The organism is Sphingomicrobium nitratireducens, assembly GCF_026157035.1.
Taxonomy (GTDB): Bacteria; Pseudomonadota; Alphaproteobacteria; order Sphingomonadales; family Sphingomonadaceae; genus Sphingomicrobium; species Sphingomicrobium nitratireducens.
Genome location: NZ_JANJZA010000002.1, coordinates 1 through 54,736, shown reverse-complemented (window position 1 = coordinate 54,736; position 54,736 = coordinate 1). Strand labels below are relative to the sequence as shown.

Below are 54,736 nucleotides of genomic sequence, written 5' to 3'. Positions count from 1 at the left end.
TCGACCGAGCCGAGCCCGCCTGCGGCGACATCGATCCCGTCGAGATCGCCGCCAAGGCCGATATGGTCGTACCCCGCGACGCGCGCGACATGATCGACATGGTCGGCGACCTTGGACAGCGGGACCGACGGGCGCGGATGGGCCTTTTCCCAGGCGGCGAGGGCAGCCTCGCGCGCCTCCGGGTCGGCCGGCATCATCCGCTCGAGCCGCGTCTCCTCACCGGCCTTGCTCGCGTACCAGTTCCACACCGAATCATCGATGAAGACGTCAAGGAAGTTGACCATAACGACCCCGCCATTGTCGGTCATGCGGGCGAGGACCGCATCGGGGACGTTGCGCGGGTGATGGCCGATGGCGCGTGCGCTGCTGTGGGAGAAGATGACGGGTGCGCGGGTCGCGTCGAGCGCGTCCATCATCGCTTCTTCGCTGACATGGCTCAGGTCGACCAGCATGCCGATGCGGTTCATTTCCGCGACGACCTGGCGCCCATAGTCGGAGAGGCCGCCATAGACCGGCATGTCGGTGGCGCTGTCGGCCCAGTCGGTGGTCTTGGAGTGGGTCAGCGTCATGTAGCGTGCGCCGAGCCGGTAATATTGGCGCAGCGCTGCGGCCGTGCCGCCCAGCTGGTGCCCGCCCTCAACCCCGATCAGCGAGGCGACCTTGCCGTCCTTCATGGCCGTCTCGATCCCGTCGGCTGTCAGCGCCCAGGCAAGATCGTCGGGATAGGCCTCGACCATCCGGCTGACGATGTCGATCTGCTGGAGCGTGGTGTGGAGTGCGGCATCGCCGGTGATGCCCGCATCGATATACACTGACCAGAGCTGCGCGCCGACGCCGCCGGCGTGGAGCCGCGCCATGTCGGTCATCAGCGGCTCCGTACCCTTTTCGAGATTTTCGACATCGAGGCGGCCCGCTTCGCGCAGCGCGTAAGGCAGGTCGTTATGCCCGTCGATCACGGGCGCGTGTTCGAGCAGCGCGGCGATGCGCGCGTCCATCGCAGGGTCTGCAGCCCCGGCGGCGAGCAAGGCGGCGGCGAGCGTGGCAAGAAACATGTGCGATTCCCCTACTGGTCGCGGCGGAGATCAGCAGAAAGCCGCTCTTGCCGCAATGGGGGCAAGGCTCCTAGGCCATGCGGATGAAGCCGCCCTTCTGCCTGTTCGACGATGCGCGCCCCGGGGCCGGGACAAAGGCGCTGCTGTTCGAGGCGCCTCACGAGGTGGTGATCGCCGAGCGGATCGAGGAGGTATTGCCTGCGCTGGAGGCCGTGCGGGCGGGGCTGGCGGCAGGCCACCATGCGGCGGGCTATCTCGCTTACGAGGCGGGCTATGCGCTCGATCCCGCGCTGGAGGAGCATGCGCGCCTGCCCGACGGGCCGCTTGTCTGGTTCGGCCTGTTCGACGCGCCCAAACGGATCGACGTCGCCACGCTTCCGTGCGGGGAGGCGCGGGTGACCGAGCCGCGTCCTTGTATTTCTCGCGCCGACTATCTCGCCGCGGCACAAGAGGTGCGCGAGGCGCTGTTCGCGGGCGATTACTACCAGGCGAACCTGACGTTCGGATGCGACCTGATGGCAGGGGGCGACGCGCTGTCGCTTTACGCGCTGGTGCGCGAGCGGGCGGCGGCGCCGTGGGGCGGGGTGATTTCGACCGGGGAGCGCGATCTGATATCGTTTTCGCCGGAGCAATTCTTTTACCTTGAAAATAATTGTCTCGAAGCAAAACCGATGAAGGGGACGGCGCCGCGCGGGGACACGCCGGAGGTCGACAAAGCGCTGAAATCCGCGCTTTCCAGCGACGAGAAGCAGCGCGCGGAAAACCTGATGATCGTCGACCTGCTGCGTAACGACCTTGCGCGCGTCGCCGAGGCGGGAAGCGTCGAGGTGCCCGACCTGTTCGCGGTCGAAACCTACCCGACTGTCCACCAGATGGTCTCGCGGGTCGGCGCGCGCCTGGCGCCGGGGCTCGATGCGGTCGACGTGCTCAAAACCATCTTCCCGTGCGGATCGGTCACGGGCGCACCCAAGATCGCGGCAATGCAGGCACTGCGCCGCCTCGAGCCCGAAGCGCGCGGCGCCTACACCGGCTCGATGGGCTGGATCGCGCCGCCGGACGCGAATGGCAGCGCGGGCGATGCCGCCTTCAACGTGATGATCCGCACCCTCGAACGGGTGGCCGGAAAGCCACAGGCGAGGCTCGGTCTCGGATCGGGTCTTGTCGTCGACTCGATCCCACGCGATGAGTGGGCCGAGTGTCGCCTCAAAGGGGAATTCGTGGCCAAGGCTGCAGCCGACTTCGACCTGATCGAAACGATGCGTTACGACCCGACCGAAGGGATCGTCGCGCTGGAAGCGCACCTGGCGCGCATGAAGCAGGCGGCGGCCGATCTCGGCTTCGACTATGACCGCCACGACGCGCGCAACGAATTGCAGGCGGCGACTTTCGGCAAGCGCGACGTCTCGCTGGTGCGGCTGCTCCTGTCGAAGACCGGCTCGATGGCAATCGAGGTACGCCGGCTCGATGAACAGCAACTTGAGGAGCCGGTGCCCGTCAGCATCGCGCCGCTGCCGGTCGATCCGGGCGACTTCCGCCTGCGCTACAAGACCACCGATCGCGCCTTCTATGACGAAGCGCGCGAAGCCAATGGCAGCGTCGACACGATCTTCGAGCGCCCCGACGGCCTTCTCACCGAGGGCACGATCAGCAACCTGTTCGTCGAGAAGGACGGCACGCTGGTGACGCCTCGGGCCGAGAGCGGGCTGGTGCCGGGCGTCTTGCGCGCGGGGCTGCTCGCGGAAGGCAAGGCGGTCGAAGGCGACATCCGCCGCGAGGACCTCGAGGGCGGTTTCTTCATCGGCTCGTCGGTGCGCGGGCTCAGGCGCGCGCGTCTCGCCTAGGCGGCGATCGGGAAACGCAGCAGACGGTCGCTGACCGGAACCAGCGCGGCGGCGTCCGCGCCGACCTTCTTGACGATTTCGGGATGGCCCGCGTCGAGCCCGCCGGTGAAAGCGCCGTAGGCGGGCAGGATCAGCTTGGTCTCGCTGGCGACGAAGCAGCGGCGCGAGACGTGACGGCCGCGTGCCTTGAGCCGCAGCTTGGGATGGAAGTGGCCGCTCATCTCGGGGCGCGCTTCGCCCAGTTCGGCTTCGTGGCGCAGGACGATGCCGTCCTCGACCAGCTCTTCCTCGATCCGCCCGCCGCAATGGTCGATGAAGCCCGCGTCGTGATTGCCGGTGATCCACACCCAGTCGGTTGCCTCGGTCAGCGCGGTGAGGAGCGCGCGGGCCGCGGTCGGGAGCCGGTCGCAGCCGAAGCGGTCATGGAAACTGTCGCCGAGGCAAAAGACGGCGCGCGCCTGCGTCGCGTCGAGGTCCGCCGAGACCAGGCTCAGCGTCGCATGGCTATCGTGGGGCGGGAGCAATTGCCCCAGGCGCGCGAACCAGCTCGCCTTTTCGAGGTGCAGGTCGGCCACCAGCAACGCCGAACGCTCGGGCCACCACAGGGCGCCCGAGGGCAATGCGGAAAAGTTACGGCCTGCGAACGAAAGGGGAACCATTCACCTTGCTTAAGCGGCGCTTCCGATTCACTCCAAGTGATTTGTGACGTGGTCGCGCAGCGCGCGCGCATCATGGAGCGCGTTGTGCGGCACCGCGCTGTTGGCTGCGGTCGAAAAGCCCGAGAGGTTGAGCAGGCGCAGCGACAATGGCGGGACGCTGACCATCACGCCCGGGCCGGTTACCAGCAGCATCGAGAATTGCGCCAGGTCCTCGGGCCAGTCGGCGACGATCTCGGCCTCCTCGAGCGGCCCGAGGAAATGGGCGAGCGCATGGGCGACCGCGTCGCGGCTGCCCGGCTCGCAGCGCAGCGCCTCGGGGACGGTGTCGAGATAGGGGATGACGTGACGCTCGACCCAGGCTTCGATCGGGTCCTCGCAGTGGAGGCGCGCGTAGAATTCCTCGTCCGACGGGTCGTCGGGCACGAGCGCAAGGCTCAGGAGCGCGCCGCCGAAGCCGTTATATTCGGTGTCGAGAAAGTAACGCATGTTAGTCGCCTTCTGGACACAAGCGGTGCCGCAGTCCAGTGTCCGCCCGAAAGTAGGGGAATGGAGGCACCATGAAGACGTGGATATTGGCCCTTGGCGCGCTGGCGTGCGCCAGTAGCGCGCAGGCGGCAGATGCGGGCCGCGAGGCGATCGACGCGGCGATCGAGGCGGATGCCGACGCGGCGATCGAGCGGCTGCGCGACTGGATCGCGCTTCCCACTATCGCCAACATGGGGATCAACCACATGGAGGGCGCTCAATACATGGCGCAGCTCGCGCGTGACGCCGGTTTCCAAGAGGCCAGGATCGTCGAGACGGGCGGGGTTCCCGCCGTATTCGCGACCCTCGATGCGGGCGCCGAGCACACGCTCGGCATCTACTTCATGTACGACGTCAAACATTATGACGAGAGCGAGTGGATCGCCCCGCCGCTCGAAGGAAAGATCCTGCCGCGCGACGGCGAGGGGACCCAGCTGATCGGGCGCGGCGCGATCAATCAGAAGGGCCCAGAGATGGCGTTCCTGACTGCCTTGAAAGCGTTCAAGGACACCGGCACGCCGCTTCCCGTCAACCTCGTGCTGGTCGCCGAGGGCGAGGAGGAAATCGGCTCGCCCAATTTCTCCAAGGCGCTGACCTCGAGCGAGGTTCGGCAAGCGCTCGACGGAGCCATCGGAATCATGATGCCGGGCGGCGGACAGGGGCTGAAGGGCGACACGGACATTTCGCTGGGTGCCAAGGGCGTCGTCGAACTGCAGCTGATCGCCAGCCAGGAAGCGGGCGGGCGGGGTCCGTCGAAGGACATCCACTCGAGCCTCCACGCGATCGTCGACAGCCCTGCCTGGCGGCTGGTCAAGGCGCTCGACACGCTGGTCGCCGACGACGGGCACACGCCCGCGATCGACGGCTGGTTCGAGAACGTCAAACCGCTCAGCGAGCGCCAGCTCGAGATCATCGACGAGGGCATGAAGCTCTACGACGAGGATGAGACCAAGATGATGATGGCGGCCTACGGCATCGTCGCCTGGATCGACGACGAGGACCCGCGCACGCGATGGATCCGTCTGGTCGGCCAGCCGACCGTCAACATCCAGGGGCTGGTCGCGGGCTATACCGGGCCGGGCGGCAAGACCGTGCTGCCGGGCCGCGCGGAAGCCAAGATCGACCTCAGGCTGGTGCCCGACATGACCTATGACGAGGCCGTCGCGAAGCTGCGCGCGCATCTCGACAAAAGGGGTTTCACCGACATCCAGCTGGTCGCCTCGGGCGGGTACAGCCCGACCCAGACCGACGAGGACAGCGTGCTCGTGCAGGCACTCAAGAATTATTACGACGCCCACGACATCGAATACGCGCTGACCGTCCGCAATGCGGGCAGCTGGCCCGGCGTGATGTTCACCGGCGCGCCGCTCAACCTGCCGGCGGTGCATTTCGGCATGGGTCGCGGCGGCGGGGCGCACGCGCCCGACGAATGGATCCTGATCGACAGCGAGATCGAAGGGGTCGAGGGCTATGTCGGCCAGGCCAAGGCCAATGTCGACTTCCTCTACGAGGTCGCCAAGGCGGCCGACGCTGCCGACTAGCCGTCCGGGGTGAAGACGGGGCGCGGCGGGCAGGATTGTCCGCGCGCTTCCAGCTTCGCGCATTCCTCGGACCATTCGCGCATCGCCTTGGCGTGGCGCTCCTCGGCCTTGCGCAATTCCTTCCCACGCTTCTGGTCGGCTTCGGCCTGGCTGGTGGTGGCGGCATCGACCGCTTCGCCCGCGACCTTGACGGGGATAGAGGCGACGTCGACCGCGGTCTCGGCGACCTTCGCGACGATGCAGCCGGACAGGGAGAAAGCGAGCAACGGGAGGACAAGGATACGCATGACGCGGTTCCTAGCGCGGCGCGCTTGCCCTGTCCTTAATCGTTTCGCGTTCGAAGCGCTCAGTCGAGCCGCATCGCGTCCTCGACCAGCGACGCTTCGGCCTCGACCAGCAGCGCTTCGTCGGCGGTGGTGCCCGGCGCCTGCTCGCGGCCGATCACCACCATCAGCGGAATGGCGAGCGGGGTGACGCGCTCGGCCTCGACGTGGACCAGCGTGTCGGCGGCCCGCTCGACCAGGCGGGCGAGGCGGCCGAGCTCGGTCATGCGCGCCTTGGCGTCTTCCCACGCGGCGCGTAGCAGCAAGTGGTCGGGTTCGTATTTGCGCAGCACGTCGTAGATGAGGTCGGTCGAGAAGCTGACCTGCCGCCCGGTCTTGCGCTTGCCCGGATGCTGGCGCTCGACCAGCCCGCCGATCACCGCGACTTCGCGGAAGGCGCGTTTCAACAGGTGCGAATCCTCGATCCACTGGCGAAACTCGTCCTCGAGAATATCGGCGGAGAAGAGCGGGGCGGGATCTGCAACGGGCTCGAGGCTCGAGACGGCGAGCGCATAGTCGTTGGCGACCCAGGACAGCGGCTTGAGGCCCGCATTCTCCATCCGCTTGGTGACCAGCATGCCGAGCGACTGGTGCGCGTTCCAGCCCTCGAACGAATAGACGCACATGTAGTGGCGCCCGTCGCGCGGGAAGGTCTCGACGAGCAGCTGGTCTGGTTCGGGGAGGAGCGAGCGCTGCGACTGGATGTCGAGCCATTCGCGCACGTCGTCGGGAAAGCGGCGCCACTGGCTGCGGTCGGCGAGGAAGCCGCGCACGCGCTCTGCGAGATGCGTCGACATGCTCATGCGCTGGCCGCCATAAGTGACGATGCGCCCGTTCTTCGTCGACGCGCGCACGATGATGTCGCTGTCCTTGAAGCCCTCGACCTCGAGGCTGAGCCCGGAGAAGAAAAAGCAGTCGCCGGGCGCCAGCGTCGAGCCGAACCCCTCCTCGACCTTGCCGAGCCGGCGTCCATTCCTGAAGCGCAGCTCCATCATCGGATTGTCGACGATGACGCCCGCATTGAGGCGGTGCTGCTGCGCGATTTTGGGAAGCGACAGGCGCCAGCGGCCCGGGGCCTCCTCGGTCAGCCGCTTGAACTTGTCGTACGCCTTCAGCGAATAGCCGCCGGTCGAGTTGAACTCGAGCACGCGGCGGAAAGTCTCGGGCGTGAGGCCCGCATAGGGTGCGGCGGACTGGATTTCGGCCAGCAGCGCGCCCTCCTCGAACGGCCCGGCGCAAGCGATCCCCATGACATGCTGGGCGAGGACGTCGAGCGCTCCGGGGCGGAACTGCTCGGGGTCGAGCTCGCCAGCCTCGATCGCATCGAGACAGGCGCGGGCTTCCAGATACTCGAAGCGGTTGCCGGGAACGATCATGCCCTTGGAAGGCTCGTCGAGGCGGTGGTTGGCGCGTCCGATCCGCTGGAGGAAGCGCGAGCTGCCCTTGGGCGCGCCCATCTGCGCGACCATGTCGACGTCGCCCCAGTCGAGCCCCATGTCGAGCGACGCGGTGGCGACCAGCGCGCGCAGCCGTCCGTCGGCCATGGCCGCCTCGGCCTTGCGCCGCGCTTCGATGGCGAGGCTGCCGTGGTGGACCCCGATGGGCAGGTGCTCGTCATTGGCGGCCCACAAGTCCTGGAAAATGAGCTCGCACAAGGAGCGCGTATTGCAGAAGACGATGCTCGTCTTGTGCTCGGCAATGAGGTCGAGCAGCTGCGGCGCGGCATAGCGGCCCGAGTGGCCGCCCCAAGGGATGCGCTCGTCTTCGGGAAGGAAGATGGAGAGGTCGGGCTTGGCGCCGGGTTCGCCCGTGACCAGCCGCACCGCGTCGATATCGGCATCGGGAGCGAGCCAGCTGCGATAGGCGTCGGGGTCGGAAATGGTCGCGGACAGGCCGACGCGGCGCATGGCAGGCGCGAGCGTCTGGAGGCGCGCCATGGCAAGGCTGAGGAGGTCGCCCCGTTTCTCCTTGGCGAAGGCGTGGATCTCGTCGACGACGATGGTCTTCAGCCCCCCGAACATCTGCGCCGCGTCGGGGTAGGATAGGAGCAGCGAGAGGCTTTCGGGCGTCGTCAGCAGGATTTGCGGGGGCCGCGTGCGCTGGCGTGCCTTGCGGTCGGACGGCGTATCGCCCGAGCGGGTCTCGACACGGATCGCAAGGCCCATCTCCTCGATCGGGGTCAACAGGTTGCGCTGCACGTCGACCGCGAGCGCCTTCAACGGCGAGACGTAGAGCGTGTGCAAGGCGTCGGTGGGCGTCCCGATCAGGTCGACGATCGAGGGAAGGAAACCCGCCAGCGTCTTGCCCGCGCCAGTCGCGGCGACGAGAAGCGCGTGCTCGCTCGCCCTGGCCGCCTCCAGCATGGCGCGCTGATGGTCGCGCACGCGCCAGCCGCGCGCCGCGAACCAGTCTTCTACGACGGCGGGCAGACTGGCGGTCAGGCGGCGCCGTCCTTCTGGTCGGCTTCTTCGTAGAGCTCGCGGGTCGCGCGCTCGGTGCGTTCGATCGGCACGTCGCTCGCCTTGTTCTTGCGGATGACGTGGAGCATCACCAGCGCGAGAACGATCACGCCGACGACGGTCGCGAGACTCCAGAGAATATGGGACATGAAAGCGTCCTTTTCTGTTCGTGTGGGCGGAACCCGAAGGCTCCCTTGTCCACTATAATGCGGCGATGCCCCGACTGGGTTCCTGGATCGAGCCTTTTCCCGAAGGCATTTACGTGCGTCCCGCCGACGCGTGGGTCGATCCCTCGCAGCCCAAGGACAGGGCGCTGGTCACCCACGGCCATGCCGATCACGCGCGCGGCGGGCACGGCGCGGTGTGGGCGACCCCCGAGACGCTGGCGATCATGGAAGCGCGTTATGGCGAGCAGCAGCCGCGCCCAGTCCACTATGGCGAGACGCAGCGGATCGGCGAGGTCGACGTCAGCTTCGTGCCCGCGGGGCACGTACTCGGCTCGGCGCAGATCGTACTCGACTACAAGGGCGAGCGGGTGGTCGTGTCGGGCGACTACAAGCGCCGCGAGGACCCCACCTGCGAACCGTTCGTGGTGACCCCGTGCGACATCTTCATCACCGAGGCGACCTTCGGCCTGCCCGTATTCCGCCACCCGCATACCGGCGCGGAGATCGATCGGTTGCTGGGCCGGCTCCATGCCGAGAAGGGGCGCTGCGTGCTGGTCGGGGCCTACGCGCTCGGCAAGGCGCAGCGGGTGGTCAAGGAATTGCGCGAGCGCGGCCATGACGACCCGATCTACTATCACGGCGCGATGGAGCGGTTGTGCGACCTCTACCAGTCGCTCGGCGTCGACCTCGGCGAGTTGCGTCCCGCAACCGGGGCGAGCAAGGAGGAACTGAAGGACCGCATCGTCATCTGCCCGCCCGGCGCACTCAACGATCGCTGGTCGCGGCGGCTGCCCGACCCGGTCACCGCGATGGCGTCGGGCTGGATGCGCATCCGCCAGCGCGCGCGCCAACGCAATGTCGAGCTGCCGCTGATGATCTCCGACCATGCCGACTGGGACGAGCTGACGCAGACGATCCGCGAGGTCGCGCCGAAGGAAGTGTGGATCACCCACGGGCGCGAGGACGCGCTCATGCACTGGTGCATGACGAACCAGATCAAGGCCCGCGCGTTGCACCTGGTAGGACGCGAAGACGAGGACGATTGATGAGGGCGAAAATTCTGATGCTGCTGCCTCCCGCGCTGCTGCTGGCGGCGTGCGGCGGCGAAGTCGAACCGGAGACGGTCGAGACGATGAACGAGACGGCGGCCGAGGAAGGGCCGGTCGAGGTCGAGACCACGGTGGACGGTACGAGCAGCTACACGACGTTGGCCGAATGTGAGGTGTTGTCGGACGACCGCCATGAAGGCGGGACGTTGGAGAGGCAATGCGAGGGTCCCGCAGGTTACGCAATGCGCGTATTGGAGAGCGATCTCGACGTGGATGTATCGATCGTGCCGCCCGAGGGGGACCCGGTCGCGCTCGACCTGCCGACAATCAACAGCAACGGGATGAGCTTCTTGGGTGGGACGGTCGAATGGCGCGGGGTCGACGGCCAGCCGCCGCGTGCGCTGATCATGCGCCATATCGTCGAGAATGGCGCGCAGGATCCGATGGGGCCCGAAACCAGCTGGCTGATGGTGGCGGCAATCGGCGATCCGACCTGTCTCGTCGCGCGTGTGCCGCCGGGGCCGGGCCAGAATGTCGCGGCGCGGCGCTTCGCCGATCGAGACAGCTTCCCCGACTGTCTCGAACCTGTGGACGAGAAAGAAGCCGAACCCGAGGGCTAGGCGCGGCTGACGCCGAGTTTGCCCAGTTCGCTGTCGATCTGCGCGACGAGCCGGTCGAGGCCGGCTTCGTCCGACGCCTCCGCGCGCGCAGCGAGCACGTCCTGCGTGTTCGAGGCGCGCAGCAGCCACCAGCCATCTTCGGTCGACACGCGCGCGCCATCGGTCTCGTCGATGTCCGCGCCCGCCGCGCGCAAATTGGCGAGCAGGCGATCGATGACCTCGAACTTGTCCTTGTCGCCGACGGGGAACCGCATTTCGGGAGTGGTTACAGTCGGCGGCATCGCATCACGCAGTTCGGCGAGCGAGCAGCCTGTGGCCTCGATTGCCTCGATCAACCGGACGGCGGCGTAGAGCGCATCGTCGAACCCGTACCAGCGATGCGCGAAGAATATGTGCCCGCTCATCTCGCCCGCGAGCGGGGCGCCGGTTTCCTTCATCTTGGCCTTAATGAGGCTGTGGCCGGTCTTCCACATCATTGGGCAGCCGCCCAGCTCGTCGACCCGTTCGAACAGCGTGCGGCTGGCCTTGACGTCGGCGATGACGGTCGCGCCCGGATTCTCGACGAGCACGGGGGCGGCGAGCAGCATGAGGAGCTGGTCGCCCCACAAGACACGGCCCTCCCCGTCGATCGCGCCGATGCGGTCGCCGTCGCCGTCGAAGGCGATGCCGAAGTCGAGGGTCTTGGCGGCGACCAGCGCCTTCAGGTCCTCAAGGTTCGCCTCCACCGTCGGGTCCGGGTGATGGTTGGGGAAGGTCCCGTCGACCGCGGCATGGATGACGTGATGCTCGCCCGGCAGGCGGTCGACGAGCATCTCCAGAAGCGGCCCCGCCGCGCCATTGCCGGCGTCCCAGCCGATGCGGAAGGTGCCGCCGCGGAAATCCTTGACCAGCCGGTCGGCATAGGCCTTGCGGATGTCCTTGGTCCTGAGCCTGCCGCGCCCCTGCGACCAGTCGCCGCCCTCGGCGATGCGTCCCAGTTGCTGGATCGCCTCGCCGTGGACCGACCCGTCCTTCAGCAGCATCTTGAAGCCGTTATAGTCGGCGGGGTTGTGGCTGCCGGTGACCTGGATGCCCCCGTCGACCTCTTGCGTCGCGACCGCGAAATACAGCATCGGCGATGGGCCCATGCCAACCGAGAGCACGTCGATGCCGCCCTTTCGCAGCCCCGCGATCAGCGCGTCCTCGAGCGCGCGCGAATGGAGCCGTCCGTCGCGCCCGACGGCGATGCGGGTCAGGCCGCGCGCGCGGGCCATGGTAGCAAAAGCGCGGCCCAGCGCATGCGCATCGGCTTCGTGGAGCGTCTCCCCGACGATCCCGCGAATATCGTACTGACGCAGGATCGAGGGGTCGAAGCGGTGGGTCATGTGCGCCTTGTGGCCCGATCAGCCGGCTGCGGCAATCGGGCTTTCGTCGTTGGCACCGGGGCGCGGCAGGCCGAGCCCCGCGATCATCTCGCGCAGTTCCTGGCGCGCGGCGACATGGGCGAGGCCGACCTCGCCGATCGCTTCCATGTCGAGCAGCGTCAGGCCCTTGGGGAACAGCTCGCGGTAGATCACGCGCTCGCCCAGCCCCGGGATGACGCGGAAGCCGACGCGGCGCGCCAGCTCGTCGAGCGCGGCACCGACGCGGCGAAGGTTGTGGCTGTCGATATGCTGGAGGCGGTTGCGCAGCACGACCCAGTCGACGCTGCGGCCGGTCTGCTGGGCGCGGCGCTGGCGCGACTGCCAGATGAGCTCGGCGTAGAAGCTCGGGCGCGAGATCTTGTAGCTGTCGGGATCGACCTGGCCGATGAGGTCGAGATCGACGAAGCTGTCGTTCATCGGGGTGACGAGCGTGTCGGCCTTGAGGATCGCGGCGCGCGCGACCTCGTCGTCGCGGCCCGGCGTATCGATGACGATGACATCGGCATGAGGCGCCAGCTCGGCGATCGCGGCCTCGAGCGCCTCGGGGGTCTGCTCCTCGAGCACCTTATAGCGCGCCTGCGGCAACTTGGCATCGGTGCGGCCCATCGTGGCGTCGCGGTTCTCGAGATAACGGGTGAGCGTGCGCTGGCGATGATCGAGGTCGATTGCGGCGACGCGGTGACCGGTCGCGGCGAGCGCGATGGCGGTGTGGACGGCGGTCGTGGACTTGCCCGTCCCGCCTTTCTCGTTGGCGAAGATGATGAAATGCGGCTGGCCCATGGCCCTGATGCCCCCTAGTAACCCTACTCTGTCGGAATCGTATCGGAGGGCCCCGAGCGGTGCAAATCATAAATGGATTGAACGGCTTGGATGACGCCATGGCGGCGCTGCGTTCGGGCGGCGCGCGGGTGGCGATGGTGCCGACCATGGGCGCGCTCCACGACGGTCATCTCGCGCTCGTCGCGGAGGCGAAGAAGCGCGCCGACAAGGTGGTGGCCTCGATCTTCGTCAATCCGCTCCAATTCAACGACAAAGGCGATCTCGACCGTTATCCGCGCGAGGAAGGCAGCGATGCCGACAAGCTTGCCGCGGCGGGCTGCGACCTGTTGTGGATGCCGACCAGCGACGACTTCTACCCGGAAGGGTTCGCGACGACGGTCAGCGTCGCCGGCGTGTCGGAGCGATGGGAAGGCGCGCACCGTCCGGGCCATTTCGACGGGGTGGCGACGGTGGTCGCCAAGCTCTTCACCGGCATCCGGCCCAACGTCGCCATCTTCGGCGAAAAGGATTTCCAGCAGCTCGCTGTCATCCGGCGCATGAACGCCGATCTGGGGCTGGGGGTGGAGGTCGTCGGCCACCCGACCGTGCGAGCAGAAGATGGGCTGGCGCTGTCGTCGCGCAACGCCCAGCTGTCGGCCGCCGAGCGCGCTGCGGCGGTTGCTCTGCCCAATGCGCTCAAGGCAGCGGCGGCGGCCATTCGCTCGGGGAGTGCGCCCGCGGACGCGCTGGCCGGAGCAGTTTCCAGCCTTAACGAAGCGGGCTTCGGACCGATCGATTATGTCGCCTATGTCGACCCCGACAGCCTCGAGCCGCTCGAAAAGGCACAAGTGCGCGGGCGGCTGATTTCGGCGGCTTTCCTGGGAAAAGTGCGCCTCATCGACAATTTTTGTGTCGAAATGGACACAGTCTGAGCGATGGTGTCCGGCGCGTTAACCATTTCATAGGACTGCGGCGCGAAACCTGACCCCGGTTAAACGAACAGGGGTTTTGGACATGGCGATCAGTCAGAAAAGTGCCGACTTCCTTCTCCACTCGCGTCTTGCCGACGCGGAGAACGGCGACATCGATGCGCTGTTCGAACTGGGGGTCAGCTATTCGACCGGCCGCGGCGGCGTTCCCGTCGACCTCATCGAAGCGCACAAGTGGTTCAACCTGGCCGCCCTCAACGGCGACACGCGCTCGCAGCATTGCCGTGCCGAGATTTCGGTCGAGATGACCGCGCGCGAAATCGCCGAGGCCCAGCGCCAGGCGCGCAGCTGGCTCGGCAGCCACGCCTCGTCGCGCTACGCCGCCTGACGACCCTTCCGTCCGCCAGGCGGCGCGTGACGCGCGAGATGCCTAGCGGACGACGACGGTGACTGCGCGGCGGTTCTGCGCCCAGGCAGTCTCGTTCGACCCGATCGCGACGGGGCGTTCCTTGCCCCAGCTGACCGTGGTCAGCCGGCTGTCCGGCACACCCTGAGTGACGAGATAGGCGCGCGCGGCATTGGCGCGGCGCTCGCCCAGCGCGAGGTTGTATTCGCGCGTGCCGCGTTCGTCGGCATGACCTTCGATCGATGCATTGACCTGCGGGTTGGCGACCAGCCAGCGCGCCTGCGCCGCGAGCGTCGCCTTGGCCGCCGCGTCGAGCAGCGATTCGTCGGTCGCGAAGTAGATCGTGTCCGAACCGGCCGCCGCGATCAGGTCGGCCTGCGCACCCGGCAGCTCGACCAGGTCGACATCGTCGTCGGCAGCGCCGGTCGTCGAGCCGACATCGGTCACGGGCGGGGGCACGTCCTCGACGGCCTTGTCCTTGGACGAGCAGGCGCCGAGCGCAAGCGTCGTCGCGGCGAGGAGGGTGAGGGGAATGTAACGCATGGGCTTCTCCTTGGGAAAAACGGTCCGGCGTGCGGGCCGGGTCTTGGAATTTCTAATCCTGCAACGGCGACCAGCTGGGATCGGATCCACCGAGCGGGGTCGGCATGATCCGCGGCTGGCCCCCGTCGACGGGGACGGCATAGAGGGTCGCATCGCCGGAACCCTGGCGCGTGCGGTGGAACATCACGAAGCGGCCGTTGGGCGCCCAGCTGGGCCCCTCGTCCTGCCAGCTACTGGTCAGCAATTTCTCGCCGCCGCCGCTGGCATTCATGATGCCGATGCGGAACTGGCCGCCGCCGATCTTGGTGAAGGCGACGAGGTCGCCGCGCGGGCTCCATACCGGCGAGGCATATTGCCCGCCGCCGAAGCTGATGCGTCGCTGGCCCGACCCGTCGGCATTCATCACGTAGAGCTGCTGCGAGCCCGAGCGGTCGCTCTCGAAGACGATCTTGCTGCCATCGGGCGAGTAGCTGGGCGCGGTATCGATGCCCGGCATGTCTGTGAGGCGCCGCGGGGTACCGCCGCGCGCGGGCACGACGTAGATGTCGCTGTTGCCGTAGCTGCCCATCGAGAAGACGATGTTGCGCCCGTCGGGCGAATAGCGCGGCGCGAAGGTGAATGCAGTGCCGGGCACCAGCAATTCCTCGCGGCCGGTGGCGAGGTCGAGCTTGTAGACTCGCGGACGGCGGCCCTTGTAGCTCATGTAGACGAGCTGCGAGCCGTCGGGCGAGAAGCGCGGCGTGATCACCGTCTCCTTGCCCTCGGTCAGGTAGCGGTGGTTCGACCCGTCCGAATCCATGATCGCGATCCGCTTGACGCGCGCGTTCTTGGGGCCGGTCTCGGCGACGTAGACGATCCGCGTGTCGAGGAAGGCGCCCTCGCCGGTGAGGCGGGTGTAGACGACGTCGGCGCACTTGTGCGCGGCGCGGCGCCAGTCCTCCGGCTCGACCGAAAAGCCCTGGCGCGCAAGTTCGCGCTTGGTGACCGTGTCGAACACGTAGCAGGCGAGCGTCAGGCGCCCGTTGTCGGCGAGTTCGACATAGCCCGAGACGAGCGCGGAGGCGCCGGTGCGGCGCCACTCGTCGAAGGCGGGGCTGCGCACCTCGTCCATCCGAAGCGGGCGGATGCCGACCGGGCCGATCGGGGTGACGATTCCGGTGGCGCGAAGATCCGAGGCGATCAGTTCGGCGATGGTCCGCCCGAGCACATCGGTGCGGCCGATCGGTGTCATCTGCGGGACCGGCGTGGGCAGCACGGGGACGGCGACCGGGGTCGGTCCCTCGCGCCCGCCGATCACGTCGACCTCGAGCGGGGGCGGATCGTCCTGCGCATGCGCGGGCGCGGCGAGCGCGGTCCCGGCGAGGAGCAGGAAGGAGAAGAATTTGGTCATCGTCGTGCTCCTTAGGGTAGGCGATAGGTCATGTTGATGTTCGACCAGCCGCCCTGCGAGGTCTTGTAGAGTTCGGACGGCAGGCCGGTCAGCGGCGCGCACCCGACATAGGTCGCGATGGCGAGGTCCTTGACGCGATCCTCGTATCGCTCGTTCTCGCCATCGACGCCCGACACGCTCACGACGCGTGGGCGGCTCGACAGGCGGCCGTCGGGGGCAAGGCGCAGGTTCAGGGTCACGCGGATGCGGTTGGCGCCGGGGCCGGGGTTCTGCTGCAGGTCGGCGCAAGGCTGGACCTGGCGCCGGATCGCCTGCTGGATCGAGGCCATCGCGGCGGCGTCGATCACGGGCGCGGCGGCCTGCCCGGTTTCGGCCTGGCCGGTGCGGCTATTGCCTTCCGAAATCCCGTCGAGAAAGTCGTCGCCGAGGCGCGAGCGGCGCGTATTCTGGCGGCGCGGCTGCTCGGTGCGCGGGGTCGGCGTCGGCTTGACGCGCTCGCGCGGGGGCGCGGGGGTGGGCTCGACCTTGGGCGGGGGCGGGACCTCGTCGGGGATGGGTTCCGCCACGTCCTCGGGCTCGGGGCTCATCGCCTGCTTGGCGAGTGCGGATTCCTGCACCGCGGCGCGCGATTCCAGCCCGATCTCGTCGACGAATTCGACCGCGATGGCGGGCGGCTCGGGCGGGCGCGCGACATGCGCGAGCGACAGGGACAGCGCCGCGACGAGCGCGACGTGAAACGCGACCGAGGTCGCCGTCCCGGCCCACTCGGCGCGGTCGAGCCTCACCGTTCGGCGTCCCCGACCGAGACGAGCGCGACACGGTTCAATCCGGCGCGGTTGAGTTCGCCCATCACGCGCATCACGCGGCCATAATCGAGGCTGCGGTCGGCACGCAGGTAGACGCGGCGGCCCTCGGGCGGCTGGGGCGCGGCAGCGATCGCCTCGAGGCGCGCGGGCAGGTCCCCGTCGGCGACGACCACGTCGTCGATCGAAACCGCGCCGTCGCGCGCGATCGACAGCTGGACCGGCTCCATGTTCTGGTCGAGCGTTTCGGCGCGGCTTTCCGGAAGATCGACCGCGACCCCCGCGACAAGCAGCGGGGCGGTGACCATGAAGATGATCAGCAGCACCAGCATCACGTCGACCAGCGGCGTGACGTTGATCTCGCTCATCGGTGCACGGCGGCGCCCGCGACCGCGGCGGCGGCCCGAGGCGGAAGAAGAGAGCGCAGCGCCCATCAGGCCCGCTCCAGCTCCCGGCCGAGCGTCGCCTGGAAGCGATCGGCAAAGCGCCCGAGCTGCGCCTCGTAGAGGTCGATGCGGTGGGTCAGGCGGTTATAGGCGATGACCGCGGGGATCGCGGCGAACAGGCCGATGGCGGTCGCGAACAAGGCTTCTGCGATGCCCGGCGCGACGACCGCGAGCGAGGTGTTGTTGGCGCCCGCGATGGCGGTGAAGGAGCGCATGATGCCCCATACCGTGCCGAACAGGCCGACGAACGGCGCGACCGAGCCGACCGTGGCGAGGATGTTGAGACGGTCGGACAGGCGGTCGAGCGCGCCCGCGATAGCGCCGTCGGTGGCGATCGCGATGCGCTCGCGCAAGGCGGCGCGATCGACATGGTTGCCGCGCGGGCGGCGGAATTCCTCAAGGCCCGCTTTCAGGATCTTTGCAGGCGGCAGGTCCTCACGGCCGCGCTTCTCGTAGAAGGCGAGGAGGTCGTCCGACCTTGCGAAATCGTCGATGAACCGGCGGCTCTTCGATCCGACCGAGCGCAAGCGCGCGGAATGGGTGAAGATGATCCCCCAGGTCCAGATGCTCGCGGCCAGGAGGCCGAGCATGACGATCTTCACCACCAGGTCGGCCTGGAGAAACAGGGTCAGCGGGCTCATCAAATCGCCCGACGTGGTCACTTCCGGCATCACACTCCCTTGCCAAGAACGGCGTTGAACTTCTCGATCCACTCCACCGGCTGGCGGCGCGGCCGCCCTTCGGGAGAGAGGAGCGCGGCAATCACCCTGGCTTCGGCCAAGAGTTCATCCCCGCGCATGACTCGTTGATGAATGGAACAGCTGGCAGCGCGCACGGTTTCGACGCGGCTGATGACGAGAAGATCGTCGTCGAGCCGCGCGGGCCGCTTCCACTTGATGTCCATCTCGGTCACCGCATAGGCGCCAAGCCCGCTTTCGATCGCGGCACGCTGGTCGATGCCGAGCGCGCGCAACATGTCCGAACGGGCCCGCTCGAAATAGCGCAGGTAATTGGCGTGGTAGACGATCCCCGAAAGGTCGGTGTCCTCGAAATAAACGCTCACGGCAAACAGGTGGACGTCGTCCTCGAAGGCCCCGCGGGGCGGCTGATATGGTGAACCCTCCATCAACGCCGCTCTAGCCGCGTGATTTTACGGTTCCAAGCGCGACGGCCCGTCGTTCGACGAAGCGTGGCATTTTCCCGTCGTTTCCCGGCGGGATTCGAATCGATTGACGTGGTGTAACCTTTGCGTTACTTGTAACCCATAGGTTACATAAAAATGGAGGCTCGCGATGTTTCGGGGGGGCGCATCCGTGGAAACACTCTCGGCCCGCAAGGCGGGAATGCTTGGGGTGGTGGCGATCATCTACATCACGCAGCAGATAGGCAATGTCGGCCGAGAGCTCGATACGCCGCGCCTGATCGGTTGGGCGGTCCTCTCCGTCCTGATCCTCGGCGTGCTGCTCACCAACGGCTATTGGCTCATGCCCAAGGCCGTTCGCAACGTCCTCGACGACGAACTGACGCAATCGCATCGAGCGCGCTCGATCCGTATCGCGCTCACGGTCGCGATGCTGAGCGGGTTTGCCTTCTACGCAACCGCGCCCGGCTTGGACTGGGGCATCCGCGAGGCGGTGCACGCGCTGGTTTCGCTAGGCCTGGGGGCCGGGCTCATTTCGCTGGCCGTGCAGGAATGGCGCAGCACGCGCAATGGCTGAACTGCGCAATTCGCTGAAGGAAAAGCGCCTCCAGCTGGGTCTTACCCAGGCCGAGCTTGCAGAGCGATGCGGCGTGACCCGCAAGACGGTCAACACGGTCGAGAACGGCGTCTTCGTGCCCTCTACCGTGTTGTCCCTGCGGATGGCTGCTGCGCTTGGGGTGCGGCTCGAAGAGCTGTTCTGGCTGGAGTGACGGTCGCGCCCAATCGCGCGATGCTGTCGATGATCGACCCTTGCGCGATGGCGATGTCGGCGAGGTGCTTGCCCCAGCCGGGCAGAAAGATGCCGAACTGACCGACCTCGCCGCCGATGCGTGCGGTGCGCATGTCGCCGGGCGCGCGCGGCAGGCGGATCTCGAGATAGCCGGCCTGTCCGTCCTGGACGCAGCGCGCCTCGAGGAATTTCTCGGTCGAGATGTAACCGGTCGGCGGCGAGCCATTCTTCGCCCAGCGCACCGGCCCGCCCGGTACGGGGTAGGACGACTTGGCGTAGAAGAACCCGTCGAGCGGGGCCCAGCCCTTGGCGCCGGGCTGGGCGGGATGGGTGCAGGCATTGGTCGTGCCGGGCAGTTTCGACGTGCCGAAGAAGGCCCCGTTCACCGGGCGCTCTCCCTCGCCATAGGTAGTCCAGCTCATCATGCAGCCCGTGTCGTCGGCGTCTCGGCAAAGCGGGGTCGAGGCGAAGCCTTCGGCGCGGGCCTCGCCCGGCTTCACCGGAAAATTCCAGCCCGGCAGGATAGCGCGGACCATGCGATCTTTGGCGGGGCTCTTCTCGATCACGGTCTTGAGCAATTGCTCGAGCATGATCGAGCCCTGGCTATGGCCGACGAGGACGAAGGGGCGGCCTTCGTTGTATTTTTCGAGGTAGGTCGCCCATGCGCGGGCGACGTCGCCGAAAGCGAGCATCCCGGCGTCCATCACGTCGCCGCCGGTCGCCGCGACCGCGATCGAGGACATCGTCATCTGGCGGTAGAGCGGGACGAACGGGCGGCACACGCCCGAAAGACGCGCGAACTGGTACTGGGTGACGAACAATTCCTCGGCGCTGCCGGGATTAAGGTCGCTGTTGAGGCCGGGGTCCTGGCTGATCGTAGGATAGACGTAGAAGCAGTCGACCGGGGGATTGTCGGCAGGGCGCGCGGCGACGGTCTTGCCATAGCCCTTGGGACCGAGCGGCGTCACCGCGAGCGCGCGCGAACAGATGTCGTCGCGGCCGGGCAGGCACAGCCAGTCCTTCTCGCTCGCATAGTCGGGCGCGCGCGACTGGGCGGCGGCGGGCGCCGGGGCGAGCGCCGCGAGGGCGGCCGCTGCGGCAGCGAGAAGAAGACGCATCACTTGGCTCCGTCGTCGAACAGTCCGTCCTGTGCTCCCTTGGGCGGGGTGATGCCGAGATGGGTCCAGCCGCGCCCGTTGAGGCAGCGCCCTCTTGCAGTGCGCGCGATGAGGCCAAGCTGAATGAGATAGGGCTCGACCACGTCCTCGATCGTATCGCGCGGTTCGGACAGGCCGGCGGCGAGCGTCTCGACCCCGACCGGGCCGCCGCCATAGAGGTCGGCGATCATGTGGAGATAGCGCCGGTCCATCGCGTCGAGGCCGAGTTCGTCGATTTCGAGCCGCTTCAAGGCGCTGTCGGCGGTGGCGGCGTCGATCGTCCCGGCGCCCGCGGCATGGGCGAAGTCGCGCACGCGGCGCAGCAGCCGTCCGGCGATGCGCGGGGTGCCGCGACTGCGACGCGCGATCTCGGTGGCGCCGTCGCCGGCGATCGGCGCGTCGAGCAGCCCCGCGGCGCGGGTCACGACCTGTTCGAGTTCCTCGACCGTGTAGAAATTGAGCCGCACGGGAATGCCGAAACGATCGCGCAGCGGGGTGGTGAGGAGGCCCTGCCGCGTGGTCGCGCCGACCAGGGTGAAAGGCGGCAGGTCGATGCGCACGGAGCGGGCGCTCGGCCCCTCGCCAATCATGATGTCGAGCGCGCGGTCTTCCATCGCGGGATAGAGCACCTCCTCGACCGCCGGGTTGAGCCGGTGAATCTCGTCGATGAAGAGGACGTCGCCTTCCTCGAGGTTGGTAAGGAGCGCGGCGAGGTCGCCCTGCTTGGCGATGACGGGCCCGGACGTAGCGCGAAATCCCACGCCCATTTCGCGCGCCAGGATGCCCGCCAGCGTGGTCTTACCCAGTCCCGGGGGCCCGAACAGCAGCACGTGGTCGAGCGCTTCCTCGCGCGCCTTGGCGGCATTGACGAAAATGCGCAGGTTCTCGCGTGCCCCCTTCTGTCCGATGAACTCGTCAAGCGCCTTGGGCCGCAGCGCGGCATCGGCGTCCTCGGGACGGCGCTCGGGGGTGGAAAGGCGGTCTGGATCGGTGGCCATCTTGGAAGGGAGCCTAGCGGGGAAGGCGCGTGAGTGCAGCAGGAAATCGCCCGCCGTTTGACGAAGCGTCGTGCACGGTTGGCGAAGTCGGCATTGTATTATACGAATAATACAGTAGTCATCCACCATGCGTTCAATTTCCCTTCTGACGTTCCTGCTTTCTGCCTGCGCCACGCCCACGAGCAGCGACGAGCCTAGGCAGCGCGACGCGAGAGCCTTTCTCGCCGAAGCGAAGGCCCATCACCCGCGGATCGATCATCATCGCCCGCTGGCAGCGCTCGAACGCGATGCTGCGCGCGTGGACGGTGGGGCGGAAATGGCGCGGCTGGTCGCGTCCATCGGCGACGGGCACACCCTGTTGCCGGTCTTCGCGCTGCCCGGCGACGATGCGCCGATCCCGACGCGGCGCATGCTGCCGCTGCGGTTCGAGTGGTTCGACGACGGCTTGTTCGTGGTGGGGGCGCGGCGCGATCTCGGCGCGCTCCTCGGCACGCGCGTGACCCGCATCGGCGGCCGGGAAATCGAGGCAATCCTGTCCGACACGATGACGATGCTGCCGCACGCGACACCTGGTTTCGCCGCGGAATATGCACCCGAATGGCTGTCGTCGGATTTCGTGCTCGCCGCGCTGGGCGTGGTGGACGGCGACACGGTCGAACTCGTCGTCGATGGCGCGGCGCCGCGTCGTCTCGCGCTCGCCACGCCGACCGATGATTTCGACTGGCTGTTCAGCCGGACCGACGGGGGCTTTGCCGACTGGCAGGTCGAGGGGGCCGAGCCCGCCCCGGCGATGGCCGTGACCGCCCTTGATAGCGCCCATGTCCTGCGGATCGTCGAATTGCGCGCACCGGACGCTGCTCGCTGGCAGGCACTGATGGCGGAACTCGGCAAGGCCGCTAACGACCCGGCGAGGCCGCTCGTCATCGACGCGCGCGACTGTCCGGGCGGGAACGGGGATCTCGTTCCCGAACTCGTGGCGGCGATAAGCGGGTCGGCGGCCGAGCGCGAGCGCAGGCTGTTCCTGGCGATCGGGCGGCGAACGCATTCGGCGTGCATCATGCTGGCAAGCGCGATGCGGCGCGAAACGGACGCGGTGCTCGTGGGGCAGCCGACAGGAGATGGCGCCAACCATTATGGCGAGACGCGGATTGTCACGCTTCCCGCAAGCGGGTGGCGGGTGATCCATTCGAGCAAGTTCTGGCAGACGGGCGAGCCGGGCGATCGCTCGACCAGCGTTCGGCCCGACGTCGCACTCCCTTTCACCCACGAAGATTTTGCGGCCGGGGCCGACCCCGTGCTGCGTTGGATCAAGGAGCAACGATGAAAACCATTCTTGGCTGGACCGCCTTGTTCGCGGTCGCGGGCTGCGCGGGACCCCAACCTCGAACGTACGTCGCGCCCATCTCGCATTACATCCGCTCGAACGGCGACGGCACGATGGCCGAGCATATCGTCCACCACTTCCCCACGGATCGCGACATCGCGGTCTACAAGTGGGTCGCGAAATGCGAAACCGCCGCCTATGTCACCGCGCAGATGGGGGGCGAGCCGTTCGAGGCGCAGCGCCTCATCGCCGGAAAGGTCGCCGAGGACGGAAGCCAGGCGGCATTCGGCGAACTGTCGCTCGATCCCGATGCTCGGCGCCTGCATGTCGAGGTCAGCCTGGGCGGCGAGACGATGACCGAGGAAACCGACGCCGGACCCTCGCCGTGGATGCTCTACGACTACGACCTCGCCGACCTCCACGCGATGCTTCGGGCACGGCCGGGAGGGGGCGATTTCGCGGTCTCGATGCGCATGATCTGGCCCGAGCAGCCTCCCTTCTTTCGCTCGCTCGGGCGCGTGACCTTCGTCGACCGCGGCGTGCGGGACGGCCTCAGGACCTACCAGGCCACCGGTGACGCGCTGTCAGGTACCGTCGTCGTCGGCGCAACTGACGGCCAGCTTCGCGAGGCGCGCTTCGATCGGCCCAATCATCCCGGCTATGACGACTATCTGTTGCGGCTGGAGCGGGTCGAGCCGGGCGGCGCGGCAGCGTGGCGCACGATCACGCAGGCCCATTACGGCGACTGCCCGCCGGAATAGCGCGTCGCCTCAATCGTGGTGGTCGATGTCGCCGCCGGCCAGTTCGACCCATTCGTGCATCCGCTCCTCGTAGACCGAGGCGGCGGGGCGGAAGCGGTAGGGATCGTCGAACAGGCCGAGCGGGATCGCGATGCTCTGTGGCTCGCTGGACAGGGTGTAGGCGACGGTGGTGCCGCAGTCGGCGCAGAAGCGATACTCGACTTCGCCGCCGGCATCGCCGGTGCGGGTCCAACTCTTCGCGTCGCCTTTCACGCGGACATTCTCGACCGGGAAACGGACCTGCGCGGCGAACGCGCTGCCCGACCGCTTCTGGCAGGCGCGGCAGTGGCAGATCGATACGCGCAGCGGCTCGCCGCGTGTGACCGCTTCCAGTTGCCCGCAGCGACAGGCCGCGCGATGGGTTTCCTCGTCCATGACCGGCATGATGCACAAATGCGCGGGCGAAGCACAGCGTTTTCACCGGTCGAGAGCGGATGCCGCTTTGCCGAGCGGGAGGTGTCAGGCATGACAGGGTGCGGGCATCGCGCCGCGCAGTATTTGGGGAAGGAATGGATATGTTGGATCGGCGTAGCTTCCTGGCAGCGGGCGCGGCGGGGATCGCGATGACGGCCGGGCCGCTGAGCGCGGCGGCCCCCAAGAAGGACTGGTTTCGATCGGCGATTGTGATCGACGGGCTGACGGGACTGTCCGACCCCTACAATGAAGGCCATGCGCGATTGACGGAGAGAGCGTGGAAGGAGACCCGCGAGATGGGCCTTACCGTGTTCCGCACCACCGTCCGCCCGGTCGGCAATGACGGGGCCAGCTGGGAGGCCTTCGAGGAAAGCGTCGACGACGTCAAGGCGCAGATCAGCGCCAACCCGGACCGCCTGACGCTGGTCGAAACGGTCGCCGACATCCATGCCGCCAAGCGCGACGGCAAACTCGGCATCATCATCGGTACGCAGGATACCAGCATGGTCGGTGCCGATCTCGACCGCATCCCCAAGATGCACGAGCTGGGCACCCGTACGATTCAGCTGACCTACAATCTCCGCAACCTCGCAGGGGACGGGGCTCTGGAAGAAGCCGACGGAGGCCTGTCGCGGCTCGGGTACGCGACGATCGAGGCGATCGAGGCGAACAAGATGCTGCTCGACCTGTCGCACGGCGGTCAGAAAACGATGGCGCAAGGCGCGGCGCATGCGAAATTGCCGATGGTCTCCCACTCGGGTGCGATGGCGGTGCACGCCCATCCGCGCCATGTCGACGATGCGACCATCCGCGCGATCGCCGAAAAGGGCGGCACGGTCGGCGTTTTCTTCATCCCTTACCTGAGCGCAGATCCGGTCCCCACCGGCGAGACCCTGCTTCGACACATCGAGCATATCGCCAAGGTGGGCGGCGAGGACTGCGTGACGATCGGTACCGACAATGGGACGCTCCCGATCGTGCTGACGGAAGAGCAGCGTGCGCAATTTCGCGCCAACCAGAAGGAACGCATCGAGCGAGGGATCGCGGCGCCAGGAGAAGGCGAGGACTTCTTGCCCCTCGTGCCCGATTACAACTCGATCGATCTCTACAAGCGGCTTGGCGAGGACCTGATGAAACGCGGGTGGAGCCAGCGGCAGGTCGAGAAACTTCTCGGGCTCAACCTGTTGCGCGTCTACGGCCAAGCCTGGGGCTAGCGACGCCCCTGGAGGCTTTCGAGCAGCGTCTGGATCAGCTGGACCACGAGCAGGCCGACGAACAGGTAGAAGGGCAAAACGAGTAGACCGAGCGCAGCGGTCGAACCGCCTTCGCCCTGCGCGATGGGCGCGATCAGCGCGAGCATCCACCCACCGCCGACAAGCCCGGAGAGCGACCAGCTGAGGCGGCGCACGCGCGGTTTTCGCGGGCGGCTGGCATGGTAGGCGACGAGCAGCGGCGCAGCGCCCCACATCGCCATCATCACCCCCGCGAACAGGTCGCCCCCCGACAGGTCGGAGGGGTCGGCGAAGAGCATGTAGAGGACGACGCCGACCACCGCCGCAACCATCGCGAGCAGGACGTAGCGGACCCACTCGATCCAGTCGCTCCTGTCGACGGGAGGCTTGGGCGCCGGCGCTTTCTTGCGGCGGTGCTTGCTCATTTCGCGGCTTTCTTGAGGGCGGTGCGGACCAGCGCGTCGAGGCCCGCATCGGCGCCGAGTTCGTCCTGCGCGGCCTTGACCGCACGCGAGGCCTCGGCGGGCTTGAAGCCGAGATTGGCGAGTGCGGAGAGCGCGTCGGCGGCGTGGCTGCCCCTGGGCGCGGCGCCGGCCATCCCGCCTGCTAGCGACGGGTCGCCGAGCTTGCCCGCAAGCTCGTTGACGATGCGCAGCGCAAGCTTGGGCCCGACCCCGTTGGCGCGCGCCACCATCGCCTTGTCGCCCGAGGAGACCGCCTGCACCAGCTCGTCCGGGGTAAGCGCGGAAAGGATGGCGAGCGCGACGCGGCCGCCGACGCCCTGGACCCCGGTCAGCGCGGTGAAATGGGCTTTCTCGGCGGCGCTCGAAAAACCGAAGAGCGTCATCGAATCCTCGCGGACCTGCATCTCGGTGAGCAGCATGACATGGCCGCCGACATCGCCGATCTTCTCGAGCGTGCGGGCCGAACAATGGACGAGATAGCCGACGCCCGAGACGTCGAGGACGCAGGTTTCGGTTCCGGTTTCGGCAAGTTTGCCGGTGAGGCGCGCGATCATGAAACGAAGGCTAGCGCGCGCGGCGGTCAGCGCAAGCCGCTTCGGCTCGCGGCGAGATGATGGGCATGCGTGACCGCGACCGCGAGCGCGTCGGCCGCATCGGCGCCCGCGACATTGGCGCCGGGCATCAGCCTCGTGACCATCGCGTGGACCTGCGCCTTGTCGGCATTGCCGACGCCGACCACCGATTTCTTGACGAGGCGCGCGGCATATTCGGCGGGTTCGAGCCCGGCGCGCGCGCAGGCCATCAGCAGTACGCCGCGCGCCTGGGCGAGCTTGAGGGTCGACTGGGGGTTCTTGTTGACGAAGATTTCCTCGAGGGCCGCGGCCTGCGGCCGATGGTCGGCAATGATCGCCTCGACCATGCTCGCAAGGTGCGACAGTCGCTTGGCGAGCGGCTCCTTGGGGTCGGTCTTCAGGTGGCCGTTAGCCAGGTGGCGCAGGCGGTTGCCGTCCGCCTCGACCAGGCCCCAGCCGGTGGTGCCGAGACCCGGGTCGAGACCGAGGATGCGCATCAGCCGCCGAGGCGCTCGAGTTCCTCGTCCGACAGCGAATAATTGCCCCAGACGGTCTGGACATCGTCGTCGTCGTCGAGTGCGTCGATGAGTTTCATCAGCGTATCGGCGTCACCGCCCTTGACGTCGACCTCGAGGTGCGGACGCCACGCCAGCTTGGCGGTCTCCGGTTCGCCGAGCGCGCCTTCCAGTGCCTTGGCGACTTCGTGGAGCTGCTCCGCTTCGGTCCAGATCGAATGGGTTTCCTCGTCCGACTGGATGTCGTCCGCGCCGGCTTCCATCGCCGCTTCGAGAACTTTCTCCTCGTCGAGCGCATCGGCGCTGTATTCGATCAGCCCGAGGCGGTCGAAGCCGTGGCTGACCGCATTGGGTCCGCCGAGATTTCCGCCGTTCTTCGAGAAGATCGTGCGCACGTTGGTGGCCGTGCGGTTGCGATTGTCGGTGAGCGCCTCGACGATGATCGCCACGCCGTTGGGGCCGTAGCCCTCGTAGCGGATCTCTTCGTAATTATCGCCTTCGCCGCCCGCAGCCTTGTCGATCGCCCGCTGGATATTGTCCTTGGGCATCGACTGCTTCTGCGCGGTCTGGACCGCGAGGCGCAGGCGCGGATTCATCTCGGGATCGGGCAGGCCGGACTTGGCCGCGACGGTGATCTCGCGCGACAGTTTGGAGAAGAGCGCCGAGCGTTTCTTATCCTGCGCACCCTTGCGGTGCATGATGTTCTTGAATTTGGAATGGCCGGCCATCGGTTCGTTTCTCGAATTTATGAGGGGATGAATCGGAGCGACGCCTAGCTTATGCGGCCAGCGCGTTCAATATCGGGGGGCGGCGACAAGCGCCTGATCCCCGACAGGAAGCCCTCGAAGCTCTTGGGCAGGACCGGTTCGAAAGCGGCTTCGATGCTTGGAAAGCTGTGAAACGACATGGGCAGGATCAACGGGACGATCGCCTCGAGGACTTCGCGCCGACGTCCGGGATAGTCGTCGCTGAACGACTGTTCCTCGTTCGCCGTTGCGAAGGTCTGGAACGTCGTTCCGCCCTCTTTTCACCAGCGATAGGAAAACTGGAAATAGGCGCGCTGGTCGACGGGCCATGCCTCGGCCTGCGGCCCGGATAGGGGCTGTAGGCAGACGGTGTAATGATATTCGGGCCACGAATAGAAGTCGATCGCGAGACCGTTGGCCGTGTCGACCAGCAGATTTTCCCGTCGCTCGAACTCGAACGGCGCGTGTCTAGGCATGCCGCCTAGCGAAGCTTTACCGCGGTGCCCGAGATCGACACCATCAGCATCGAGCCCGCCTTGCCGAGAATCTCGTAGTCGAGGTCGCAGCCGACAATGGCGTCGCCGCCCAGGCCGCGCGCCTTGCCGACCATTTCGAGGATCGCTTCGCGGCGCGCGCGTTCGAGCACTTCCTCGTAGGCGCCCGCGCGCCCGCCGACGAGATCGCGGATCGAGGCGAACATGTCGCGGAAGATGTTGGCGCCGACGATGACCTCGCCGACCACGATGCCGAGATAGTCGGCGATCTCGCGGCCCTCGACGGACGGGGTGGTGGTGACGATCATGCTACGCTCCTGCGAATGGTTTCGGGCACAGCTTAAGCAGGCCCGCGGCTCCGCTTCAACGCCCGCAGGGTCAGGGGAGGATCACCAGGCCCTTGTCGGGCGGCCAGCTGCCCTGCTGGAAGATGTCGTAGGCGTCCGCGAGCGCGTCGAGACCGACGCGCTCCTCGATCGACATCCACCCGGCGGTGGCCTCGGCCGCGCCCGCGACGAAGGCGGTCGAACGGCGGTCGAATTCCTCCGCGCCCCATTCCTTGACGCGCTCGAGGATGTATCGCGGGGCGAAGAACATTTCCTTGTCGCCCGACGCTTTCGCGCCCTCGCCCGACAAGGCGGTGTCGGTGCCCGGCGCATGGGTCGCGCCGACATTGTAGCGATAGGTTAACTTGTCGCCGAGATGGCCGAACAGCGAGGCGACAAGCGAGGGGCTTCCCGCCATGTCGACCAGCACGCTGGGCACGCGTTCGAGCGCGGCCACGTCGTCATAGGCAACAACCTCGTCATAGAGGCCGGTGCGCCGGACGAACTCGACATTGCCGCGCGAGGTCAGGCCGATCGTCTCGGGCGCGTCCTCGTCGCGGTGGAGGCCAAATGCGAGACCGAGCGAGGTTTTCGACGACGCGCTCGACACGAGGACCTGCTCGGCGCCGTGCCAGTCGCGGCTCTTGAGCGCATCCCACAGGCAGAAAGAGGTGAGGTGGAGCGGCGCGAGCAGGATCATGTTGTTGTCGGACGCCGCATCGGCCTCGTCCGGGAGGCGGCGATACAGGTTGTAGAGCGGCGGCAGCGCCTGGCGGTGCGGGGCCATGTCGACAAGGCGGCGCGCGCTCACCTGGCCGGGCAACAGGTCGACCATCCCGGCAGGCGGGAAATAGCCGTAGAAGCGGTCCCCCACGGCGACGGCCTCGTGCCTGCTCTCGATGACGCGGGCACTCGCCCAGACCGGGATCTGGCCCCAGCCGTCTTCGCTGGCCGGGAAGAACTGCCAATAGCCGAGCATGTCGCCGGCGACCGCATAGGTCATGTTGTTGGCGGTGAAGGCGAAGCGCTCGATCTCGAGCCGGATCGCTTCTTCGGCGAGGGCGGGCAGGTCCCGCTCGACCAGCCGCGACCGGGCGAGGTCGTCCATCCGCACTTCGAACTGCTTCATGGACAAACCCCTTTTTTCCGGTCGCGAGTGTCAGTGGGCCGTGTTTACGCCATCCCGAGGGCGGCGCGATAGGTCTCCAGAAGCGCATCCTGCTCGTCGAGCTGGTGCTTTTCCATCTTCCTCAGGCGCACGATGGCGCGCATCGTCTTGGTATCGTAGCCGTTCGCCTTGGCTTCCGCGTAGACGTCCTTGATGTCGTCCGCGATGCCCTTTTTCTCTTCCTCGAGACGTTCGATCCGCTCGATGAACAGGCGCAGCTGGTCGGCCGCGATGCTACCGTCACTCATTGGTCACTCCGAATCTTCATAGATGGTGTCAGGGTCGGTCGGCGGCTCTAGGCGAGGCGGCGCGTTCGCTCAAGCCGGTTGCGCGGTCCGCACGGTCCGCTATGGCGGCGCACGAAGACAGCAAAGCGCGAAGAAAGACAGGCACATGGCCCAATCGATGAAGCCCCGCGACCGCAAGGTGAAAATCCTCGCGACCCTCGGCCCGGCTTCCGACACGCCCGAGATGATCGAGGAATTGAAGCGCGCGGGCGTGGACGCGTTCCGGATCAACATGAGCCATGGCAGCCAGGACGAGAAGAAGGCGCTGTTTTCCCACATCCGCGCGCTCGAGGCGAAGCTGCGGCGCCCGACCACCATCCTCGTCGACCTGCAGGGTCCCAAGCTGCGCGTCGGCACGTTCGCCGACGGCAAGGTCAAGGTGAAGAAGGGCGACCTCATCACCTTCGACCGCGACCCCGCGCCGGGCGATGCGAGCCGTGTCTGCCTGCCGCATCCCGAGATTTTCGAAGCGCTCACCCCGGGCTCGATGCTGCTGATCGACGACGGCAAGATCCGCCTGACCGCCAAGGAAGTGACCGCCGACAAGATCGTCGCCGAGGTGCAGGTTTCCGGCAAGATCTCCGACCGCAAGGGCGTCAACGTGCCCGATGTGGTGGTGCCCATCCCGGCGCTGACCGAAAAGGATCGCAGCGACCTGCAATTCGCGCTCGAACAGGGGGCCGACTGGATCGCGCTGTCGTTCGTGCAGCGGCCCGAGGACGTCGCCGAAGCGCGCGAGCTGATCGGCGACAGGGCCGGCATCCTCGCCAAGATCGAGAAGCCGCAGGCGGTCGAGCGGCTCGAGGAAATCCTCGCACTCGCCGACGCGGTCATGGTCGCGCGCGGCGATCTGGGCGTCGAGCTGCCGCCCGAAAAGGTGCCACCGGTACAGAACAAGATCGTCGCGACCGCGCGCCATCACGGCAAGCCGGTGGTGGTCGCGACGCAGATGCTCGAATCGATGATTTTCTCGCCGACCCCGACGCGCGCCGAGGTCAACGACGTCGCCGACGCGATCTACGACGGGGCCGACGCGGTCATGCTGTCGGCGGAAAGCGCGGCGGGCGACTATCCTGTCAAGGCGGTCAAGATGATGGACCGCATCGGGCGCGCGGTGGAGGAAGACGAGCGCTATTTCGACCGCATCCACTTCACCGAGACGCGGCCCGAAGCGACGACGGCGGATGCGCTCGCGGAGAGCGCCCGCGGCATCGCGCGTACGATCAGCGCCAAGGCGATGGTCTGCTACACCTCGAGCGGCTCGACCGCGCGGCGCATCTCGCGCGAGCGTCCCTCGGTGCCGATGCTGGTGATGACCGCCTCGCAGCAGGTCGCGCGGCGCCTCGGGCTCTTGTGGGGAAGCCACGCGGTCCACACGCGCGATGTCGAGAATTTCGAGGAAATGGTCGGCAAGGCCAAGCGCATGGCGCTGCGCCACCATATCGCGGGCAAGGGCGACCGGCTGGTGATCATGGCGGGCGTGCCGTTCGGCGTGTCGGGTTCGACCAATGTCGTCCACGTGGTCAAGGTGCAGGGCGACGAGCTCGACATCTACCAGCGGCGGCTGGAACTCTAGGCGCGTTCAGGGACGCGCAAGGCGCGCCATGCGTCGATGGGGCCGAGAGGTGCCTGTCATGCGTCAATTGCTGCCCATCCTGATGCTCCTTCCTGCGGCGTGCGCGGGCGATGTGCCGCCCGACGCCGGAAAGGAATGGCCGACCATCCTCGAGGCGGAGACGCCCGATTATCGCCCGCTGCTGGCCGAGGCCGAGCAGAAAGGCGCGCTGCCGGTCGCGCGGCGTCAGGCAACGCAAGGCTTCGATGGCACCGACGAACAGGCGCAGGCCGAACTCGATCGCTGGATCAAGCGGCTCCAGCCGCTCGGCGCGCTGGGCGGCGGCGGGACGGGCACGCTCGACAAGTCGATCCATCTCGACGTCGCGCTGACCGAGGAAGACTGGGACGCGCTGATCGCGAAGAAGGGCTGGGAGGTCGAGGACTATCTGACGATCAGCTTCGTGCATCCGCTGGTGGCGCCAGCAGCGACGCAGGCCGCGCTCGACATGGTGCGCGTGATGCCCAACGAACCCAACCGCACCTTCTTCCAGCTGGAAGCGCTCGGGTCGGGTCGGCTGATCCTGCGCGATGGCTGCCTCAGGGTGATGGCAGAGGACGGGAGCGAAAGCCTCGCGTTCTTCCATGCCGAAACCGGTCTCGACGTGCGCGACGGCCACCTCGTCACGGTCGACCGCCTGACCGGGCGCATGACCGGCCGCATCGGCGAGCATTTCTCCTATGCCGCGCCCAATGCCTTCAAGGAGGAGTGGGAGGCGGCGCTGCAACTGCGCGCCGCTTGCGGCACGGACGAGGTCGTCAATGTCGGCAATCCCGAGGCGTCCGAAATCTTCTACCTGCGCTATCCGATGGCGCGAGGCAGCATCGATCCCGTCGCCCCCGAAGCACCCCCGCCACCGCCCGGCAATTGACGCCCCGCCTCCTTTCGTGCCACCCGCGCCGCGACAGGAGATTTGCATGAGTTCGACGATCGAAACCCTCGAGGCGAAACGCGAAGCCGCCAGGCTCGGCGGCGGGCAGAAGCGGATCGATGCGCAGCACGCCAAGGGCCGGCTGACCGCGCGCGAGCGCCTCACCGTGTTGCTCGACGAGGGCAGCTTCGAGGAAGTCGACATGTTCGTCGAACATAATTGCATCGATTTCGGGATGGACGAGGTCCACTACCCGGGCGACGGCGTCGTGACCGGGTCGGGCACCATCAACGGCCGCCTGACCTACGTCTTCGCGCAGGATTTCACCGTACTCGGCGGCTCTTTGTCGGAGCGGCACGCGGAGAAGATCTGCAAGATCATGGACGCGGCGATGAAGGTCGGCGCGCCGGTGATCGGCCTCAACGATTCGGGCGGAGCGCGCATCCAGGAGGGCGTCGCCAGCCTTGCGGGCTATGCCGAGGTGTTCCAGCGCAACGTGCTGGCCAGCGGCGTCATCCCCCAGCTTTCGGTCATCATGGGCCCGTGCGCGGGCGGCGCGGTCTATTCGCCGGCGATGACCGACTTCATCTTCATGGTCGAGGATACGAGCTACATGTTCGTGACCGGCCCCGAGGTGGTGAAGACGGTCACCAACGAGGAAGTGACGCAGGAAGAGCTGGGCGGCGCGAAGACGCACACGACCAAGTCGGGCGTGGCCGATGCGGCGTTCGAGAACGACATCGACGCATTGCTCGCGACGCGCGAATTCTTCGCCTACCTCCCCGCGAGCAACCGCGACGCGGTGCCCGAGGTGCCGACCGACGATCCCTGGGACCGCCTCGAGGACAGCCTCGACACGGTCATCCCGCCCAACGCCAACCAGCCCTACGACATGCACGAGGTAATCCGGAAAGTGGCGGACGAGGGCCGCTTCTTCGAGATCCAGCCGAACCATGCCGCCAACATCATCGTCGGCTTCTGCCGCATCGAGGGGCGTACGGTCGGCGTGGTCGCCAACCAGCCGATGGTGCTGGCGGGCGTGCTCGACATCAACACATCGAAGAAGGCGGCGCGCTTCGTGCGCTTCTGCGATGCGTTCGAGATCCCGATCCTGACGCTGGTCGACGTGCCGGGCTTCCTGCCGGGGGTGGCGCAGGAGCATAACGGGATCATCAAGCATGGCGCCAAGCTCCTGTTCGCCTATGCCGAGGCGACGGTGCCCAAGATCACGGTGATCACGCGCAAGGCCTATGGCGGCGCCTACGACGTGATGGCGTCCAAGCACCTGCGCGGCGACTTGAACTATGCTTGGCCGACCGCCGAGATCGCGGTGATGGGGGCCAAGGGCGCGGTCGAGATCATCTTCAGGAAGGATGCGGGCAATCCCGACAAGATCGCGCAGAAGACCAAGGAATATGAAGATCGCTTCGCCAACCCGTTCGTGGCGGCCTCGAAGGGCTTCATCGACGAGGTGATCATGCCGCATTCGACGCGCAAGCGGGTCGCGCTGGGCCTGCGCAAGCTGCGCAACAAGAGCCTCGAAAACCCGTGGAAGAAGCACGATAATATTCCGCTCTAGGAGCAAGGCAGATGAAACTGGGTAGGCTCAACCATGTCGGCGTGGCGACGGCGTCGATTGACAAGTCGGTCGCGCATTATCGCGAAACGATGGGGGCCGAGGTCGTGCGCGAGCCGTTTGACCTGCCGGCGCAGGGCGTGCGCGTGTGCTTCGTCGATACGCCCAACAGCCAGATCGAGCTGATCGAGCCGCTGGGCGAGGATAGTCCGATCGTCAAATTCCTCGAAAAGAACCCGCTCGGCGGGCAGCATCACCTGTGCTTCGAGGTACCCGACATCGAGGAAGCGCGCGGCTGGTTCGAGGGGCTCGGCAAGCGCATCCTCGGGCCGACGCGGATCGGCGCGCACGGGACGCCGATCTTCTTCCTCCATCCCAAGGACATGGAAGGCGTGCTGACCGAGATCATGGAAAGCCCGAAGCAGGCCCACTGATGAACGATGCCGCGATCGACCTGTTCACCGGCGTAGTCGCGCTGGTCGTCGCCGGGCTGCTCGCGCGGCGCGTGTTCACCGCGCTCACCGACGGCGTGATCCCGCTCTATCGCACCCGCCTGACCCGCGCCGAGGCCGGCGAGGCCAAGTTCAAGACGCTGGTGCTGTTCAACGCGGGCCTGTCGCTTTTCATGCTGGTGATCGGCCTCGATCTCACCATCGGGCTGGGCCTGCGCGAGCTGATCCTTTCCTAGGGCGCGCGGGCGCGCTAGGACGCCGCCCATGACCGACAAGCCGACCAAGGGCGACTGGCAGCAGCTCGCCGACAAGGAATCGAAGGGGCGCGACCTCAGCGTCGAGACGCCCGAGGGCATCACGCTCAAGACCGTCTACGGACCCGCGGACACGGACGGGCTCGACCCGGGCTATCCGGGCCTGCCGCCTTATACGCGCGGACCCTATGCGACCATGTATGCGGGGCGGCCGTGGACCATCCGCCAATATGCCGGTTTCTCGACCGCCGAGGAGTCGAACGCCTTCTATCGCCGCAATCTCGCGGCGGGGCAGAAGGGCCTGTCGGTCGCCTTCGACCTCGCCACCCACCGCGGCTATGACAGCGACCATCCGCGCGTGTCGGGCGATGTCGGCAAGGCGGGCGTCGCGATCGACACGGTCGAGGACATGAAGCTGCTGTTCGACGGCATTCCCTTGGGCGAGATGAGCGTGTCCATGACCATGAACGGCGCGGTGCTGCCGGTGATGGCCTTCTATATCGTCGCGGGCGAGGAGCAGGGGGTCGATCACGCGGCGCTGTCGGGCACGATCCAGAACGACATCCTCAAGGAGTTCGCGGTCCGCAACACCTATATCTATCCGCCCGAACCCTCGATGCGGATCGTTTCGGACATCATCGCCTACACCGCCGAGGAGATGCCGCGCTTCAACTCGATCTCGATCTCGGGCTACCATATGCACGAGGCCGGGGCGACGGCGGTGCAGGAGCTCGCTTACACGCTCGCCGACGGCATGGCCTATGTGCGCGCCGCCGCGGAAACCGGGCTCGACATCGACAAGTTCGCGCCGCGCCTCAGCTTCTTCTTCGGCATCGGCATGAACTTCTTCATGGAAGTCGCCAAGCTGCGCGCCGCGCGCACGCTGTGGGCGGAAATCATGACCGGTCTCGGGGCCAAGACCGAGAAGTCCAAGCTGCTAAGAACCCACTGCCAGACCTCGGGCGTGTCGCTGACCGAGCAGGACCCGTACAACAATATCGTGCGCACCACGATCGAGGCGATGGCGGCGACGCTGGGCGGCACCCAGTCGCTCCACACCAACAGCTTCGACGAGGCGATCGCGCTGCCGACCGATTTCTCGGCCCGCATCGCGCGCAACACCCAGCTGATCCTCGCCGAGGAGAGCGGCATCACCGCGGTCGCCGATCCGCTCGGCGGGTCATACTATGTCGAGGCGCTGACCGCCGAGCTGGTCGAGAAGGCGCGCGCGCTGATCGACGAGGTCGAGGAACATGGCGGGATGACCAAGGCGGTCGCCGAAGGGCTGCCCAAGCAGCGCATCGAGGAAGCCGCCGCGGCGCGTGCGGCCAAGGTCGACACGGGCGAGACGGTGATCGTCGGGGTCAATCGCTACCGGCTCAAGGACGAGCCCGAGCTCGACATTCTCGAAGTCGACAATGCGCGCGTGCGCTCTAGCCAGGTCGAGCGGATCGAGAAATTGAAGGTCGCGCGCGACGAGGAAGAGGTCAAGGCCGCGCTGGCCGCGCTCGAGGAAGGCGCGAAGGGCGGCGAGAATTTGCTGCGCCTGTCGGTGCGCGCGGCGCGGGCCCGCGCGACGCTGGGCGAGATTAGCTACGCGCTGGAAAAGGTGTTCGGGCGCTACGACACGCGGCCGCAGCCGGTCAGCGGCATCTACGGCCAGCGCGCCGACGAGGCGTGGACCGCAGCGATCGAGGGGACGAAGTCGGTCACCTCGCGGCTGGGGCGTGCGCCCAAGATGTTCGTCGCCAAGATGGGGCAGGACGGGCACGACCGCGGCGCCAACCTGGTCAGCTCGGCGTTCGGCGATCTCGGCTTCGACATCGTCGCCGGGCCGCTGTTCCAGACCCCGCGCGAGGCGGCCGAAATGGCGGTCAGCGAGGACGTCGACGTGGTCGGCGCCTCGAGCCTCGCGGCCGGTCACAAGACGCTGATCCCCGAGCTGATCGGGCACCTCAAGGACATGGGTCGCAGCGACATCAAGGTCGTCGCGGGGGGCGTCATCCCGCCGCAGGATTACGACTTCCTTCGCAAGGCGGGCGTCCAGGCGATATTCGGGCCGGGCACCAATCTCGCCGATGCCGCAGACGAAGTGTTGCGCCTGCTCGGCCACAACAAGCCGCCGGTCGACGAAGCCGCCGAATAGGAGTTTCCTTTATGTTGCGTATGATCCTGGCCGCGCTTGCCGCGCTGACCGCCACGTCGGCCCTGGCCGATCCCCTGCCGCTGACCATCGGCGAACAGCATGTCGTCCAGGCAATGGACGTGGAGCGCGAGATCAATGTCGTGCTGCCCTTGTCCTACGGCGAGGACGAGACGCGGCGCTATCCGGTTGTCTACATGCTCGATGGCGGCGTTTCGCAGGACCTGATGATGCAGGTCGGCGTCGCGCGCTGGACGCAGATGTGGGGGCGGACCGAGGAATTCATCCTCGTCGGGATCGAGACCAAGGACCGCCAGCGCGAGTTGCTTCCGCCGACGAGCGACCAGGAAGCGCTCGACGTGTGGCCGACCGCGGGCGAAAGCGCGCTGTTCCGCGCCTTCATCAAGGACAAGGTGCTGCCCAAGGTTGCCGGTGCCTATCGCACCGATGGGCGCGACTTTCTCGTCGGCGAGAGCGCGGCGGGCCATTTCGTGGTCGAGACGCTGCTGGCCAGCCCCGCCCTGTTCGACGGCTATGTCGCGATCAGCCCGAGCCTGTGGTGGGAAGAGATGCTGCTCGCCCGCAAGGCCGAGGCGGACGGTGCGGGAACGCCCCCGCTGTTCATCTCGATCGAGAATGAGGGTGAGACGATGGACGAAGGCGTGCGGCGCGTGGTCGCGGTGCGCGAGAAAGCGGGCGCGAAGACCTGCTTCGCCGACCGGCCCGACCTCACCCACGGCATCGCCTATCACGCGCTGCTCCCCGGCGCGCTCCAGTTCCTGCTGCCGGGTCCCGAGCCGTTGCCCGAGGAATGGGGCATGGTGACGGGCTGCGCGCAATAGGCGCGGCTTGCCCTTCGCGCGGGCAGGGGGCATAGCGGCGCGCAGTTTTTGCCGCAGTCCGGAGACCGCATGTTCAAAAAGATCCTGATCGCCAATCGCGGGGAAATCGCCTGCCGCGTGATGCGCACCGCGCGCGAGATGGGGATTGCGACCGTGGCGGTCTATTCGGACGCCGATGCCAAGGCGCCGCACGTCGCCATGGCCGACGAAGCGGTCAATATCGGCCCGGCGGCGGCAGCGGAATCCTACCTCGTTGCCGACAAGATCATCGCGGCATGCAAGGAAACGGGCGCCGAGGCCGTGCACCCGGGTTACGGCTTCCTGTCCGAACGCGCCTCCTTCGTCGAAGCGCTCGAGAAGGCCGGCATCGCCTTCATCGGCCCGCCGGCCGGCGCCATCGCGGCGATGGGTGACAAGATCGAATCCAAGAAGCTCGCCAAGCAAGCGGGCGTCAATGTCGTTCCGGGCTATCTGGGCGAGATTGCGGACACCGACGAAGCCGTGAAGATCGCGAACGAGATCGGTTATCCGGTGATGATGAAGGCGTCGGCGGGCGGCGGCGGCAAGGGCATGCGCCTCGCTTATTCCGAAAAGGACGTTCGCGAAGGCTTCGAGGCGACCAAGCGCGAGGGCCTCAACTCGTTCGGCGACGACCGCGTCTTCATCGAGAAATTCATCGAGGAACCGCGCCACATCGAGATCCAGGTGCTCGGCGACAAGCACGGCAACATCGTCTACCTGGGCGAGCGCGAATGCTCGATCCAGCGCCGCCACCAGAAGGTGATCGAGGAAGCGCCGTCGCCGTTCGTTAGCCCCGAGATGCGCAAGAAGATGGGCGAGCAGGCGGTCGCGCTGGCCCGTGCCGTCGACTATCACAGCGCGGGTACGGTCGAACTGATCGTGTCGGGCAAGGACAAGACCGGCGACGGCTTCTACTTCCTCGAAATGAATACCCGCCTCCAGGTCGAGCATCCGGTGACCGAGGAAGTGACCGGGCTCGATCTCGTCGAGCAGATGATCCTCGTCGCAGCGGGCGAGAAATTGGACTTCACGCAAGACGACGTCACCCTCGACGGCTGGGCGATCGAGGCGCGCGTCTATGCCGAGGACCCGTATCGCGGCTTCCTCCCCTCGACCGGGCGGCTGACGACCTATTCGCCGCCGCAGGAGTTCCGCGAGGACGGCGAGGTCGTGCGCGTCGACGACGGTGTCGCCGAGGGCGGCGAAGTGTCAATGTTCTACGACCCGATGATCGCCAAGCTGATCACCCACGGCGAGACCCGTGAGGCGGCCATCGACCTGGCGGTCGAAGCGCTCGACGCGTTCGAGATCGAAGGACTGAACGACAATGTCGACTTCCTTTCCGCGCTGCTCCAGCACGAGCGTTTCCGCTCGGGCAGGCTGACGACCGGCTTCATCGCCGAGGAATATCCCGAAGGGTTCGAAGGCGCTCCGGCGGACGACGAACTCAAGACCGACCTCGTCGCGCTGGCCGCGGTGGTCGGACTGACCCACGAGACGCGCATGGCGCTGATCGACGGGCAGCTGGGCGATCCGGTCTTTCCTTCGATGGAGCAGGTCGTCGTCCTCGACGGCGCGCACTACGAGGTCGCGGTCGACCCTTATGACGGGGGCACGTTGGTCGCGGTGGACGATGGCGAGCCGATCGACGTGATCGCCGATTATTCGCCGGGCCAGTCGCTGCTGGTCGCCGAATGCGACGGGCGCCGCCGTATCGTGCAGGTCAAGGCACAAGGGCGCGGCTACCGGCTGGTGACGCGCGGGGCGGCGCACCAGGCTCGGCTCTATGCGCCGGACGTCGCCGCCTTGCTGGCGCACATGCCCGAAAAGGTCGCGCCCGACCTGTCGCGCTTCCTGATGGCCCCGATGCCCGGTCTCCTGACCAAGCTTCAGGTCGCCGAGGGCGACAAGGTCGAAGCGGGCCAGCCGCTCGCGGTGGTCGAAGCGATGAAGATGGAGAACATCCTGCGCGCCGAGAAGAGCGCGACCGTCAAGGCGATCCCCGCGACCGAGGGCGAGAGCCTTCAGGTCGACCAGGTCATCATGGAGTTCGAGTGAGCGCACCCACGCTCCAGAAGTGTCTCGCGCTTGTCTTCTTCATCCTTGGCGGATGGGCACTGGTCGCGCCCGCGATGGTGCTCGAACTGACCGTCAACGAAGCCTATCGTAGCGGCAGTTTCGCGGAAGTCTTCGCGATCGGCTGCTTCGGCGCGCAAGCCTGCATCTCGGGCCTGTTCGCCTGGTTCTCGACCTTCACGAAGCGGACCTTCGCGGCCTACGGTATCGGATTGCTCCCCTTCTTCGCGTTCAACTATTATTTCTACGCGGTCGAACCCGTCCTGACCGAAGTCGGGCTGCTCGACCTTGTCGGCAATATCGTGATGCTGGCACTGTGCTGGCTCGGGTACAGGCGTGCTCCGCGCGCCGTTCGTGTGCACTCGCAATGACATCCATCCGCATCGAGCGCGGCGACATCACTACCTGTCGGGTCGATGCGATCGTCAATGCGGCCAATTCTTCGCTGCTGGGCGGCGGCGGGGTCGACGGGGCGATCCACCGCGCGGCGGGCCCCGAACTGCTGGCGGAATGCGAGACGCTGGGTGGCTGCCCGACCGGCCAGGCGCGGATGACGGGGGGCTACGACCTGCCCGCGCGCCACGTGATCCACACGGTCGGACCGGTCTGGCACGGCGGCGGGGAAGGGGAGGCGCAGGCGCTCGCCTCGTGCCATTTCAGCAGCCTCGATCTCGCGCGCGATCATGGCCTCAAGTCGGTGGCCTTTCCGGCCATCTCGACCGGCATTTACGGCTACCCGATGGAAAGAGCGGCCGCGGTCGCGATCGGCTCCGTGCAGCGCTGGATCGAGGCCAATCCGGACGCGCTGGACGAGATCGTGTTCGTGTGTTTTGGCGATGCCGCAGAGGCCGCGTTTAATTTGGCTCTGAGTTCCTAGTCGCCTTTAGGCGCGTTCCTTCTACTTTCCGCCTCAGCTCGTTGTTCTGCCCTCTCTGCGCGACGATCCTCTCTCCATTTGAAGTAAGTGTCTCGCAGGAAAACAAGAAGGCCAAATACGGAAACGCCCATTCCGATCTTAGCTGTAGGTATCTGAGACATTTGCTGAGGACCATCTGACGCGTCGATTGGTCCCAAATTGCTTCCAGTGCTCAAGAAAATCAGCAGAAAACCAAGTCCGATTAGTCCGATGCCGGAAGCCATTCCCTTTCGCATCTATTCCTCCCTTAATTCGACGCGGCGGAGTTTTCCGGTCGCGGTCTTGGGAAGCGCGTCGCAGAATTCGATTTCGCGCGGATATTTGTAGGGCGCAATCTTTTCCTTTACGAAAAGCTTCAGCGCGTCGGAAAGATCCCCGCCGGGGGTCGCGCCGTCTGCCGGGACCACGAACGCTTTGATCTTCTGCCCGCGCTGCTCGCACGGAACGCCGATCACGGCGCATTCGGCGACCGCATCATGGGCGAGGAGGGCATTCTCCACTTCGGGCGCGCCGACATTGTAGCCCGCAGTCACGATCATGTCGTCGGAGCGCGCGCGGTACCAGAAATAGCCGTCCGTATCCTTCTCGTACGTGTCGCCGGTGACGTTCCAGCCATTGGCGACATAGTCGGCCTGACGCGAGTCGGCGAGGTAGCGGCAGCCGGTGGGTCCCTTGACCGCGAGCCGCCCTTCGCCGCTGTTCATCGGCTGGTCGTCCTCGTCGAGCACGGTTGCCTGGTAGCCCGGAACCGCCTTGCCGGTGCTCCCCGGACGGATGTCGTCGCCGGCGGCGGCGATGAAGATATGCATCATCTCGGTCGAGCCGATCCCGTCGACGATCGACAGGCCGGTGCGCTCCTTCCATGCCTGCCACGTCGCCTGCGGCAAATGCTCGCCCGCCGAGACGCACGTGGTCAGTGTCCGAAGCGCCTTGTCGAGGTCGGGATGGCCGACCAGCGCCTTGTAGGCGGTCGGCGCGGTGGCGAGGTGGGTGATCCCGTGCGTGACCACATGATCGATCATCGTATCGGGGGTCGCCTGCTGCTCGAGCGTCGCGGCAGCCGCCCCGAAGCGAAGCGGGAACATCAATGACATGCCCAGCCCGAAGGTGAAGGCGATCGGGGCGGAGGTAAACCACACCTGCCCGGGGCCAGGATCGAGGAGGTGCCTGGCGAACGTGTCGCAGGGCGCGAGCACGTCGCGATGGAAGTGGACGCAGCCCTTGGGCACGCCGGTCGTGCCGCTGGTGAACGCGATCAGCGCCGGATCGTCGGCGCGCGTATCGTGCGGGTTCATCGGCTCGAGGTCGGCGGTCTGCGTCTCCAGTCGTCCCTGACCATGATCTCCGTCATAGGTGGTGACCGAACGCAGGTGGCGCGTCTGTTCCTCGGCATCGCGAAAGTCGCCGACGAACCGGCTGTCGACCAGCGCGTGGCTGATCTCGGCCTTGTCGATCACGGTCGCGATTTCGCCGGGGCGCAGCATGGGCATGGTCGCAACGACCACCCCTCCCGCCTTGAGCACGCCGAGCCAGCAGGCGAACAGCGTGTAGCCATTGGGTCCGCGCAGGAGCACGCGGTTGCCGGGCTCGAGGCACTGCTGCTCGACCAGATAGCGCGCGATCCGGCCCGAGAAATCGTCGAGCTCGGCAAAGGTCCAGCGGCCCATCGCGTTGACCACGGCGGGATCGCCGGGACGTCCCCCCTTCAGCAGTTCGTGCGCGGCGTTGAGGTGGAGCGGGTAATGGAGTTCGGGCAGGTCGAACAGGAATTCGGGCTGTTCTTCCTCGGGAGGAAGCCGGTCGCGAACGAAGCTGTCATAACCCATTTTTGCGCCCTTGCTCCCTTCTCAGTCCGGTACGACCGCGGTTGCCTCGATCTCGACCAGCGCCTGGTCTTCGACGAGGCGGCTGACTTCGACCAGCGCCATGGCTGGATAGTTCGAGCCGAGGATGTCCTTCCAAGCAGCGCCAATCTCCCGGAGTTGCGCGAGATAGGCGTCGCGGTCGGTGACATAGGCGGTCATGCGCACGAGATGCTCGGGGCTTGCTTCGTCCTCGGCGAGGATGGCGACGATGTTGCGCAGCACCTGCGCGAACTGGCCGGCGAGCGTGTTGGAGACGAAGCGCTCCTCCTCGTCCCAGCCGACCACGCCGGCGGTGAAGATCATGCGTCCGCGCGCGGAAATGCCGTTGGCATAGCCCTTGGGGCGCGGCCACCTTGGGGGCTGGAGGCGTTTCATATGCGCGGCTCCTGGACGAGATCGCGGCCGATCACCTGCCGCTGCACTTCCGACGCGCCTTCGTAGATCCTCAGCGCGCGGATCTCGCGGTAGAGTTCCTCGACCTTGCTGCCTTTCTCCACGCCCGTCCCGCCGTGAAGCTGGACCGCGGCGTCGATCACCTTCTGCGCCTCTTCGGTGGCGTGAAGCTTGGCCATGGCGGCGACGCGGCGATGGTCGCCCAGCGGTGCGAGGTCCTGTTCGTAGGCGGCGCGCGCGATGAGGAGCGCGGAGGCGTCGACCGCGCTCGCCATCTCGGCAAGCCTGGCCTGCGTCACCGGGTGGTCGGCAAGCATCGCGCCTGCAAGCGGACGCTGCTTCGCGAACGCGACCGCCTCTTCGAGCGCGCGGCGGGCGAACCCGAGTGCGGCCGCGCCGACGGTGATGCGGAACATGTTCAGCGTTTCCATCGCGATCCGGAAGCCCTGGCCCTGCTCGCCAAGCAACGCGGTCGCGGGCAAGCGGACATTGTCGAGCTTCAGCCGCGCGAGCGGGTGCGGCGCGATGGTCTCGATGCGGCGCTCGACGGTGAGGCCCGGGGTCGAGGCGGGCAGCACGAACGCGGACAGGCCGCGCGCGCCATCCTCTGCGGTGCCGGTGCGCGCGAACAGGGTGATGACGTCGGCAATCGTGCCGTTGGAAATGAAGCTCTTCTCGCCCTCTATCACCCACCCGTCGCCGTCGCGCCGCGCGGAGGTGGCGATCGCGGCGGCGTCCGACCCGGTGCCGGGTTCGGTCAGCGCGAAGGCGGCGATCGCTTCCCCCTTGGCGACGCGCGGGAGCCATACCTGGCGCTGGTCGGGGCTGCCGTGAAGGCTGATCGCGCCCGAGCCCAGGCCCTGCATCGCGAACGTGAAATCGGCGAGCCCCGACTGGTAGGCGAGCGCGGCGCGGATCACCGCGAGGCTGCGCACGTCGGGCCGGTCGCCATTATGCGCGATACAATGCTCGAGAAATCCGGCGCGCCCCAGCATCACCACGATGGTGCGGCACTCCGCGTCGACATCGCTGCCATGCTCGTGGGCAAGGTTGGTGTGGACCCAGTCTGTGACCTTGGCGGCAAGCTCGCGGTGCCGTTCCTCGAAAAAGGGCCAGGCGGTCCAGTCAGTCACCCTTGAACTCCGGCTTCTTCTTGTTGGCGAACGCCTCGTAGGCGCGGCGGAAGTCGTTCGTCTGCATGCAGATCGCCTGCGCCTGCGCTTCCATCTCGAGCGCGGTGTCGATGGGCACGGAAAATTCCATGTCGAGTTGCCGCTTGGTCATCGAATGGGCAAAGGCGGGGCCTTGCGCGATCGCACGCGCTATCGAATGCGCTTCGGCAAGCGGGTCGTCGGCAAGGCGCTGGTGAAAGCCCCAGGCGAGGCCTTCCTCGGCGCTCATCGCGCGGCCCGTGTAGAGAAGGTCGGCGGCACGGCCATGACCGATGAGGCGCGGCAGCATCGCGCACGCGCCCATGTCCGCACCTGCCAGCCCGACGCGGGTGAAAAGGAAGGCGGTGCGCGCATCGGGATGCGCGATGCGCAGGTCGCTCGCCATGGCAAGGATCGCGCCCGCGCCCGCAGCGATCCCTTCGATCGCGGCAATGATCGGTTGCGGGCAGGCGCGCATCGCGCGGACCAGGTCGCCCGTCATGCGGGTGAAGGCGAGGAGTCCCGGCATGTCCATCTCGGTCAGCGGGCCGATGATCTCGTGGACGTCGCCGCCCGAACAGAAATTGCCGCCAGACCCGGTCAGCACCACGGCGCGCACGTCGGGGGTGACGACCAAAGCGCGGAAAGTGTCGCGCAGTTCGGCATAGCTGTCGAAGGTCAGCGGGTTCTTCTTGTCAGGCCGGTCGAGCGTGATCGTCGCGACACCGCTATCGCCGTCATAGGCCCAGCGGAAATGCTCCGGCTTGTAGTGGGGCGGGTGCAGGTTCACGCGTCGCTTCCTCCGTCGATGACGATCGCCGCGCCGTTGGTATCGCGGCTTTGCGGCAGGCACAGGGTCAGCACCTGCGTGGCGATGGCGTCGGGATGGACGAGGCGGCCGTTGGCGTTGAGCGCTTCGATCGCGGCGCGGCCTTCCTCTTCGCTGCGCCCGGTCTTTTCCTGGATCCGCGCGACCGACTGGTCGGTCATCGGCGTATCGACAAAGCCCGGGCAGATCGCGTTCACCGTCAGCGATTTCCTCGCATACTCCTTGGCGAGGCTGCGCATCAGGCCGACAAGCCCGTGCTTCGACGCGGCATAATGGGCTGCGTAGGGCGTGCCCCGCAGCCCCGCGACCGACGCGATGAAGATGAGGCGCCGGTCCTCGCCCGTCAGCAGGTCGCCGATCGCGGCCTGCGCGCAGTCGAACGCGCCGGTGAGATTGACTGCGAGTACCCGGTCCCAGTCCTCGCGCGCGGTCTTGTGGAAGGGGGCGCTGTCGGCAATGCCGGCGTTAACGATCAGATAGTCGATCTCGCCATGCGCGGCGCGCGCTTCGTTGAACGCGGCTTCGATCGCCGCGCGGTCGGTAACGTCGCAAGATATGGCCTTGCCCTCGGTGATCGCGGCGACCTTTTCGAGCGGTTCGAGCCTGCGGCCGAGCAGCGACACCTTGGCGCCTGCCGCATGGAGATGCGCCGCGCACGCCGCGCCGATCCCGGTGCCCCCGCCAGTGATGAGCGCGTGGCGCCCCTCGAGCCATCGTCCCTGCATGGCGCGGAGACTGGCGGAAGCCCGCTTTCCACGCAAGCACTAGCCAAGCAGAATTTTGCGCCTAGGGTCGCAGCCCATGCAAACAGGCACCCTGATCTCGCTCGCCCTCTATTTTCTCCTGATGATCGCCATCGGCCTATGGGCCTGGAAGCGGTCGACCGATACGAGCGAGGGGTACCTCCTTGCCGGTCGAAACCTCCATCCCGCGGTCGCCGCGCTCTCGGCGGGTGCGTCCGACATGTCCGGTTGGCTGCTGCTGGGGCTGCCCGGTGCGCTCTACGCGGCGGGGCTGGTGGAGGCGTGGATCGGGATCGGCCTGTTCGTGGGCGCATTGGTCAACTGGATCGTGGTTGCGCCGCGCCTTCGCGCCCAGACCGAGAAACTGGGCAACGCGCTCACCATCCCCGAATTCCTCGCCAACCGTTTCCCCGACAAGGCGACCGCACTTCGCGTCGTCAGCGCGTTGATCGTCGTCATCTTCTTCTCGGTCTACACGGCCGCCGGGCTGGTGGGCGGCGGCAAGTTGTTCGCGACCAGCTTCGCGGGGCTGCTGCCCGGCCTCGGCTTGAGCGACTACATGCTCGGCATCTGGGTGACCGCGCTGGTCGTGCTCGCCTACACGATGGTCGGCGGCTTCCTCGCGGTCAGCCTGACCGATTTCGTGCAAGGCTTGATCATGGTCACCGCGCTCGTCGTAATGCCGCTGGTCGTGATGTTCGGGCCGGGCGGAAGCGCGGGCGGTTCGCTCGCCGAGGTCCCGGTGGAAGGGTTTCTCAGTCTCACGCAGGGCCTGACCCTGCTCGGCTTCATCAGCGCGGTCACATGGGGGCTGGGCTATTTCGGCCAGCCGCACATCATCGTGCGCTTCATGGCGGTGCGCAGCGTCGAGGCGGTCGCCACCGCGCGCACGATCGGCATGACCTGGATGGGGGTGGCGCTCCTCGGTGCGATCGGGATCGGGCTCGCGGGCCGCGCCTATGTCGAGCGCAATGGCCTCGTTGTCGAGGATCCCGAGACGATCTTCATCGTTCTCGCCAACCTCCTGTTCCACCCGCTGGTGACCGGTTTCCTGCTGGCCGCGCTGCTCGCCGCGATCATGTCCACGATTTCCTCGCAGCTTCTGGTCGCCTCCTCCTCGCTGACCGAGGATTTCTACAAGCTCTTCTTCCGTAAGGAAGCGGGCGAGCGCGAGAGCGTCAATGTCGGCCGCATCTGCGTCGCGCTGGTGGCACTCGCCGCCATCGTCATCGCGAGCGACCCCGACAGCAAGGTGCTCGGCCTCGTCGCCAACGCGTGGGCGGGCTTCGGCGCCGCCTTCGGCCCGCTCATCATCCTGTCGCTGACGTGGAAGCGGATGACCGGCGCGGGCGCGGTCGCGGGGCTGGTGACGGGTGCGGCGGTCGTGATGGCGTGGATCGCCTTCGACGTCGGCATCGTCTACGAAATCGTCCCCGGTTTTATCGCCGCCTGGATCGCCATCTGGCTGGTGAGCCTGGCGACGAGACCAACGACTGAAGGAGCCCCCACATGAAGACCCGCGCCGCCGTCGCGTTTGCCGAAAAGCAACCGCTCGAAGTCGTCGAACTCGACCTCGAAGGACCCAAGGAAGGCGAGGTTCTGGTCGAGATCATGGCGACCGGGATCTGCCACACCGACGCCTACACCTTGGACGGGTTCGACAGCGAGGGACTGTTCCCCTGCATCCTCGGCCACGAGGGTGCGGGGATCGTGCGCGAGGTGGGGCCGGGCGTGAGTCTCGTCAAACCCGACGACCACGTCATCCCGCTCTACATCCCCGAATGCGGCAAGTGTAAGATGTGCACCAGCGGCAAGACCAACCTGTGCGAGGCGCTGCGCGCGACACAAGGCAAGGGCGTGATGCCCGACGGGACCAGCCGCTTCTCGTACAAGGGCGAGACGATCTACCATTATATGGGCTGTTCGACCTTCTCGAACTTCACCGTGCTGCCCGAGATCGCGGTCGCGAAGATCGACCCGACCGCACCCTTCGACAAGGCCTGCTACGTCGGCTGCGGGGTGACCACCGGTATCGGCGCGGTGCTCAACACCGCCAAGGTCGAGGAAGGCGCGCGCGTCGTCGTGTTCGGATTGGGCGGGATCGGTCTCAATGTCATCCAGGGCGCCAAGATGGCGGGCGCGAAGCAGATCGTCGGCGTCGACATCAACAACGACAAGGAAGAATGGGGCCGCAAGTTCGGCATGACCGACTTCGTCAATCCGAAGGAAGTCGATGATGTCATGTACACGCTCTACAAGCTGACCGACGGTGGCGCGGACTATAGCTTCGATGCGACCGGCAATGTCGACGTGATGCGCCAGGCGCTGGAATGCTGCCACAAGGGCTGGGGTGAGAGCGTCATCATCGGCGTCGCCCCCGCGGGCGCGGAAATATCGACCCGCCCGTTCCAGCTCGTCACCGGCCGCACCTGGAAAGGCACGGCGTTCGGCGGCGCGAAAGGCCGTAGCGACGTGCCGGAAATCGTGAAGTGGTATCTGGACGGCAAGATCCAGATCGACCCGATGATCACCCACATCCTCACCCTCGACGAGATCAACAAGGGTTTCGACCTGATGCACGAGGGCAAGTCGATTCGTTCGGTCGTGGTCTACTAGGAGGCGCATCGATGTTCAGCCACGTGATGCTCGGGTGCAGCGACCGCGACCGCGCGCAGAAATTCTACGATGCGACGCTCGGCGCGCTGGGAGTTAGGCCGGGTCGGGATTTCGGGAAATCGACCTGGTGGATGACCCGCACAGGCTCGTTCGGGATCGCGCCCCCGCGAGACGGCGAGGTGTGCAGTCACGGCAACGGGTCGACCATCGGCTTCGATGCGACCAGCCCCGAGCAAGTCGATGCGTGGCATGCCGCCGGCATTGCCAATGGCGGCACGTCGATCGAGGATCCTCCCGGCGTTCGCGACGGCGGGTTCGGGAAACTCTATCTGGCCTACCTGCGCGATCCCGACGGCAACAAGCTATGCGGTTACTACCGCTATCCGAAGGAGTAAGCGTCCGCCCATCGAAGGAGGCGAGCCATGTTCACCCACGTCCATCTCGGCAGCAACGACGTGCCGCGCGCCAAGCAATTCTACGACGCTCTTTTCGCCGCACTGGGCGGAGCGAAAAGCTGGAAGGACGTCGAGCGTGATCGCTGGTTCTGGGCAAAAGACGGCATGTTCCTCGTGGTCGGCGATCCGCGCGACCGCGAAGCGGCACACCCGGGCAACGGGATCACCGTCGGCTTCGCCGTCGACAGTCCCGAGCAGGGCGATGCCTGGCACCGCGCCGGGCTGGAGAATGGCGGGACGAGTTGCGAAGACCCGCCCGGCATCCGCGACGACAGCGCACAGGGCGGCTGCTACCGCGCCTACCTTCGAGATCCCGACGGCAACAAGTTGTGCGCGATGAAATTCATGGGAGCGATCAAGATATGATCGAGTGCGTCTCGACCAACAGGAGCCATGGTGGAACGCAGGGCGTCTACAGCCACGAGGCGCGAACCACCGGTACATCGATGACGTTTTCGGTGTTCGTCCCAGACCACCGCGACGGCGAGACGATGCCGGTGCTGTGGTACTTGTCGGGGCTGACCTGCAGCCATGCCAACGTCACCGAGAAAGGCGAGTTTCGTGCGGCCTGCGCCGAGCACGGCATCATCTTCGTCGCGCCCGATACCTCGCCGCGCGGCGAGGGCGTTCCCGACGACAGTGCCGAGGCTTGGGATTTCGGGCTGGGCGCGGGCTTCTATGTCGATGCGATCCAGAAGCCGTGGGCCGCAAACTACCGCATGTGGTCCTACGTCACCGAGGAGCTTCCCGCGCTGGTCGGTGCGCATTTCCCGGTCGATATCGTGCGGCAGGGCATCACCGGCCATTCGATGGGCGGGCACGGTGCGCTCACAGTGGCGCTGCGCCATCCCGATCGCTTCCGTTCCGTCTCCGCCTTCGCGCCAATCGCCAATCCGGCCGCCGTGCCGTGGGGCGAAAAGGCCTTCTCGCTTTACCTCGGCACCGACCGCGCCGCGTGGCGCGCGCACGACGCGGTACACCTGATCGAGGACGGGGCGCGGCTGCCCGAACTGCTGGTCGATATCGGCACCGACGACCCCTTCTACGACGAGCAATTGAAGCCAGCTGCGCTGGAGGCGGCGTGCGCGAAAGCCGAGATCCCCCTCGAACTCAGGCGACAGGCGGGCTACGATCACAGCTACTATTTCATCTCCAGCTTCATGGCCGACCATGTCCGCTGGCACGCTGAGCGATTGAAGGGGTAGCGACACGTGAAGACCATCCTTCTCCACGTCCAGGACGACGAGCGGGTCGATGTGCGCGTCGAGAACGCGCTCGCCATCGCTCGGGCTGCCGATGCGCATCTCGATGTGATGCACATTACCCCCGCAGACGCCGAAGCCGTATTCGAGAGCTTCGGCGGGATCGATGTCGACGGGCAAGGGCTGCAGCGGCTGCGCGACGCCGAGGACGCGCTCGAAGCGCGCGTGCGCAAGTTACTGGAGAACGAGGACGTCAGCTGGGACTATTTCCGCCGCACGGGTTCGGTCGTGGGATCGCTGACCGCCGGGGCCGCGCTTGCCGATCTGATCATTACCGGGCGGCTCGCCCATGCCAGCGGCGGGCGGTCGAGCCCGACCCAGATGCTTGGCGACCTCCTCCATTCGACCCGCACGCCCTTGTTCATCCGCGGCGACGAGGAGACGCGGTTCGATCCGCTGGGGCCTGCGATGATCGCATGGGACGGCAGCTACGAAGCGGCCAACGCGGTGCGCGACGCGGCGGGGCTGCTCAGGCTCGCCAGCTCGGTCGAAGTCGTGCGCGTGATCGAGGACGAGGAGAAAGCCGACGCCGACCGCGGGCTCTACCCCTCGACGCGCCTGATGGAATATCTCTCGCGACTCGACGTCCACGCCGATTATTCCACGATCGACGAAGAAGGCGGCAAGGTCAGCCAGACGCTCGTCAGCCATGCGCGAAGGATCGGGGCGGGCCTGCTCGTGGCCGGCGGCTACAGCCACAGTCGCATCACCGAGCGCTTGTTCGGCGGGGTCACGCGCAGCCTACTCAAGGCCTGCCCGATCGCACTCGTCATCTCGCACTAAGCGAGGTCAGCGACACTGCACGATAACTGTCGCATTCTTGCAACAGTTTCGAATGGAGTGACCGTCGCAATTTGACGCCGCTGGCCCGCAATCTGGATTTTCCTCCCCTCTACAGCGCCTTGCGGTCCGATCCGTTGCGATCCTTTACTTAACATAGGTTATTGCGGACTGCGCGCATCTGACCTATGCGGGATGCGATGTAATGGCGACTTTTCCGTCCCTTTCGGGGGAGTCGCATGTGTATTCGGGCCCTTGATCACGGCCCAAACAGGGGAATGAAGAAATGGCGACCAAGACGCGCAGCACGTTGCTCACGGGTGTTTCTCTGGCGGCGGTGGGGATCCTTGCCCCGACCCATGCCCTGGCGCAGATCGTGCCGGTTCACCCCCATCCCGATCCCGGCACCTATTCCGGGACGGGCACGGTCGCCGATACCATCGTGATCGGGGCGGTCGGGGGGACCGACACGGCCAACACGGTCTATGTCTGCGACGACGAGCCGGGCTTCTGCGGCGTTGTTGCCGGGGCGACGGCGGCCGTCGACAGCACGAGCGAAGGCGAGATCCAGCAACTCGCGCTCATCTTCGGGACCGGGACGGTCGATTTCCAGATCATCGCGACCGACGCGGAAATCGGCGCGATCGCCGGAGATATCGCGGTCATCCAGACGGGCATTTCGCAGCTCGCCTACATTTCCGAAGGTACCGCCGACCTGGCGGCCGACTTCAACGGCGACATGTTGATCCATGCCTATGCAAGCGGCGGCGAAAGCGCGCTCGCAGTGGTCGACGTCGGCGTGTACCAGGGCGGCTTTGCGGGCGACGACAACAACCTTTCGGTCTATGTCGGACCGGCAACCGCCTCCGGGACCACGGACGCATCGCTGATCGTGGCCGCGACCGCTCTCGCGTCGAGCGAAGCGTTCGCCGAGGTCGAATTCGGCATTCTTCAGAACGCCAGCGGCAGCACGGCCGATCTCGATGTCGTCAATCACGGTGCGATCGGCGTCGGCGCCTTTGCATCGCAGGAAGGCTTCGCAGGGATCGCCTACGCCAGTGTCGACAATGGCATCTATCAGGGCGCCTCGGGTGCGACCGCGGATGCCGACATCGTCAACTTCGGCTCGATCGACGTGTCCGCCATCGCCAATGCGGGCGGCCTTGGCGGATGGGGTGACGCGCAGATCCTGAACGGCATCTACCAGGAAGCCGAAGGCCTCGACGCGTCGGTCAGCCTCGTCAACGACACGGACGCCTCGATCGCGGTCGGCGCCTTTGCCGACGTCAGCGCGGCGTTCGCCCAGGCCCACGCGCAGATCGGCGCGACGGACGAATTCACCTTCACCGGTACCGGTTATACGTTCGTCACCAATGCCGGCGGTGCGGCGATTAACCAATTTGCGAACGGCAGTACGGCCGTCGCCATGATCGACAACCAGGGGTCGATCAACGTCACCGTCGAAGCCGTCGCCAATGCCCTCAACGGCACCGCGGAAGCCGAACTCGACCGCGCGATCCTCCAGGTGGCCGAAGGCTCGAGCGTCTCCGTGGACTTGAACAATAGCGGGAACATCGAAATCCACGCCGTGGCGCGTGTCGATGCTGCGAGCGAGGGTGTCGCCAGTGCGGAAGGGGGTAGCACCTGGACCGACGCGATGATCCACCAGGGCGCCTACGGTGCCTCGGCGCATGCCGGCCTCCTCAACAGCGGTACGATCAGCGCCGAGTTCGTCGCGGAAGCGACGGCCGGGACCGACGCCGATGCGAGCGCGATCGCGTGGGGCGTGATCCTCCAGGACGTCAATGCCTACACGGCGGGGGCCAACCTCACCAATGACGGCAACATCTCGCTCGTGGCGGACGCCGATGCGATTGCCACTAGCTCGGATTCTGCCGACGCCTATGCGGTGGCATCCGGCTGGCTCGCCTGGCAGAATATTGGCGGCAACTCGGCCGCGGCGACCTTCGTCAACAACGGGTTGATGTCCGTCCACGCGCTCGCCGACGCGACAGGCGCGAGCGGCGCCTATGCCCAGGCCTACGGTGCCGGCGTCTACCAGGAAATCAGTGCGTCGACGGCCGTCGGCGTGATGACCAACAACTCGATGATCGACATCGACGCGACTGCGGTTGCCGAGGGCCTGAACGTCTCGGCCTTGGCGACGGCCGAAGACGCGATCTACCAGTCGGTCATCGCGACCGATGCGAGCGCCGCGTTCGTGAACAATGCGACCGTCGCGCTGTTCGCAAGCGCCGAAGCGACCGGCAGCGCAACGTCGATGACCGGACCGTCTTCGTCCGTCACCAACTATTTCGGTAGTGCATACGCCCGCGCCAGGGCGTTCGACGGGATCAACCAGTTCGTCGGCTACCAGTCGGGTACGGCGGTCGCCTCGATGGTCAATAACGGCCTCGTCTCGCTGATCGCGATGGCCGAAGCGACGGGCGGCGTGTCTGCGCGTGCCGAAGCCTACGCGACGGGCGCGATGGAGCAGTATGTCGAGGGAACCGACATCTCGGCGAACCTCACCAACAATGCGACCGTCTCGGCGCACGCCTCGGCGGGCGCGAACCTGGGGCTGGCCTTCGCCTACGCGTCCGGACTCCACCAGTATGCCGACCTCGACGGCACTTCGGGGATGATGGTGGTGACCCTCGACAACCAGGGCAGCGTGGACATCGATGCGACCGCGCAGGTCAACGGTGACGAGAACTACGGCTATGCCCATGCCGACGGCATCGCCATGCAGCAGTCGGCCTACGGGTCGGGGGCGATTACGGCGAACCTCTACCAGGGCGGGGTCATCTCGGTGAACGGCATGGCCTCGGTCACGGCGACCGAGGGCGAAGCCGACGTCGATGTCGCGGGCGTCGCGCAATATGTCGGCGGATCGACCGTCTCGGCGCTGCTCAGCAACAGCGGGACCGTCTCGGTCTTCGCGACCGCGAACGGCGTGGGCGTGGGGGCGGATGCCGACGCCAATGGCGGCCTCGAGCAGTTCATCGGCGCGGGCAGCGGCTCGGCCTTGCTGGCCAATAGCGGCTACGTTCTTGTTGCGGCCGATGCGCACTCGACCGACACCATGTTCGCGAATGCGAACGCGGATGCCGAACAGGGCCTCGGGCAGGACATGGAAGGCACGTCGATCGCCGGCGTGATCGCCAACAGCGGGACCGTCATCGCCAGCGCGATGGCATTCGCGTCCGCGTCGACCACGACCGTGGTCGGCGTCGGCGAGACGGCCACGACCGACTATCTCGGCTACGCCTACGCCTATGCCTATGCGTCGGCGGTCGACCAATATGTCGGTGCGCTCGGGGCAGCGTCGGGCACCATCTCGAACAGCGGCGCAATCGTCGCGACGGCGGTCGCCACGGCCAATGCCGGCGACTATGCGGAGGCCGATGCCTACGCCACCGGCATCAACCAGTATGTACTGGGCACCTCGGCGCTCGCCTTCATCTACAACGGCGGATATATCGCCGCGTCGGCGAGTGCGTCGGCGGTCGGGCACGACGACGCGCAGGCCATGGCCTACGCGACGGGCGTTTCCCAGTATGTCTGGGGGACGACCGGCTTCGGTAGCGGCTCGATCAGCAACAGCGGCACGATCTCGGCGTTCGCGTCGGCCTTCGCCAGCGCGGCGACCGGCCCCGAGGCCGGCGCCTACGCGACGGGCATCGACCAGTCGGTCTACGGCAATGCCGGCGCGGTCGCGTCGCTCTACAACAGCGGCTACGTCGAAGTCGGTGCGCAGGCGACTGCTTCGGGCGACACGTTCGGCTATGCGGTTGCGAGTGCGCTCGGCGTCGACCAGCAGGTCGGCGCGGAATTCCCGAGCCCCACGGCCAGCTGGTCGATGAACTTCTCCAACAGCGGGACGATTTCGGCGCACGCCGACGCGACCCTCGTCGGGGACGGCGAGGCACGCGCCTGGGCGGCTGGCTACGAGGGCCGGATCGCGAACGGCACGATCGATCTCGACAATAGCGGGCTGATCGAAGTGATGGGCCACGCCAATGCGTCCTCCGGTGTCGCCAACGCGTCGGCGGTGGGCATGATGGTCGGCGCCGAAGGCTCCTACATCGATTTCGGTACGCTGCCGGGGCCGACGGACGACACGTTCGTTCCGGACACGCTGTCGGGCGATATCGTCAACTCGGGCAATATCGTCGTCGCCGCGGTCGCGTCGGGCTCGCTCGGCTCGACCACGACGCCGGTGCTCACGACCTCGGGTCCGGGCACGGCGATCGCATCGACCCTGACCACCTACACCGCCTACTCCAACGCCTCGGCGGCGGGCATCCTCCTGCGCGGTGCGCTGGTCGATGCGAGCGTCACCAACTCGGGCACGATTATGGTCGATGCCTGGACCGCGAACGGCGACGCCGCGGACGTTGGCGGCAGCGCCATGGCCTACGGCGTCCTCGTCGAGGGCTCGGGTCCGGGTGTCACCCCGACGACCGAGACGTTCGTGTTCACGAACGACGGCGGGATGATCCAGTCGCGTGTGTCGGGTGACGGGGGTGC

The 54,736-nt window shown here is 66.8% G+C and carries 58 protein-coding genes (1 of these 58 cut by a window edge); 28 read left to right on the top strand and 30 right to left on the bottom strand.

Going from position 1 to position 54,736, the window contains the following annotated elements:
* Positions 1-1,052 carry the 5' portion of a dipeptidase gene (locus NNY25_RS10930; protein WP_265571614.1) on the bottom strand. Its footprint begins 169 nt before the window's first position, so only the first 1,052 of its 1,221 coding nucleotides appear in the window; it begins with the start codon at positions 1,050-1,052; its stop codon lies off the left edge, out of view.
* 83 nt (positions 1,053-1,135) lie between these two features.
* Between NNY25_RS10930 and pabB the strand changes: the two genes are divergently transcribed.
* Entirely contained in the window at positions 1,136-2,893 is a 1,758-nt protein-coding gene (gene pabB, locus NNY25_RS10925) for an aminodeoxychorismate synthase component I (RefSeq protein ID WP_338112499.1), read from the top strand.
* Here pabB and pdeM read toward each other — a convergent pair.
* The gene (pdeM, locus tag NNY25_RS10920) at positions 2,890-3,552 is read right to left on the bottom strand and encodes a ligase-associated DNA damage response endonuclease PdeM (protein ID WP_265571612.1); all 663 of its coding nucleotides are present in this window, start codon (positions 3,550-3,552) and stop codon (positions 2,890-2,892) included. The genes pabB and pdeM overlap by 4 nt on opposite strands.
* Positions 3,553-3,579: 27 nt before the next feature.
* Positions 3,580-4,038, bottom strand: a complete 459-nt coding sequence (locus NNY25_RS10915) for a hypothetical protein (protein ID WP_265571611.1) — start codon at positions 4,036-4,038, stop codon at positions 3,580-3,582.
* A gap of 71 nt (positions 4,039-4,109) precedes the next feature.
* On the opposite strand from NNY25_RS10915, the gene NNY25_RS10910 reads away from it, so the two are divergent.
* Positions 4,110-5,618: a M20/M25/M40 family metallo-hydrolase gene (locus tag NNY25_RS10910; protein WP_265571610.1), complete on the top strand. Its 1,509-nt coding sequence runs from the start codon at positions 4,110-4,112 to the stop codon at positions 5,616-5,618.
* Here the strand turns inward: NNY25_RS10910 and NNY25_RS10905 are convergent.
* From NNY25_RS10905 to NNY25_RS10895, 3 genes are read right to left on the bottom strand one after another with little or no spacing between them, the layout of a single operon-like run.
* Positions 5,615-5,905, bottom strand: a complete 291-nt coding sequence (locus tag NNY25_RS10905) for a hypothetical protein (RefSeq protein ID WP_265571609.1) — start codon at positions 5,903-5,905, stop codon at positions 5,615-5,617. The two genes, NNY25_RS10910 and NNY25_RS10905, sit on opposite strands and share 4 nt — an antisense overlap.
* Before the next feature lie 59 nt (positions 5,906-5,964).
* On the bottom strand, positions 5,965-8,382 hold the full coding sequence (locus NNY25_RS10900) for a ligase-associated DNA damage response DEXH box helicase (RefSeq protein ID WP_265571655.1): 2,418 nt from the start codon (positions 8,380-8,382) through the stop codon (positions 5,965-5,967).
* Positions 8,379-8,549 (bottom strand): hypothetical protein, encoded by a 171-nt coding sequence (locus tag NNY25_RS10895; RefSeq protein ID WP_265571608.1) that lies wholly within the window; start codon positions 8,547-8,549, stop codon positions 8,379-8,381. Before NNY25_RS10895 ends, NNY25_RS10900 begins: the two co-directional genes overlap by 4 nt.
* A 65-nt stretch (positions 8,550-8,614) precedes the next feature.
* Here NNY25_RS10895 and NNY25_RS10890 point away from each other — a divergent pair, with 65 nt between their 5' ends.
* A complete protein-coding gene (locus tag NNY25_RS10890) occupies positions 8,615-9,613 on the top strand; it encodes a ligase-associated DNA damage response exonuclease (RefSeq protein ID WP_265571606.1) in 999 nt (332 codons plus the stop codon).
* Positions 9,613-10,236 (top strand): hypothetical protein, encoded by a 624-nt coding sequence (locus NNY25_RS10885; protein ID WP_265571605.1) that lies wholly within the window; start codon positions 9,613-9,615, stop codon positions 10,234-10,236. Before NNY25_RS10890 ends, NNY25_RS10885 begins: the two co-directional genes overlap by 1 nt.
* Here the strand turns inward: NNY25_RS10885 and pgmG are convergent.
* Together pgmG and NNY25_RS10875 are read right to left on the bottom strand one after the other, a co-directional pair.
* Positions 10,233-11,600: a phosphoglucomutase/phosphomannomutase PgmG gene (gene pgmG, locus NNY25_RS10880; protein ID WP_265571604.1), complete on the bottom strand. Its 1,368-nt coding sequence runs from the start codon at positions 11,598-11,600 to the stop codon at positions 10,233-10,235. The two genes, NNY25_RS10885 and pgmG, sit on opposite strands and share 4 nt — an antisense overlap.
* Before the next feature lie 18 nt (positions 11,601-11,618).
* Positions 11,619-12,419, bottom strand: a complete 801-nt coding sequence (locus NNY25_RS10875; RefSeq protein ID WP_265571602.1) for a division plane positioning ATPase MipZ — start codon at positions 12,417-12,419, stop codon at positions 11,619-11,621.
* Positions 12,420-12,478: 59 nt separating this feature from the next.
* Between NNY25_RS10875 and panC the strand changes: the two genes are divergently transcribed.
* Both panC and NNY25_RS10865 read left to right on the top strand, forming a co-directional pair.
* A complete protein-coding gene (gene panC, locus NNY25_RS10870) occupies positions 12,479-13,330 on the top strand; it encodes a pantoate--beta-alanine ligase (protein ID WP_265571601.1) in 852 nt (283 codons plus the stop codon).
* An 82-nt stretch (positions 13,331-13,412) separates the two neighbouring features.
* Positions 13,413-13,715, top strand: coding sequence for an SEL1-like repeat protein (locus NNY25_RS10865; protein ID WP_265571600.1), 303 nt, complete (start codon positions 13,413-13,415; stop codon positions 13,713-13,715).
* A 42-nt stretch (positions 13,716-13,757) separates the two neighbouring features.
* Here NNY25_RS10865 and pal read toward each other — a convergent pair whose 3' ends face one another.
* The 6 genes from pal to NNY25_RS10835 are packed head-to-tail and all read right to left on the bottom strand — an operon-like array spanning position 13,758 to position 18,041.
* Positions 13,758-14,276: a peptidoglycan-associated lipoprotein Pal gene (pal, locus tag NNY25_RS10860; RefSeq protein WP_265571599.1), complete on the bottom strand. Its 519-nt coding sequence runs from the start codon at positions 14,274-14,276 to the stop codon at positions 13,758-13,760.
* Positions 14,277-14,328: 52 nt separating this feature from the next.
* Positions 14,329-15,666, bottom strand: coding sequence for a Tol-Pal system beta propeller repeat protein TolB (gene tolB, locus NNY25_RS10855; protein ID WP_265571598.1), 1,338 nt, complete (start codon positions 15,664-15,666; stop codon positions 14,329-14,331).
* Positions 15,667-15,677: 11 nt separating this feature from the next.
* Positions 15,678-16,451, bottom strand: a complete 774-nt coding sequence (locus NNY25_RS10850; RefSeq protein WP_265571597.1) for a hypothetical protein — start codon at positions 16,449-16,451, stop codon at positions 15,678-15,680.
* Positions 16,448-16,903 carry an ExbD/TolR family protein gene (locus NNY25_RS10845; RefSeq protein WP_265571596.1) on the bottom strand — a complete coding sequence of 152 codons (456 nt, stop codon included), beginning with the start codon at positions 16,901-16,903 and terminating at the stop codon, positions 16,448-16,450. The genes NNY25_RS10850 and NNY25_RS10845 overlap by 4 nt, the downstream gene beginning before the upstream one ends.
* Complete coding sequence (tolQ, locus tag NNY25_RS10840; protein WP_265571595.1) at positions 16,903-17,586, bottom strand: protein TolQ; 684 nt, start codon at positions 17,584-17,586, stop codon at positions 16,903-16,905. The genes NNY25_RS10845 and tolQ overlap by 1 nt, the downstream gene beginning before the upstream one ends.
* Positions 17,586-18,041 (bottom strand): YbgC/FadM family acyl-CoA thioesterase, encoded by a 456-nt coding sequence (locus tag NNY25_RS10835; RefSeq protein WP_265571594.1) that lies wholly within the window; start codon positions 18,039-18,041, stop codon positions 17,586-17,588. The genes tolQ and NNY25_RS10835 overlap by 1 nt, the downstream gene beginning before the upstream one ends.
* A gap of 187 nt (positions 18,042-18,228) precedes the next feature.
* On the opposite strand from NNY25_RS10835, the gene NNY25_RS10830 reads away from it, so the two are divergent.
* Together NNY25_RS10830 and NNY25_RS10825 are read left to right on the top strand one after the other, a co-directional pair.
* The gene (locus NNY25_RS10830) at positions 18,229-18,633 is read left to right on the top strand and encodes a hypothetical protein (protein ID WP_265571593.1); all 405 of its coding nucleotides are present in this window, start codon (positions 18,229-18,231) and stop codon (positions 18,631-18,633) included.
* Positions 18,626-18,826 carry a helix-turn-helix transcriptional regulator gene (locus NNY25_RS10825; protein WP_265571591.1) on the top strand — a complete coding sequence of 67 codons (201 nt, stop codon included), beginning with the start codon at positions 18,626-18,628 and terminating at the stop codon, positions 18,824-18,826. The genes NNY25_RS10830 and NNY25_RS10825 overlap by 8 nt, the downstream gene beginning before the upstream one ends.
* Here the strand turns inward: NNY25_RS10825 and NNY25_RS10820 are convergent.
* Both NNY25_RS10820 and ruvB read right to left on the bottom strand, forming a co-directional pair.
* Positions 18,756-19,964, bottom strand: coding sequence for a DUF3089 domain-containing protein (locus tag NNY25_RS10820; protein WP_265571590.1), 1,209 nt, complete (start codon positions 19,962-19,964; stop codon positions 18,756-18,758). The genes NNY25_RS10825 and NNY25_RS10820 overlap by 71 nt on opposite strands.
* Positions 19,964-21,001, bottom strand: coding sequence for a Holliday junction branch migration DNA helicase RuvB (ruvB, locus tag NNY25_RS10815; RefSeq protein WP_265571589.1), 1,038 nt, complete (start codon positions 20,999-21,001; stop codon positions 19,964-19,966). Before ruvB ends, NNY25_RS10820 begins: the two co-directional genes overlap by 1 nt.
* 127 nt (positions 21,002-21,128) lie before the next feature.
* Here ruvB and NNY25_RS10810 point away from each other — a divergent pair, with 127 nt between their 5' ends.
* On the top strand, positions 21,129-22,325 hold the full coding sequence (locus NNY25_RS10810) for a S41 family peptidase (protein WP_265571588.1): 1,197 nt from the start codon (positions 21,129-21,131) through the stop codon (positions 22,323-22,325).
* A complete protein-coding gene (locus NNY25_RS10805) occupies positions 22,322-23,086 on the top strand; it encodes a hypothetical protein (RefSeq protein ID WP_265571587.1) in 765 nt (254 codons plus the stop codon). Before NNY25_RS10810 ends, NNY25_RS10805 begins: the two co-directional genes overlap by 4 nt.
* A gap of 9 nt (positions 23,087-23,095) precedes the next feature.
* Here the strand turns inward: NNY25_RS10805 and NNY25_RS10800 are convergent, their stop codons facing one another.
* The gene (locus tag NNY25_RS10800) at positions 23,096-23,500 is read right to left on the bottom strand and encodes a GFA family protein (RefSeq protein ID WP_265571585.1); all 405 of its coding nucleotides are present in this window, start codon (positions 23,498-23,500) and stop codon (positions 23,096-23,098) included.
* Between the two features lie 140 nt (positions 23,501-23,640).
* Between NNY25_RS10800 and NNY25_RS10795 the strand changes: the two genes are divergently transcribed.
* A complete protein-coding gene (locus tag NNY25_RS10795) occupies positions 23,641-24,753 on the top strand; it encodes a dipeptidase (protein ID WP_265571584.1) in 1,113 nt (370 codons plus the stop codon).
* Here the strand turns inward: NNY25_RS10795 and NNY25_RS10790 are convergent.
* The 8 genes from NNY25_RS10790 to NNY25_RS10755 all read right to left on the bottom strand — a co-directional run bounded on the left by NNY25_RS10790 (position 24,750) and on the right by NNY25_RS10755 (position 29,304).
* On the bottom strand, positions 24,750-25,196 hold the full coding sequence (locus NNY25_RS10790) for a hypothetical protein (protein ID WP_265571583.1): 447 nt from the start codon (positions 25,194-25,196) through the stop codon (positions 24,750-24,752). The genes NNY25_RS10795 and NNY25_RS10790 overlap by 4 nt on opposite strands.
* On the bottom strand, positions 25,193-25,789 hold the full coding sequence (gene ruvA / locus NNY25_RS10785; protein WP_265571581.1) for a Holliday junction branch migration protein RuvA: 597 nt from the start codon (positions 25,787-25,789) through the stop codon (positions 25,193-25,195). Before ruvA ends, NNY25_RS10790 begins: the two co-directional genes overlap by 4 nt.
* 26 nt (positions 25,790-25,815) lie before the next feature.
* Complete coding sequence (gene ruvC / locus NNY25_RS10780; RefSeq protein WP_265571580.1) at positions 25,816-26,304, bottom strand: crossover junction endodeoxyribonuclease RuvC; 489 nt, start codon at positions 26,302-26,304, stop codon at positions 25,816-25,818.
* Complete coding sequence (locus NNY25_RS10775) at positions 26,304-27,050, bottom strand: YebC/PmpR family DNA-binding transcriptional regulator (RefSeq protein WP_265571579.1); 747 nt, start codon at positions 27,048-27,050, stop codon at positions 26,304-26,306. The genes ruvC and NNY25_RS10775 overlap by 1 nt, the downstream gene beginning before the upstream one ends.
* 299 nt (positions 27,051-27,349) lie before the next feature.
* Positions 27,350-27,544 (bottom strand): hypothetical protein, encoded by a 195-nt coding sequence (locus NNY25_RS10770; RefSeq protein WP_265571578.1) that lies wholly within the window; start codon positions 27,542-27,544, stop codon positions 27,350-27,352.
* 5 nt (positions 27,545-27,549) lie between these two features.
* Complete coding sequence (locus NNY25_RS10765) at positions 27,550-27,870, bottom strand: heavy metal-binding domain-containing protein (RefSeq protein WP_265571577.1); 321 nt, start codon at positions 27,868-27,870, stop codon at positions 27,550-27,552.
* Between the two features lie 70 nt (positions 27,871-27,940).
* Positions 27,941-29,017 carry a DUF2855 family protein gene (locus tag NNY25_RS10760; RefSeq protein ID WP_265571576.1) on the bottom strand — a complete coding sequence of 359 codons (1,077 nt, stop codon included), beginning with the start codon at positions 29,015-29,017 and terminating at the stop codon, positions 27,941-27,943.
* 44 nt (positions 29,018-29,061) lie between these two features.
* The gene (locus tag NNY25_RS10755; RefSeq protein ID WP_265571575.1) at positions 29,062-29,304 is read right to left on the bottom strand and encodes a DUF2312 domain-containing protein; all 243 of its coding nucleotides are present in this window, start codon (positions 29,302-29,304) and stop codon (positions 29,062-29,064) included.
* 145 nt (positions 29,305-29,449) lie between these two features.
* Here NNY25_RS10755 and pyk point away from each other — a divergent pair, with 145 nt between their 5' ends.
* The 10 genes from pyk to NNY25_RS10705 all read left to right on the top strand — a co-directional run bounded on the left by pyk (position 29,450) and on the right by NNY25_RS10705 (position 40,070).
* Positions 29,450-30,919 carry a pyruvate kinase gene (gene pyk / locus NNY25_RS10750; RefSeq protein WP_265571574.1) on the top strand — a complete coding sequence of 490 codons (1,470 nt, stop codon included), beginning with the start codon at positions 29,450-29,452 and terminating at the stop codon, positions 30,917-30,919.
* A gap of 58 nt (positions 30,920-30,977) precedes the next feature.
* Complete coding sequence (locus NNY25_RS10745) at positions 30,978-31,829, top strand: hypothetical protein (RefSeq protein WP_265571573.1); 852 nt, start codon at positions 30,978-30,980, stop codon at positions 31,827-31,829.
* A gap of 46 nt (positions 31,830-31,875) precedes the next feature.
* Positions 31,876-33,408 (top strand): acyl-CoA carboxylase subunit beta, encoded by a 1,533-nt coding sequence (locus NNY25_RS10740; protein ID WP_265571572.1) that lies wholly within the window; start codon positions 31,876-31,878, stop codon positions 33,406-33,408.
* A gap of 11 nt (positions 33,409-33,419) precedes the next feature.
* Positions 33,420-33,839 carry a methylmalonyl-CoA epimerase gene (mce, locus tag NNY25_RS10735; protein WP_265571571.1) on the top strand — a complete coding sequence of 140 codons (420 nt, stop codon included), beginning with the start codon at positions 33,420-33,422 and terminating at the stop codon, positions 33,837-33,839.
* The gene (locus NNY25_RS10730) at positions 33,839-34,093 is read left to right on the top strand and encodes a hypothetical protein (protein ID WP_265571570.1); all 255 of its coding nucleotides are present in this window, start codon (positions 33,839-33,841) and stop codon (positions 34,091-34,093) included. Before mce ends, NNY25_RS10730 begins: the two co-directional genes overlap by 1 nt.
* Positions 34,094-34,121: 28 nt before the next feature.
* Positions 34,122-36,257, top strand: a complete 2,136-nt coding sequence (gene scpA, locus NNY25_RS10725; RefSeq protein ID WP_265571569.1) for a methylmalonyl-CoA mutase — start codon at positions 34,122-34,124, stop codon at positions 36,255-36,257.
* 11 nt (positions 36,258-36,268) lie between these two features.
* Entirely contained in the window at positions 36,269-37,096 is an 828-nt protein-coding gene (locus NNY25_RS10720) for an alpha/beta hydrolase (protein WP_265571567.1), read from the top strand.
* Between the two features lie 69 nt (positions 37,097-37,165).
* The gene (locus tag NNY25_RS10715) at positions 37,166-39,175 is read left to right on the top strand and encodes an acetyl-CoA carboxylase biotin carboxylase subunit (protein WP_265571566.1); all 2,010 of its coding nucleotides are present in this window, start codon (positions 37,166-37,168) and stop codon (positions 39,173-39,175) included.
* Positions 39,172-39,564: a hypothetical protein gene (locus NNY25_RS10710; protein ID WP_265571565.1), complete on the top strand. Its 393-nt coding sequence runs from the start codon at positions 39,172-39,174 to the stop codon at positions 39,562-39,564. The genes NNY25_RS10715 and NNY25_RS10710 overlap by 4 nt, the downstream gene beginning before the upstream one ends.
* Entirely contained in the window at positions 39,561-40,070 is a 510-nt protein-coding gene (locus NNY25_RS10705; protein ID WP_265571564.1) for an O-acetyl-ADP-ribose deacetylase, read from the top strand. The genes NNY25_RS10710 and NNY25_RS10705 overlap by 4 nt, the downstream gene beginning before the upstream one ends.
* Positions 40,071-40,345: 275 nt before the next feature.
* On the opposite strand, the gene NNY25_RS10700 is transcribed toward NNY25_RS10705, so the two are convergent.
* From NNY25_RS10700 to NNY25_RS10680, 5 genes are read right to left on the bottom strand one after another with little or no spacing between them, the layout of a single operon-like run.
* A complete protein-coding gene (locus NNY25_RS10700) occupies positions 40,346-41,935 on the bottom strand; it encodes an AMP-binding protein (protein WP_265571563.1) in 1,590 nt (529 codons plus the stop codon).
* A 21-nt stretch (positions 41,936-41,956) separates the two neighbouring features.
* On the bottom strand, positions 41,957-42,349 hold the full coding sequence (locus NNY25_RS10695; RefSeq protein ID WP_265571562.1) for a RidA family protein: 393 nt from the start codon (positions 42,347-42,349) through the stop codon (positions 41,957-41,959).
* Complete coding sequence (locus NNY25_RS11625) at positions 42,346-43,500, bottom strand: acyl-CoA dehydrogenase family protein (protein WP_265571561.1); 1,155 nt, start codon at positions 43,498-43,500, stop codon at positions 42,346-42,348. The genes NNY25_RS10695 and NNY25_RS11625 overlap by 4 nt, the downstream gene beginning before the upstream one ends.
* The gene (locus NNY25_RS10685; protein WP_265571559.1) at positions 43,493-44,308 is read right to left on the bottom strand and encodes an enoyl-CoA hydratase family protein; all 816 of its coding nucleotides are present in this window, start codon (positions 44,306-44,308) and stop codon (positions 43,493-43,495) included. Before NNY25_RS10685 ends, NNY25_RS11625 begins: the two co-directional genes overlap by 8 nt.
* Positions 44,305-45,072: an SDR family NAD(P)-dependent oxidoreductase gene (locus tag NNY25_RS10680; RefSeq protein WP_265571558.1), complete on the bottom strand. Its 768-nt coding sequence runs from the start codon at positions 45,070-45,072 to the stop codon at positions 44,305-44,307. The genes NNY25_RS10685 and NNY25_RS10680 overlap by 4 nt, the downstream gene beginning before the upstream one ends.
* 76 nt (positions 45,073-45,148) lie before the next feature.
* Between NNY25_RS10680 and putP the strand changes: the two genes are divergently transcribed.
* The 7 genes from putP to NNY25_RS10645 all read left to right on the top strand — a co-directional run.
* Positions 45,149-46,603, top strand: a complete 1,455-nt coding sequence (gene putP / locus NNY25_RS10675) for a sodium/proline symporter PutP (RefSeq protein ID WP_265571557.1) — start codon at positions 45,149-45,151, stop codon at positions 46,601-46,603.
* Positions 46,600-47,706 carry an S-(hydroxymethyl)glutathione dehydrogenase/class III alcohol dehydrogenase gene (locus NNY25_RS10670; RefSeq protein ID WP_265571555.1) on the top strand — a complete coding sequence of 369 codons (1,107 nt, stop codon included), beginning with the start codon at positions 46,600-46,602 and terminating at the stop codon, positions 47,704-47,706. Before putP ends, NNY25_RS10670 begins: the two co-directional genes overlap by 4 nt.
* Positions 47,707-47,717: 11 nt before the next feature.
* The gene (locus NNY25_RS10665) at positions 47,718-48,101 is read left to right on the top strand and encodes a VOC family protein (protein ID WP_265571553.1); all 384 of its coding nucleotides are present in this window, start codon (positions 47,718-47,720) and stop codon (positions 48,099-48,101) included.
* A gap of 27 nt (positions 48,102-48,128) precedes the next feature.
* Positions 48,129-48,527 (top strand): VOC family protein, encoded by a 399-nt coding sequence (locus NNY25_RS10660; protein ID WP_265571552.1) that lies wholly within the window; start codon positions 48,129-48,131, stop codon positions 48,525-48,527.
* Entirely contained in the window at positions 48,524-49,366 is an 843-nt protein-coding gene (gene fghA / locus NNY25_RS10655; RefSeq protein ID WP_265571551.1) for an S-formylglutathione hydrolase, read from the top strand. Before NNY25_RS10660 ends, fghA begins: the two co-directional genes overlap by 4 nt.
* A gap of 6 nt (positions 49,367-49,372) precedes the next feature.
* Positions 49,373-50,206, top strand: a complete 834-nt coding sequence (locus NNY25_RS11620) for a universal stress protein (protein ID WP_265571549.1) — start codon at positions 49,373-49,375, stop codon at positions 50,204-50,206.
* Between the two features lie 283 nt (positions 50,207-50,489).
* Positions 50,490-54,736 (top strand): beta strand repeat-containing protein (locus NNY25_RS10645; protein ID WP_265571547.1); only part of this gene is annotated, 4,247 nt, incomplete at its 3' end.

Bases quoted from the DNA above. Each gene is read 5' to 3' on its own strand.
- pabB (WP_338112499.1), top strand. From the start codon at position 1,136: ATGAAGCCGCCCTTCTGCCTGTTCGACGATGCGCGCCCCGGGGCCGGG.
- pdeM (WP_265571612.1), bottom strand. From the start codon at position 3,552: ATGGTTCCCCTTTCGTTCGCAGGCCGTAACTTTTCCGCATTGCCCTCG.
- NNY25_RS10915 (WP_265571611.1), bottom strand. From the start codon at position 4,038: ATGCGTTACTTTCTCGACACCGAATATAACGGCTTCGGCGGCGCGCTC.
- NNY25_RS10910 (WP_265571610.1), top strand. From the start codon at position 4,110: ATGAAGACGTGGATATTGGCCCTTGGCGCGCTGGCGTGCGCCAGTAGC.
- NNY25_RS10905 (WP_265571609.1), bottom strand. From the start codon at position 5,905: ATGCGTATCCTTGTCCTCCCGTTGCTCGCTTTCTCCCTGTCCGGCTGC.
- NNY25_RS10895 (WP_265571608.1), bottom strand. From the start codon at position 8,549: ATGTCCCATATTCTCTGGAGTCTCGCGACCGTCGTCGGCGTGATCGTT.
- NNY25_RS10890 (WP_265571606.1), top strand. From the start codon at position 8,615: ATGCCCCGACTGGGTTCCTGGATCGAGCCTTTTCCCGAAGGCATTTAC.
- NNY25_RS10885 (WP_265571605.1), top strand. From the start codon at position 9,613: ATGAGGGCGAAAATTCTGATGCTGCTGCCTCCCGCGCTGCTGCTGGCG.
- pgmG (WP_265571604.1), bottom strand. From the start codon at position 11,600: ATGACCCACCGCTTCGACCCCTCGATCCTGCGTCAGTACGATATTCGC.
- NNY25_RS10875 (WP_265571602.1), bottom strand. From the start codon at position 12,419: ATGGGCCAGCCGCATTTCATCATCTTCGCCAACGAGAAAGGCGGGACG.
- NNY25_RS10865 (WP_265571600.1), top strand. From the start codon at position 13,413: ATGGCGATCAGTCAGAAAAGTGCCGACTTCCTTCTCCACTCGCGTCTT.
- pal (WP_265571599.1), bottom strand. From the start codon at position 14,276: ATGCGTTACATTCCCCTCACCCTCCTCGCCGCGACGACGCTTGCGCTC.
- tolB (WP_265571598.1), bottom strand. From the start codon at position 15,666: ATGACCAAATTCTTCTCCTTCCTGCTCCTCGCCGGGACCGCGCTCGCC.
- NNY25_RS10845 (WP_265571596.1), bottom strand. From the start codon at position 16,903: ATGGGCGCTGCGCTCTCTTCTTCCGCCTCGGGCCGCCGCCGCGGTCGC.
- tolQ (WP_265571595.1), bottom strand. From the start codon at position 17,586: ATGCCGGAAGTGACCACGTCGGGCGATTTGATGAGCCCGCTGACCCTG.
- NNY25_RS10835 (WP_265571594.1), bottom strand. From the start codon at position 18,041: ATGGAGGGTTCACCATATCAGCCGCCCCGCGGGGCCTTCGAGGACGAC.
- NNY25_RS10825 (WP_265571591.1), top strand. From the start codon at position 18,626: ATGGCTGAACTGCGCAATTCGCTGAAGGAAAAGCGCCTCCAGCTGGGT.
- NNY25_RS10820 (WP_265571590.1), bottom strand. From the start codon at position 19,964: ATGCGTCTTCTTCTCGCTGCCGCAGCGGCCGCCCTCGCGGCGCTCGCC.
- ruvB (WP_265571589.1), bottom strand. From the start codon at position 21,001: ATGGCCACCGATCCAGACCGCCTTTCCACCCCCGAGCGCCGTCCCGAG.
- NNY25_RS10810 (WP_265571588.1), top strand. From the start codon at position 21,129: ATGCGTTCAATTTCCCTTCTGACGTTCCTGCTTTCTGCCTGCGCCACG.
- NNY25_RS10805 (WP_265571587.1), top strand. From the start codon at position 22,322: ATGAAAACCATTCTTGGCTGGACCGCCTTGTTCGCGGTCGCGGGCTGC.
- NNY25_RS10800 (WP_265571585.1), bottom strand. From the start codon at position 23,500: ATGGACGAGGAAACCCATCGCGCGGCCTGTCGCTGCGGGCAACTGGAA.
- NNY25_RS10795 (WP_265571584.1), top strand. From the start codon at position 23,641: ATGTTGGATCGGCGTAGCTTCCTGGCAGCGGGCGCGGCGGGGATCGCG.
- NNY25_RS10790 (WP_265571583.1), bottom strand. From the start codon at position 25,196: ATGAGCAAGCACCGCCGCAAGAAAGCGCCGGCGCCCAAGCCTCCCGTC.
- ruvA (WP_265571581.1), bottom strand. From the start codon at position 25,789: ATGATCGCGCGCCTCACCGGCAAACTTGCCGAAACCGGAACCGAAACC.
- ruvC (WP_265571580.1), bottom strand. From the start codon at position 26,304: ATGCGCATCCTCGGTCTCGACCCGGGTCTCGGCACCACCGGCTGGGGC.
- NNY25_RS10775 (WP_265571579.1), bottom strand. From the start codon at position 27,050: ATGGCCGGCCATTCCAAATTCAAGAACATCATGCACCGCAAGGGTGCG.
- NNY25_RS10770 (WP_265571578.1), bottom strand. From the start codon at position 27,544: ATGCCTAGACACGCGCCGTTCGAGTTCGAGCGACGGGAAAATCTGCTG.
- NNY25_RS10765 (WP_265571577.1), bottom strand. From the start codon at position 27,870: ATGATCGTCACCACCACCCCGTCCGTCGAGGGCCGCGAGATCGCCGAC.
- NNY25_RS10760 (WP_265571576.1), bottom strand. From the start codon at position 29,017: ATGAAGCAGTTCGAAGTGCGGATGGACGACCTCGCCCGGTCGCGGCTG.
- NNY25_RS10755 (WP_265571575.1), bottom strand. From the start codon at position 29,304: ATGAGTGACGGTAGCATCGCGGCCGACCAGCTGCGCCTGTTCATCGAG.
- pyk (WP_265571574.1), top strand. From the start codon at position 29,450: ATGGCCCAATCGATGAAGCCCCGCGACCGCAAGGTGAAAATCCTCGCG.
- NNY25_RS10745 (WP_265571573.1), top strand. From the start codon at position 30,978: ATGCGTCAATTGCTGCCCATCCTGATGCTCCTTCCTGCGGCGTGCGCG.
- NNY25_RS10740 (WP_265571572.1), top strand. From the start codon at position 31,876: ATGAGTTCGACGATCGAAACCCTCGAGGCGAAACGCGAAGCCGCCAGG.
- mce (WP_265571571.1), top strand. From the start codon at position 33,420: ATGAAACTGGGTAGGCTCAACCATGTCGGCGTGGCGACGGCGTCGATT.
- NNY25_RS10730 (WP_265571570.1), top strand. From the start codon at position 33,839: ATGAACGATGCCGCGATCGACCTGTTCACCGGCGTAGTCGCGCTGGTC.
- scpA (WP_265571569.1), top strand. From the start codon at position 34,122: ATGACCGACAAGCCGACCAAGGGCGACTGGCAGCAGCTCGCCGACAAG.
- NNY25_RS10720 (WP_265571567.1), top strand. From the start codon at position 36,269: ATGTTGCGTATGATCCTGGCCGCGCTTGCCGCGCTGACCGCCACGTCG.
- NNY25_RS10715 (WP_265571566.1), top strand. From the start codon at position 37,166: ATGTTCAAAAAGATCCTGATCGCCAATCGCGGGGAAATCGCCTGCCGC.
- NNY25_RS10705 (WP_265571564.1), top strand. From the start codon at position 39,561: ATGACATCCATCCGCATCGAGCGCGGCGACATCACTACCTGTCGGGTC.
- NNY25_RS10700 (WP_265571563.1), bottom strand. From the start codon at position 41,935: ATGGGTTATGACAGCTTCGTTCGCGACCGGCTTCCTCCCGAGGAAGAA.
- NNY25_RS10695 (WP_265571562.1), bottom strand. From the start codon at position 42,349: ATGAAACGCCTCCAGCCCCCAAGGTGGCCGCGCCCCAAGGGCTATGCC.
- NNY25_RS10680 (WP_265571558.1), bottom strand. From the start codon at position 45,072: ATGCAGGGACGATGGCTCGAGGGGCGCCACGCGCTCATCACTGGCGGG.
- putP (WP_265571557.1), top strand. From the start codon at position 45,149: ATGCAAACAGGCACCCTGATCTCGCTCGCCCTCTATTTTCTCCTGATG.
- NNY25_RS10670 (WP_265571555.1), top strand. From the start codon at position 46,600: ATGAAGACCCGCGCCGCCGTCGCGTTTGCCGAAAAGCAACCGCTCGAA.
- NNY25_RS10665 (WP_265571553.1), top strand. From the start codon at position 47,718: ATGTTCAGCCACGTGATGCTCGGGTGCAGCGACCGCGACCGCGCGCAG.
- NNY25_RS10660 (WP_265571552.1), top strand. From the start codon at position 48,129: ATGTTCACCCACGTCCATCTCGGCAGCAACGACGTGCCGCGCGCCAAG.
- fghA (WP_265571551.1), top strand. From the start codon at position 48,524: ATGATCGAGTGCGTCTCGACCAACAGGAGCCATGGTGGAACGCAGGGC.